Source organism: Enterobacter sp. 03-F-07-AD-ECC, assembly GCF_047530935.1.
Classification (GTDB): domain Bacteria; phylum Pseudomonadota; class Gammaproteobacteria; order Enterobacterales; family Enterobacteriaceae; genus Enterobacter; species Enterobacter cloacae.
In genome coordinates this window covers 114,399-164,329 of sequence record NZ_JBLKBZ010000009.1, presented here as the reverse complement: position 1 = coordinate 164,329, position 49,931 = coordinate 114,399, and the positions used below count along the sequence as shown (strand labels likewise).

Annotated in this window: 45 protein-coding genes and 1 riboswitch (1 of these 46 only partly in view); of the genes, 16 read left to right on the top strand and 29 right to left on the bottom strand. The window is 55.0% G+C overall.

The genetic code is table 11. From position 1 onward, the window contains the following. Window positions 1–124 precede the first annotated feature (124 nt). The gene (gene gspE, locus ACMWKA_RS15650; RefSeq protein WP_414760401.1) at window positions 125–1,507 is read left to right on the top strand and encodes a type II secretion system protein GspE; all 1,383 of its coding nucleotides are present in this window, start codon (window positions 125–127) and stop codon (window positions 1,505–1,507) included. Beyond that, window positions 1,497–2,681, top strand: a complete 1,185-nt coding sequence (gene hofC, locus ACMWKA_RS15645; RefSeq protein ID WP_414760400.1) for a protein transport protein HofC — start codon at window positions 1,497–1,499, stop codon at window positions 2,679–2,681. The genes gspE and hofC overlap by 11 nt, the downstream gene beginning before the upstream one ends. Before the next feature lie 32 nt (window positions 2,682–2,713). On the opposite strand, the gene ACMWKA_RS15640 is transcribed toward hofC, so the two are convergent. Next, window positions 2,714–3,757, bottom strand: coding sequence for a GMP reductase (locus ACMWKA_RS15640; protein ID WP_020688503.1), 1,044 nt, complete (start codon window positions 3,755–3,757; stop codon window positions 2,714–2,716). A gap of 228 nt (window positions 3,758–3,985) precedes the next feature. Between ACMWKA_RS15640 and coaE the strand changes: the two genes are divergently transcribed. From coaE to yacG, 3 genes are read left to right on the top strand one after another with little or no spacing between them, the layout of a single operon-like run. Further along, on the top strand, window positions 3,986–4,606 hold the full coding sequence (gene coaE, locus ACMWKA_RS15635) for a dephospho-CoA kinase (RefSeq protein ID WP_014830656.1): 621 nt from the start codon (window positions 3,986–3,988) through the stop codon (window positions 4,604–4,606). Continuing rightward, window positions 4,606–5,349 (top strand): cell division protein ZapD, encoded by a 744-nt coding sequence (zapD, locus tag ACMWKA_RS15630; protein WP_414760399.1) that lies wholly within the window; start codon window positions 4,606–4,608, stop codon window positions 5,347–5,349. The genes coaE and zapD overlap by 1 nt, the downstream gene beginning before the upstream one ends. Window positions 5,350–5,358: 9 nt before the next feature. Further along, window positions 5,359–5,553 carry a DNA gyrase inhibitor YacG gene (gene yacG / locus ACMWKA_RS15625; protein ID WP_003856332.1) on the top strand — a complete coding sequence of 65 codons (195 nt, stop codon included), beginning with the start codon at window positions 5,359–5,361 and terminating at the stop codon, window positions 5,551–5,553. A 34-nt stretch (window positions 5,554–5,587) separates the two neighbouring features. Here the strand turns inward: yacG and mutT are convergent, their stop codons facing one another. From mutT to leuO, 23 genes are all read right to left on the bottom strand, one after another. Further along, on the bottom strand, window positions 5,588–5,980 hold the full coding sequence (gene mutT / locus ACMWKA_RS15620; RefSeq protein WP_014830654.1) for an 8-oxo-dGTP diphosphatase MutT: 393 nt from the start codon (window positions 5,978–5,980) through the stop codon (window positions 5,588–5,590). Window positions 5,981–6,036: 56 nt separating this feature from the next. Further along, window positions 6,037–8,742 carry a preprotein translocase subunit SecA gene (gene secA / locus ACMWKA_RS15615; protein ID WP_013095581.1) on the bottom strand — a complete coding sequence of 902 codons (2,706 nt, stop codon included), beginning with the start codon at window positions 8,740–8,742 and terminating at the stop codon, window positions 6,037–6,039. A 59-nt stretch (window positions 8,743–8,801) separates the two neighbouring features. Continuing rightward, complete coding sequence (gene secM, locus ACMWKA_RS15610) at window positions 8,802–9,305, bottom strand: secA translation cis-regulator SecM (RefSeq protein ID WP_013095579.1); 504 nt, start codon at window positions 9,303–9,305, stop codon at window positions 8,802–8,804. Window positions 9,306–9,584: 279 nt separating this feature from the next. Continuing rightward, window positions 9,585–10,502, bottom strand: a complete 918-nt coding sequence (gene lpxC / locus ACMWKA_RS15605; protein ID WP_013095578.1) for a UDP-3-O-acyl-N-acetylglucosamine deacetylase — start codon at window positions 10,500–10,502, stop codon at window positions 9,585–9,587. A gap of 101 nt (window positions 10,503–10,603) precedes the next feature. Beyond that, a complete protein-coding gene (ftsZ, locus tag ACMWKA_RS15600; RefSeq protein WP_008501978.1) occupies window positions 10,604–11,755 on the bottom strand; it encodes a cell division protein FtsZ in 1,152 nt (383 codons plus the stop codon). 63 nt (window positions 11,756–11,818) lie between these two features. Further along, window positions 11,819–13,075, bottom strand: a complete 1,257-nt coding sequence (ftsA, locus tag ACMWKA_RS15595; RefSeq protein ID WP_006173845.1) for a cell division protein FtsA — start codon at window positions 13,073–13,075, stop codon at window positions 11,819–11,821. Next, complete coding sequence (ftsQ, locus tag ACMWKA_RS15590) at window positions 13,072–13,914, bottom strand: cell division protein FtsQ (protein ID WP_013095577.1); 843 nt, start codon at window positions 13,912–13,914, stop codon at window positions 13,072–13,074. Before ftsQ ends, ftsA begins: the two co-directional genes overlap by 4 nt. A 1-nt stretch (window position 13,915) precedes the next feature. After that, entirely contained in the window at window positions 13,916–14,836 is a 921-nt protein-coding gene (locus ACMWKA_RS15585; RefSeq protein ID WP_368770279.1) for a D-alanine--D-alanine ligase, read from the bottom strand. Then, window positions 14,829–16,304, bottom strand: coding sequence for a UDP-N-acetylmuramate--L-alanine ligase (murC, locus tag ACMWKA_RS15580; protein ID WP_013095575.1), 1,476 nt, complete (start codon window positions 16,302–16,304; stop codon window positions 14,829–14,831). Before murC ends, ACMWKA_RS15585 begins: the two co-directional genes overlap by 8 nt. A 58-nt stretch (window positions 16,305–16,362) precedes the next feature. After that, complete coding sequence (murG, locus tag ACMWKA_RS15575) at window positions 16,363–17,427, bottom strand: undecaprenyldiphospho-muramoylpentapeptide beta-N-acetylglucosaminyltransferase (protein ID WP_013095574.1); 1,065 nt, start codon at window positions 17,425–17,427, stop codon at window positions 16,363–16,365. Continuing rightward, the gene (gene ftsW / locus ACMWKA_RS15570; RefSeq protein WP_013095573.1) at window positions 17,424–18,668 is read right to left on the bottom strand and encodes a cell division protein FtsW; all 1,245 of its coding nucleotides are present in this window, start codon (window positions 18,666–18,668) and stop codon (window positions 17,424–17,426) included. The genes murG and ftsW overlap by 4 nt, the downstream gene beginning before the upstream one ends. Next, window positions 18,668–19,984, bottom strand: coding sequence for a UDP-N-acetylmuramoyl-L-alanine--D-glutamate ligase (gene murD, locus ACMWKA_RS15565; RefSeq protein WP_414760398.1), 1,317 nt, complete (start codon window positions 19,982–19,984; stop codon window positions 18,668–18,670). The genes ftsW and murD overlap by 1 nt, the downstream gene beginning before the upstream one ends. 2 nt (window positions 19,985–19,986) lie before the next feature. Continuing rightward, on the bottom strand, window positions 19,987–21,069 hold the full coding sequence (gene mraY / locus ACMWKA_RS15560; RefSeq protein ID WP_008501985.1) for a phospho-N-acetylmuramoyl-pentapeptide-transferase: 1,083 nt from the start codon (window positions 21,067–21,069) through the stop codon (window positions 19,987–19,989). After that, window positions 21,063–22,421, bottom strand: coding sequence for a UDP-N-acetylmuramoyl-tripeptide--D-alanyl-D-alanine ligase (gene murF, locus ACMWKA_RS15555; protein WP_047352030.1), 1,359 nt, complete (start codon window positions 22,419–22,421; stop codon window positions 21,063–21,065). The genes mraY and murF overlap by 7 nt, the downstream gene beginning before the upstream one ends. Then, a complete protein-coding gene (gene murE / locus ACMWKA_RS15550; RefSeq protein WP_013095570.1) occupies window positions 22,418–23,905 on the bottom strand; it encodes a UDP-N-acetylmuramoyl-L-alanyl-D-glutamate--2,6-diaminopimelate ligase in 1,488 nt (495 codons plus the stop codon). Before murE ends, murF begins: the two co-directional genes overlap by 4 nt. Next, complete coding sequence (locus ACMWKA_RS15545; RefSeq protein ID WP_023620014.1) at window positions 23,892–25,658, bottom strand: peptidoglycan glycosyltransferase FtsI; 1,767 nt, start codon at window positions 25,656–25,658, stop codon at window positions 23,892–23,894. The genes murE and ACMWKA_RS15545 overlap by 14 nt, the downstream gene beginning before the upstream one ends. Before the next feature lie 15 nt (window positions 25,659–25,673). After that, window positions 25,674–26,039, bottom strand: coding sequence for a cell division protein FtsL (gene ftsL, locus ACMWKA_RS15540; RefSeq protein ID WP_008501989.1), 366 nt, complete (start codon window positions 26,037–26,039; stop codon window positions 25,674–25,676). Then, window positions 26,036–26,977, bottom strand: a complete 942-nt coding sequence (gene rsmH, locus ACMWKA_RS15535) for a 16S rRNA (cytosine(1402)-N(4))-methyltransferase RsmH (RefSeq protein ID WP_414760397.1) — start codon at window positions 26,975–26,977, stop codon at window positions 26,036–26,038. Before rsmH ends, ftsL begins: the two co-directional genes overlap by 4 nt. 2 nt (window positions 26,978–26,979) lie before the next feature. Then, window positions 26,980–27,438 carry a division/cell wall cluster transcriptional repressor MraZ gene (gene mraZ / locus ACMWKA_RS15530; protein ID WP_014830641.1) on the bottom strand — a complete coding sequence of 153 codons (459 nt, stop codon included), beginning with the start codon at window positions 27,436–27,438 and terminating at the stop codon, window positions 26,980–26,982. Between the two features lie 604 nt (window positions 27,439–28,042). Further along, window positions 28,043–29,047, bottom strand: a complete 1,005-nt coding sequence (cra, locus tag ACMWKA_RS15525) for a catabolite repressor/activator (RefSeq protein WP_013095565.1) — start codon at window positions 29,045–29,047, stop codon at window positions 28,043–28,045. A gap of 178 nt (window positions 29,048–29,225) precedes the next feature. Next, window positions 29,226–29,717: an acetolactate synthase small subunit gene (gene ilvN / locus ACMWKA_RS15520; RefSeq protein WP_008501994.1), complete on the bottom strand. Its 492-nt coding sequence runs from the start codon at window positions 29,715–29,717 to the stop codon at window positions 29,226–29,228. 1 nt (window position 29,718) lies between these two features. Then, the gene (gene ilvI / locus ACMWKA_RS15515; protein ID WP_097533946.1) at window positions 29,719–31,443 is read right to left on the bottom strand and encodes an acetolactate synthase 3 large subunit; all 1,725 of its coding nucleotides are present in this window, start codon (window positions 31,441–31,443) and stop codon (window positions 29,719–29,721) included. A 379-nt stretch (window positions 31,444–31,822) separates the two neighbouring features. Next, the gene (gene leuO / locus ACMWKA_RS15510) at window positions 31,823–32,767 is read right to left on the bottom strand and encodes a transcriptional regulator LeuO (RefSeq protein ID WP_013095563.1); all 945 of its coding nucleotides are present in this window, start codon (window positions 32,765–32,767) and stop codon (window positions 31,823–31,825) included. Window positions 32,768–33,403: 636 nt separating this feature from the next. Here leuO and leuL point away from each other — a divergent pair. The 5 genes from leuL (at window position 33,404) to leuD (ending at window position 38,263) form a co-directional block, all read left to right on the top strand. Next, window positions 33,404–33,490, top strand: coding sequence for a leu operon leader peptide (gene leuL / locus ACMWKA_RS15505; protein WP_071830037.1), 87 nt, complete (start codon window positions 33,404–33,406; stop codon window positions 33,488–33,490). 91 nt (window positions 33,491–33,581) lie between these two features. Next, on the top strand, window positions 33,582–35,153 hold the full coding sequence (gene leuA, locus ACMWKA_RS15500) for a 2-isopropylmalate synthase (protein ID WP_013095562.1): 1,572 nt from the start codon (window positions 33,582–33,584) through the stop codon (window positions 35,151–35,153). After that, window positions 35,153–36,244 (top strand): 3-isopropylmalate dehydrogenase, encoded by a 1,092-nt coding sequence (gene leuB / locus ACMWKA_RS15495; RefSeq protein ID WP_095440119.1) that lies wholly within the window; start codon window positions 35,153–35,155, stop codon window positions 36,242–36,244. The genes leuA and leuB overlap by 1 nt, the downstream gene beginning before the upstream one ends. 2 nt (window positions 36,245–36,246) lie before the next feature. Beyond that, complete coding sequence (gene leuC / locus ACMWKA_RS15490; protein ID WP_013095560.1) at window positions 36,247–37,647, top strand: 3-isopropylmalate dehydratase large subunit; 1,401 nt, start codon at window positions 36,247–36,249, stop codon at window positions 37,645–37,647. Between the two features lie 10 nt (window positions 37,648–37,657). After that, entirely contained in the window at window positions 37,658–38,263 is a 606-nt protein-coding gene (leuD, locus tag ACMWKA_RS15485) for a 3-isopropylmalate dehydratase small subunit (RefSeq protein ID WP_023620018.1), read from the top strand. A 91-nt stretch (window positions 38,264–38,354) separates the two neighbouring features. Here the strand turns inward: leuD and ACMWKA_RS15480 are convergent, their stop codons facing one another. From ACMWKA_RS15480 to sgrT, 3 genes are all read right to left on the bottom strand, one after another. Further along, a complete protein-coding gene (locus ACMWKA_RS15480) occupies window positions 38,355–38,507 on the bottom strand; it encodes a Hok/Gef family protein (protein WP_010427008.1) in 153 nt (50 codons plus the stop codon). A gap of 216 nt (window positions 38,508–38,723) precedes the next feature. Further along, window positions 38,724–39,902, bottom strand: coding sequence for a sugar efflux transporter (locus ACMWKA_RS15475; protein WP_013095558.1), 1,179 nt, complete (start codon window positions 39,900–39,902; stop codon window positions 38,724–38,726). Window positions 39,903–40,023: 121 nt separating this feature from the next. Beyond that, complete coding sequence (gene sgrT, locus ACMWKA_RS15470) at window positions 40,024–40,176, bottom strand: glucose uptake inhibitor SgrT (RefSeq protein ID WP_013095557.1); 153 nt, start codon at window positions 40,174–40,176, stop codon at window positions 40,024–40,026. 88 nt (window positions 40,177–40,264) lie between these two features. Here sgrT and sgrR point away from each other — a divergent pair, with 88 nt between their 5' ends. The 4 genes from sgrR (at window position 40,265) to thiQ (ending at window position 45,343) form a co-directional block, all read left to right on the top strand. Beyond that, on the top strand, window positions 40,265–41,920 hold the full coding sequence (gene sgrR / locus ACMWKA_RS15465; RefSeq protein WP_013095556.1) for an HTH-type transcriptional regulator SgrR: 1,656 nt from the start codon (window positions 40,265–40,267) through the stop codon (window positions 41,918–41,920). A 36-nt stretch (window positions 41,921–41,956) separates the two neighbouring features. Continuing rightward, window positions 41,957–42,057, top strand: a riboswitch (TPP riboswitch). 31 nt (window positions 42,058–42,088) lie between these two features. Further along, window positions 42,089–43,072 (top strand): thiamine ABC transporter substrate binding subunit, encoded by a 984-nt coding sequence (thiB, locus tag ACMWKA_RS15460; protein ID WP_414760396.1) that lies wholly within the window; start codon window positions 42,089–42,091, stop codon window positions 43,070–43,072. Further along, on the top strand, window positions 43,048–44,658 hold the full coding sequence (gene thiP / locus ACMWKA_RS15455) for a thiamine/thiamine pyrophosphate ABC transporter permease ThiP (protein WP_414760395.1): 1,611 nt from the start codon (window positions 43,048–43,050) through the stop codon (window positions 44,656–44,658). Before thiB ends, thiP begins: the two co-directional genes overlap by 25 nt. Further along, on the top strand, window positions 44,642–45,343 hold the full coding sequence (gene thiQ, locus ACMWKA_RS15450) for a thiamine ABC transporter ATP-binding protein ThiQ (RefSeq protein ID WP_040022060.1): 702 nt from the start codon (window positions 44,642–44,644) through the stop codon (window positions 45,341–45,343). Before thiP ends, thiQ begins: the two co-directional genes overlap by 17 nt. On the opposite strand, the gene ACMWKA_RS15445 is transcribed toward thiQ, so the two are convergent. Both ACMWKA_RS15445 and araC read right to left on the bottom strand, forming a co-directional pair. Beyond that, window positions 45,333–46,100 carry a DedA family protein gene (locus tag ACMWKA_RS15445; protein ID WP_057071069.1) on the bottom strand — a complete coding sequence of 256 codons (768 nt, stop codon included), beginning with the start codon at window positions 46,098–46,100 and terminating at the stop codon, window positions 45,333–45,335. The two genes, thiQ and ACMWKA_RS15445, sit on opposite strands and share 11 nt — an antisense overlap. A 128-nt stretch (window positions 46,101–46,228) precedes the next feature. Beyond that, window positions 46,229–47,074, bottom strand: coding sequence for an arabinose operon transcriptional regulator AraC (gene araC / locus ACMWKA_RS15440; RefSeq protein WP_013095551.1), 846 nt, complete (start codon window positions 47,072–47,074; stop codon window positions 46,229–46,231). 336 nt (window positions 47,075–47,410) lie between these two features. Here araC and araB point away from each other — a divergent pair, with 336 nt between their 5' ends. Next, window positions 47,411–49,120, top strand: a complete 1,710-nt coding sequence (gene araB, locus ACMWKA_RS15435) for a ribulokinase (protein WP_336340666.1) — start codon at window positions 47,411–47,413, stop codon at window positions 49,118–49,120. A gap of 10 nt (window positions 49,121–49,130) precedes the next feature. After that, window positions 49,131–49,931, top strand: the 5' portion of a protein-coding gene (gene araA, locus ACMWKA_RS15430; RefSeq protein ID WP_020688483.1) for an L-arabinose isomerase. 702 nt of this gene lie beyond the right edge of the window; the window shows 801 of its 1,503 coding nt (coding positions 1–801); it begins with the start codon at window positions 49,131–49,133; its stop codon lies beyond the right edge, outside the window.

The window sequence follows — 49,931 nt, the reverse complement described above, 5'->3', positions numbered from 1 at the left end:
CGGGAATAAAATCCCATTCAGACGCCGGATAGATTCAAGCAAGCCAACTTGTCGTCAAAATCGGTGTTGCAAAAACGGGAGTGACCATAGATTCCGTTTCGACAGTAACTGACAGGAGCGGACAATGAATTCAGATCAACTCGTCACCCTGTGCCAGCGCCACCATGCTTTGCTGCTGACCAGCGACGCCGACATGATTAGCATCGCCGTCGTGGGCAATCCCGCCGCTGAAATGATGGAAGCGCTGCGTTTCGCCACGCAAAAACGTATTGATATTGAATGCTGGACAGCGGAGCGCATGGAAAAACACCGGCAGTTAACCGCGCAATCACACCTCCCGGTTGTTTTAACGCCGCACAACACGGTGGATATTCTCAACCACACCCTGCAGCAGGCGATAAACCAGCGCGCATCTGACATTCATATCGAACCGATGGGGGATATCTGTCAGGTCCGCTTGCGTGTTGACGGTGTGCTTTGCCCGCTGCCTCCGCTTTCTGCAGCGGTGGCAAATACCCTCACCGCTCGCTTAAAAGTGCTGGGCCAACTGGATATTGCGGAGCGCCGTTTACCGCAGGATGGTCAATTTACGATTGAACTGGCAAGCGAGCCGGTCTCTTTTCGCATCGCCACGCTTCCCTGCAGCGGCGGAGAGAAAATTGTGCTGCGCTTGCTGCATCAGGTTCATCAGGCGCTGGAACCCGAAAAACTGGGAATGAGTGCGAAACAGCTGGCCCGCTTTAACGAGATCCTCCATCAACCGCAGGGGCTGATTTTGGTCACGGGCCCCACTGGCAGCGGAAAAACGGTCACGCTCTATAGCGCATTGCAGGCGCGTAATACCCCTGACGTTAACATCTGCAGCGTGGAAGATCCGATCGAGATCCCGCTTGCGGGGCTGAACCAAACGCAGATTAATCCCCGTGCGGGCTTAACCTTTCAGAGCGTTCTGCGGGCGCTCCTGCGCCAGGATCCGGACATCATTATGGTAGGCGAAATCCGCGATAGTGAAACGGCAGAGATTACCATTAACGCCGCACAGACCGGGCATCTGGTGCTGTCGACGCTGCACACCAACTCCACGACGGAAACCGTCATTCGCCTGCAGCAGATGGGGGTTGCACGCTGGATGATCTCCTCTGCACTTTCGCTGGTGATTGCCCAGCGGCTGGTGCGTCGTCTGTGTCCTCACTGTCGGCAGGAAGCCAACAGCCGCGCAGAATTACCGCGCACCGTATGGCCCCGTCCGCTTCCTCGCTGGCAACCTGGCGGCTGCGATCGCTGCTATCACGGCTTTTATGGCCGCGTCGCCATTTTTGAAGTCCTCGCCATCGACACCACGCTCCGGCAGGCCATCGCCAGTGGCGCCTCGATAGAGGTCATCGAAGCCAGCGCTCGTCAGGCGGGAATGACATCGTTATTTGAGCAGGGTTGTCTGGCCGTAGAGCAAGGACTGACCACGCTCGAAGAGTTGCTGCGCGTGCTGGGAATGCCCAATGAGTGTTAATCATCTCTGGCGCTGGCGGGCGCTATCCAGTGAAGGCGAATCTCTGTGTGGGGTGCTGTGGGCGCCAGATCGCGAAACAGCCTTCGTCAGGCTGATGCGTAAAGAGTTACACCCACTTTCGCTCACCCGATGCTCGCTGACGCACCGCTGGCGACCCCATCATTGCTATGAGATGTTTCGCCAGCTTGCCACGCTGTTGCAGGCTGGCCTGACGTTATCGCAAAGTCTGCAAATGCTGGCCGATCAGCATCCTGTCAAACACTGGCAGGCGCTGCTGGAAAACATGAATGATGATCTGAGCGAGGGATGCGCCTTTTCAGAGGCGCTGAAGCAATGGCCTGCGGTATTTAGCCCGCTGTATGTCTCGATGGTAAAAACAGGGGAGCTAACGGGGAAGCTGGAAACGTGCTGCCGCCAGCTCGCTCAGCAGCAACAATCCCAGCAGCAACTCACGGCAAAAGTGAAGAAGGCGTTGCGCTATCCGACGATCATTCTGGCGCTGGCCGTTCTTGTCGTTCTGGCCATGGTCACCCTGGTCTTGCCGGAGTTCGCGGCCATCTACAAAACGTTTAATACTCCCCTGCCGCTGCTGACACAGATGGTCATGGGCCTGTCGGCGTTTATCCAGACATACGCCATCGCCCTGTTCGTGCTGCTGCTTATTCCCGTGGCCATCGCCTGGGCGCTGCGACGGGATCCGCGCTGGCAACGTATCCTGATGCATATTCCCGTGACGGGAAGGCTGGCAAGAGGGCAAAAACTGGGGCAGATCTTTACCGTACTGTCACTCACCCAGCAGGCGGGCATCCCCTTTTTACAGGGATTACAGAGCGCAGAAGAAACTGTTGATAGCCGGTACTGGCAAGGCATATTGCGCAGCGTTCGTGGGGACATTGAACAAGGCTTTACCGTCTGGTCTTCATTTCAGAAAGCGGCCGTCTTTACCCCGCTGTGCATTCAACTCATACGCACCGGGGAGGTATCTGGGTCACTCGACATTATGCTGGAAAACCTTGCCCGCCATCATACGGAGCAAACCTTTCAACTGGCAGATAATCTGGCCGCGCTTCTGGAGCCAGTGCTGCTGATTGTGACGGGGGTGATTATCGGTACGCTGGTGGTGGCGATGTATCTGCCCATTTTCCATCTCGGGGATGCAATGAGCGCGGGATAACGCTGGCGTACGGACATACGCCAGCGGAAACATTACAGGCTATTGAAAACGCGGTTTTCCTGCTCCTGAACGCGGATAAACGTCGTACGTTTTGTCAGCTCTTTCAGACGGGATGCCCCAACGTAGGTACATGCGGAACGCAGGCCGCCCAGGATGTCACGAGCCGTGTTTTCGACCGGGCCACGCAGGGGCAGCTTCACGGTTTTGCCTTCCGCAGCACGGTATTTTGCCACGCCACCTACGTGACGGGTCATTGCTGATTCTGAGCTCATGCCGTAGAACAGCATGAACTTCTCGCCGTTCTCTTCAACCACGGTACCGCCGCTCTCTTCATGACCCGCCAGCATGCCGCCAAGCATCACGAAATCCGCGCCGCCGCCAAAGGCTTTCGCGACATCACCCGGCATGGTGCAACCGCCGTCGCTGATGATCTGACCACCCAGACCGTGCGCGGCATCAGCACACTCAATCACCGCAGAAAGTTGCGGGTAACCCACACCAGTCTTCACACGCGTGGTACACACGGAACCCGGGCCAATGCCCACTTTTACGATGTCTGCACCGGAAAGGATCAGCTCTTCACACATTTCACCGGTTACCACGTTGCCCGCGATAATGGTTTTGGTGGGCCAGGCCTCACGCGCCTTGCTGACAAACTGCACGAAGTGCTCGGAGTAACCATTTGCCACATCAATACAGACAAAATTGAGCGCCGGGTTAGCGTTAAGAATCTGTTTGGTCTTCTCGAAATCGGCATCGGAGGTACCGGTGGAAACCATGACATGCTTCACCACATCGTCGGATGCAGAGGCGATAAAGGCATTCCACTCTTCCGGGCTGTAGTGCTTATGCACAGCGGTAAGGATATCGAATTTCGCCAGCGCGGTTGCCATCTCGAAGGTTCCCACCGTATCCATATTGGCTGCGATGATCGGCACGCCAGACCAGGTCTGACCGGAATGTTTAAAGGTGAATTGACGTTCGAGTTCAACGTCTGAGCGACTTTTCAGTGTAGAGCGTTTAGGGCGGATAAGAACGTCTTTGAAACCTAACTTCAGATCTTCTTCGATACGCATGTGCGGATTCCTGGGGTTAGAGGCAAATATATTAAAAGCACAACTCCAGTGACGTTATCATACGCACTAATACCTGCTCCGCAAGACTGCGAAATTCTCTTTTTTTACGCTACAATCCTATAAATTTACCTGGTAAAAAGCCGGTAAAGAGAGCCAAACAGTGGCTGGCGCACGTTTGAATTTTAACCAACTGATTTTAATAATGAATAATTCCCAGGATTTGATTTAATGGGGTATATCGTCGCATTAACCGGCGGCATCGGCAGCGGGAAAAGTACCGTTGCGGACGCATTCTCTCGTCTGGGTATCACCATAATCGATGCCGATATCATTGCCCGTCAGGTGGTAGAGCCAGATACACCCGCACTAAACGCCATTAAGGCACATTTTGGTCAGGCAATTATCAACGCGGATGGCACGCTAAATCGCCGCAAGCTTCGTGAGTGCATTTTTTCTGATTCTTCAGAAAAGGCCTGGCTTAATGCTCTGCTCCACCCCATTATCCACCAGGAAACCCAGCGTCAGATTGCCGCAGCCCGCTCGCCGTATGTTCTGTGGGTGGTTCCGCTGCTGGTAGAGAATCAACTGCACAATAAAGCGGACCGGGTACTGGTCATTGATGTCTCACCCGAAACGCAAATCCAGCGCACCGTGGCGCGCGACCATGTCTCGCGCGAACAGGCTGAACAAATTCTTGCCGCTCAGGCCACGCGCGCTCAGCGCCTTGCCGTTGCGGATGATGTTATTGATAATAACGGCGCACCAGATGCCATTGCATCGGATGTTGCCCGCCTGCACGCGCAGTATCTGACGTATGCCGCGCAGGCCGTTGCACAGGAAAAACCATAATGTCGACCCACATCCTTTTTGAGCATCCGCTCAACGAAAAAATGCGTACCTGGCTGCGTATCGAATTTCTGATTCAACAACTCTCACAACATTTGCCCATCAACGATCATGCGACGGCGCTGCACTTCTTCCGCAATGTGGGCGATCTTCTGGATGTAATTGAACGAGGCGACGTTCGCACCGAGCTACTGAAAGAGCTGGAGCGCCAGCAGCGTAAACTACAGGCCTGGGCCGAAGTACCGGGCGTTGACCAGAGCCGCATTGATTCACTCCGTCAACAGCTTAAAAACAGCAGCAGTACGCTGATGGCCGCTCCCCGCGTTGGGCAGTTTTTGCGCGAAGACCGCTTAATCGGGCTGGTGCGCCAGCGCCTGAGTATCCCGGGCGGCTGCTGCAGCTTTGACCTGCCGACACTGCATATGTGGTTGCATATGCCGCAGGTCCAGCGTGATGCACAGGTGAAAAGCTGGCTGGGCAGCCTGGAGCCGATGCATCAGACGTTATCCCTGATCCTCGATCTCATCCGTAACTCGGCGCCATTCCGCAAGCAAACCAGCCTGAACGGTTTCTACCAGGACAACGGTGATGATGCGGATCTGCTGCGTCTGAACCTCTCTTTGGGTGAACAGCTTTACCCGCAAATCTCCGGGCATAAGAGTCGTTTTGCGATTCGCTTTATGCCGCTGGATAGTGAAAATGGCACCGTGCCGGAACGCCTCGATTTTGAACTGGCCTGTTGTTAAGGAGTGCCTATGTCTGATGTAACCACCGTAAACTGCCCAACCTGTGGCAAAACTGTTGTCTGGGGGGAGGTGAGTCCGTTTCGCCCATTCTGCTGTAAGCGCTGTCAGTTAATTGACCTGGGCGAATGGGCGGCGGAAGAGAAACGCATTCCAAGTGAAGGTGATCTCTCGGACAGCGATGACTGGAGCGAAAACCAGCAGTAGCGGTAGATGCCTGCTGGCACTTCGCTCAGCAGGCCTACTGGTTACCCGTTAGCCGGGATATGACGGGCGCATTTGCCGGAGGAAATTTTTCGGCATCACTCGCGTGAAGCGAAACCCAGCCACCCGGTTGACCCTCTTTCCCCCAGGGTTCCCCCTCCCAGCTTTCCACAAGCCAGAACCACAACGTGATGTGACGATCCGGAAACTGGTATTCCAGCTTATCAAACAGCGTTGCGCCAATCGGAGTAATGCCGACCTCTTCCTGAAGCTCACGCACCAGCGCCTGCTCCGGCGTTTCACCGGACTCGATTTTCCCACCAGGAAACTCCCACTTGTTTGCCATGTGGGCGTCAGCGGCACGTTGCGTAATGAAGATTTGGTTTTGCGGGTTGCGAATAATCCCGACAGCAATTTGCAGTATTTTCATATTGTCACTTCCATAAAAAAGGCGCAGATTTCTGCGCCTTTTCGTTTTTTATGAACTTAGCTCAGACGGCCGTGGCACGCCTTATATTTTTTACCGGAACCGCATGGGCACGGATCGTTACGCCCCACTTTGCGATCGCCAGTTTGCGCGGCGATCGCCGCAGCGGCTTCGCTATCGTCAGTCTGGTGGCTAAGCTGCTGCATCTGTGCCAGACGCTCGGCTTCCTCACGACGCTGTTGCTCCATCGCTTCCACTTCTTCCGGCATACGCACCTGCACTTTGCTCAAGGTGCTGATAACTTCATATTTCAGCGACTCCAGCATGGAGGCAAACATCGAGAAGGATTCGCGCTTGTACTCCTGCTTAGGATCTTTCTGCGCATAGCCACGCAGGTGGATCCCCTGACGAAGGTAGTCCATCGCCGCCAGGTGCTCTTTCCACAGTGAGTCCAGCGTCTGCAGCATCACCCCTTTTTCGAAGTGACGCATCATCTCAGCGCCCACAACTTCTTCCTTACGCTTGTATACCTCCAGCGCGGTTTCGTAGATACGCTCGCGCAGGGTCTCTTCGTGCAGCTCTGGCTCTTTATCCAGCCACTCTTTGATTGGCAGGTCGAGGTCGAAGTCGTTTTTCAGGCGCTCCTGAAGGCCTTCGATATCCCACATCTCTTCCAGAGACTGAGGCGGAATGTGCGCATCGATAGTCGCTTTGAACACATCTTCACGAATGCTGTTGATGGTTTCGCTCACGTCGGATACGTCCAGCAGTTCGTTACGCTGGGTATAGATAGCACGACGCTGATCGTTGGCGACGTCGTCATATTCCAGCAGCTGCTTACGAATATCGAAGTTGCGGCTTTCCACTTTACGCTGCGCGTTGGCAATCGCTTTGGTCACCCATGGGTGCTCAATGGCTTCACCAGGTTTCATCCCCAGCTTACGCATCATGCCGGAAACACGGTCAGAGGCGAAGATACGCATCAGCGCATCTTCCATCGACAGGTAGAAGCGGGAAGAACCGGCATCACCCTGACGACCTGCACGACCACGCAGCTGGTTATCGATACGACGTGATTCGTGACGCTCAGTACCAATGATATGCAGACCACCAGATGCCAGAACCGCGTCATGACGCACCTGCCAGTCGGCTTTGATCTGCGCAATCTGTTCCGGCGTTGGGTTTTCCAGCTCAGCCACTTCGGCCTGCCAGCTACCGCCCAGCATAATATCGGTACCACGACCCGCCATGTTGGTGGCGATGGTCACGGCCGCCGGATAACCCGCCTGCGCAACGATATCTGCTTCTTTGGCGTGGAATTTGGCGTTCAGTACGTTGTGCTTGATACCCGCTTTGGTCAGCTCATTAGACACCACTTCGGATTTCTCGATGGAGATGGTCCCCACCAGAACCGGCTGGCCTTTAGCAGTACGTTCGCGAATATCTTCGATGATTGCCTGAATTTTTTCCGCTTCGGTCATGTAGACCAGGTCCGGCATGTCCTTACGGATCATTGGACGGTTGGTTGGAACGACAACGGTATCCAGTTTGTAGATGGAGCTGAATTCAAACGCTTCGGTATCTGCTGTACCGGTCATCCCTGCCAGCTTCTCGTACAGACGGAAGTAGTTCTGGAAGGTAATAGACGCCAGCGTCTGGTTTTCGTTTTGAATATCCACACCTTCTTTGGCTTCAACGGCCTGGTGCAGACCGTCAGACCAGCGACGACCCTGCATGGTACGGCCGGTGTGCTCATCAACGATGATGACTTCGCCGTCTTTGACGATGTAGTCGACGTCGCGAGTGAACAGCGCATGGGCGCGCAGTGCGGCAGTCACGTGGTGCATCAGCATGATGTTGCTCGGGGAGTAAAGAGACTCGCCCTCTTCCATGATGCCTTCGGCCACTAACAGCTCTTCAATTTTAACCAGACCACGTTCAGTCAGGTTCACCTGGCGCGCTTTTTCATCAACGGAGAAGTGGCCTTCACCCTGGAAGGTATCGGAGTCTTCTTTCTCCTGACGCAGCAGGTGTGGAATGATTTTGTCGACTTTACGGTACATATCAGAGCTGTCTTCGGCCGGGCCGGAGATGATCAGCGGGGTACGCGCTTCATCGATCAGAATGGAGTCCACCTCATCCACCAGCGCATAGTGCAATTTACGCTGCACACGTTCTTCAGGGCTGAACGCCATGTTGTCACGCAGGTAGTCGAAGCCGTATTCGTTGTTGGTACCGTAGGTGATATCGGCGTTATACGCTTCGCGCTTGGCTGGCGCAGGGAGACCGGACATGTTGATGCCGACGGTCATCCCCAGGAATTCGAACAATGGACGGTTATTTTCGGCGTCACGCTGTGCCAGATAGTCGTTGACGGTCACGACGTGCACGCCTTTACCGGTCAGTGCGTTCAGATAGGCAGGCAGCGTCGCGGTCAGGGTTTTACCTTCACCGGTACGCATTTCCGCGATGCAGCGCTCGTTAAGCACCATACCGCCCAGCAGCTGCACGTCGAAGTGACGCATGCCGAATACACGTTTACTCGCTTCACGCACAACCGCGAAGGCTTCCGGGATCAGGCTTTCTAAGGTTTCGCCTTTTTCCAGGCGTGCGCGGAATTCTGCGGTTTTCGCTTTCAGCTCGTCATCAGACAGCTTCTCCATCGCCGGTTCCATACCGTTGATGACAGCGACAGCTTTGCGCATACGGCGCAGGGTACGATCGTTACGACTACCAAAAACTTTGGTTAATAATTTGATTAGCATAATAAATTCTCAAACGCCCCATAACGGGCAGATAAATTAAGGTATTGAAAACGGTTAATTTAACTGAGGCGCTGAGGCCCGGCGCGGATGCCATGAACCTGGCTTATCCACGTCGAGACAGAGAATGTGGCGGGTGAAACAACGATGGATTGCGCTGTCTGCGGAACGCTAACAGCTGGCTGGCTGTCCTGCGTCAACAGCGCGTTGAGCGTATCCAGCAGCGCAAGGTGTTGCGCCTGAACCGGCAGCGTCTCTTCAGCAACCGGTATGGCCTGCGGCGCCATTGCAAATGACAGATGGCGGATAACCGTGCGGATGGCGTGCTGCTGCCAGTAATCTACCGAAAAGTTAGGACGGCGGCTGGCTTCAAGCCACGCAAGATTGGTGAAGTTAACGCGCGCGGTGAGATCGTGTTTGGTGGTTGACGTCTTTGCCGGTGTGGCAGCTTCAGCGCTGTTACTGAGCGCAGGCAAGCCGAAACTCGCCGCGACCATCCCTAATAAGAGATGCGGCCAGAAGTAACGTCTGCCAAATTGTCGCCAGCGCGTCAGAATTCCGCTCACTTGCTCCACCACATAAGCCCGTCTTACACAGGCTGATTTCAGTTATTCTTTTAAGCGCCCAGATATTACCACTAAAGCCAATACACAGCAGCAGGAATGACGTACTGCAGCGGGGAAAAACGGTCAAGAATGCAGCTAACGCACAGATTTTCTACGCTTGCTAAGCGAAAGGGGAAGCTGGGGCAAAATGAAGAAAGGTAAAAATAAAAACGACTGGTTTCCCTGGTCGGAGAGAGTACCAGGTTAACCAGTCGATTTTTTACGAAACGGCTTGAACCGTTACGCCAGAACCAGGCCAGGGGCTTTGAAGGCCAGCGGCAGTTCAGCTTCGTCTTCGAAGGTCACATACTCCCAGGCTTCCTGTTTTGCCAGGACGGCCTGCAAGAGTTTGTTATTCAGCGCATGACCGGATTTGAACGCGGTAAATGCACCAATAATGTTGTGACCACACATGAACAGGTCGCCGATTGCATCAAGCATTTTGTGGCGAACGAATTCATCTTCGAAACGCAGACCGTCTTCGTTCAGTACGCGATAATCGTCAACAACGATGGCACAATCGAAGCTGCCGCCCAGGCACAGGCCGCGGGACTGCAGATATTCGATATCACGCATGAAGCCGAAAGTACGAGCACGGCTGATCTGGCGCATAAACGCATCAGCAGAGAAGTTCATCGCATAGCGCTGGGTACTGGCATCAATCGCCGGATGGTTAAAATCGATGGTGAAGTCCAACGAGAAACCATTGTACGGTTTGAATTCAGCCCACTTGTCGCCATCTTCGACGCGAACGGTCTCTTTGATGCGAACAAATTTCTTCGCGCAGTTCAGTTCTTCGATGCCGGCATCCAGCAACAGATAAACGAACGGAGCAGCACTACCATCCATGATCGGGATTTCTGGCGCATCGACTTCAACAATAATGTTGTCGATACCCAGACCCGCCAGGGCGGCGTTCAGGTGCTCTACGGTAGAAATCCGCACGTCATGCTCGTTCACCAGACAAGTACAGAGCATAGTATCACGCACAGATTTGGCATCGGCCGGAAAATCTACCGGTGGATTCAAGTCGGTGCGACGATAGATGACCCCGGTATTGGCCGGCGCAGGGCGTAACGTCAGGGTGACTTTCTTGCCGGTATGTAAACCGACACCCGTCGCCTGAACGATACGTTTAAGTGTCCTTTGTTTGATCATCGTATAATCTCGCCAAATTAACTATCCAACCGAGAGTGTATATCACTAACGGTGGGCCAGTTTAGCACAAAGAGCGGAAATCCCCAAATTCCAGCCAATTCTTAGTCAGCTTGCTTACGCAGGAACGCCGGGATATCCAGATAATCTGGCTCTTTCGCCGTTTGCGGCGTTGGGTCATTAACCACTTTCGCGGCCGGTTTTTGCTCCTGAGTCAGAGGAGACATACCGTGCTGCTGGTAACGATCCATTACCGGTTGCTGAGTCTGCTTGTTCGTCACCAGAGTGATTTCAGGGCGCTTGTCCATACCGATACCGGTAGCAACAACCGTTACACGCAGCTCGTCGTTCATTTCCGGGTCAAGGGAGGTACCGATTACCACGGTCGCGTTGTCAGAGGCGAACGCACGGATGGTGTTACCCACGGTTTCGAACTCATCCAGACGCAGGTCGAAGCCAGCGGTGATGTTGACCAGCACGCCACGCGCACCCGACAGATCGATATCTTCCAGCAGCGGAGAAGAGATAGCCATTTCTGCTGCTTCTTCCGCACGGTCTTCACCGCTCGCCACGCCGGAGCCCATCATCGCGTAGCCCATTTCGGACATCACGGTGCGAACGTCAGCAAAGTCAACGTTCATCAGGCCAGGACGGGTAATCAGTTCAGCGATACCCTGAACCGCGCCTTTCAGCACGTCGTTTGCTGCGCCAAAGGCATCCAGCAGAGAGATACCGCGACCCAGCACTTTCAGCAGTTTGTCGTTCGGGATGGTGATCAGCGAGTCCACATGCTTGGACAGCTCGGTGATACCCTGCTCCGCGAAGGCCATACGTTTCTTGCCTTCAAAATTGAAAGGCTTGGTCACGACAGCAACGGTCAGGATACCTAAATCTTTAGCCACTTCAGCCACAACAGGTGCTGCGCCGGTACCTGTACCGCCACCCATTCCTGCTGCGATGAAGACCATGTCCGCACCTTCCAGTGCAGCACGCAGCGCTTCACGATCTTCTTCAGCCGCATTGCGACCTACTTCCGGGTTAGCCCCTGCGCCCAGACCTTTGGTGATGCCACCACCGATCTGGATAGTCTGGCCGACTGCCGTCTTACGCAGTGCCTGTGCATCGGTGTTAACCGCAAAGAATTCAACACCTTCAATGCGCTCGCGCACCATATGCTCTACGGCGTTACCGCCGCCGCCACCGACGCCGATGACTTTAATCACCGCGTCGTTGGTCAGTTCCATAGGTTCAAACATAATTTCTCTCTCCGTTGTGCCTGTCGCCCGAGACCGTTAATTCTCTCCGGTCTCTTAAAAAAATTAAAACTCTTTTCGCAGCCAGTTGTTCAGTCGTTTGACCCACGACCCCACTGAGACGCGTTTTTCCACTTCTGCTTCACCACTGAGATGGGATTCTTTCCCGTAGTGGAGCAGGCCCACAGCCGTTGAATAGTAAGGCTCCTGGGCATAATCCGTTAAACCGGTAATATTCAGCGGTGCGCCAATACGCACCTGCGTATGGAACACACGCTGCGCACAGGCCGCAAGACCTTCAATTTGCGCTGCACCGCCGGTTAATACAATCCCCGCCGCAAGATGATGTTTTACGCCCTGCTGGCGAAGCTGTTCCTGTAACTGCAAAATCTCTTCGTTGACCAGGTTGAGCAGCTCGGTATAGCGTGGCTCAATCACCTCTGCCAACGTCTGGCGCTGCAGGCTACGCGGCGGACGACCGCCCACGCTTGGCACTTCAACGCTCTCATCTTTGCCAACGATAGACCCCAGCGCACAACCGTGGCGCACTTTAATCGCTTCTGCATCGCTTGGCGGCGTACCAAACGCGTAGGCAATATCGCTGGTCACCACGTTCCCCGCGTAAGGGATCACTTTGGTGTGGCGCAGGGCACCGCCGGTATACACGGCCATATCCATTGTACCACCACCAATATCGACCACACAGACGCCCAGTTCACGTTCATCTTCGGTCAGCACGGAATAGCTTGCCGCCAGACCGGCGAAAATAAGTTGGTCAACTTTCAGGCCACAACGTTCAACGGCTTTTACGATGTTCTTCGCCATATCGTTGTGACATGTGATCAGGTGCACTTTTGCCTGCATACGCACGCCAGACAGACCAACCGGGTTCTTGATCCCTTCCTGGTAGTCGATCGCATATTCCTGCGGGATCACGTGCAGCACGCGATGCTCATCGCGAACGCGCACGGACTTCGCCGTATGCACTACGTTTTCAACGTCTTCCTGCGTCACTTCTTCTTCAGAAATGGGCACCATGCCGATTTCGTTCTGGCAGCTGATATGCTTACCAGAGAGGGCCAGATAGACAGAGGAAATCTGGCAATCTGCCATTAATTCAGCCTGATCGATGGCGCGCTGCACGCATTTCACCACCGACTCAAGATCGTTTACCCCACCTTTATCCATACCACGGGACGGGCAGCTGCCCACGCCAATGATATTGACCATACCGTCGGGCAGAACTTCCCCTACTAAAGCGGCAACCTTCGCGGTGCCAATCTCCAGTCCAACTACCAGTTTTCTGTCCGTCGCCTTGATCATTGTTGTTCTGCCTGTACCTGTGCCTGATTCTGTTGCTGATTAGGTTCCTCGACCGGAGCCGGTACCCAACCGACTGCTGCGCCTGAGTCATAGCGCAAATCAACGTAGCTTATCCGTTTGCCGTCAGTCTGTGCCTGCTGCTGTAAAACCGGGTAAAGTTCTACAAAACGCGCCAGACGCTTCATCGTGTCGCCGCGGCCAAGGTTGAGCTTAATGCCATTCGTTAAGGTGAGCTGCCACGAACGGCGCGCCGTCATCGCAGCTTCTTTTAACGTAAACCTGTCCTTCGCCAGCACTTGCCCCATCTCGCGAAAACCCTGTAACACTTCGTTTTCGCTGCCTTCAGGACCATACAACATCGGTAAATTTTGCTTGTTGACACGATCGGCCGGGACGCTGAAGGAATTTCCGTCTACGTCAACCATGTGCTGATCATTCCAACGCGCAATGGGCACATATTCAACCAGATGAATCTTCAATTCATCAGGCCATTGCTTTCTTACACTCGCCTGTTTTATCCAGGGCAGACGTTCAATCTGACTCTGGATAATGTTGACATCCTGCGTCATAAAGGTGCCAGGCGACCCCAGTGCCAGAATCGACTGGCGAATATCATCGTTACGCGTGTAGTGGCGTTCACCGGTGACCACCAGCTTCGACAGCGGCAACCGCTGCGCATCTTCCATCCAGCCCAGTACCATCCAGCCGCTGATAAACACGGTGCACAGCACCCCGAGCAGGAAAATAATCCCTGCAAGACGCGTTCCATTACTCCGGCGTGAAGAAGAATATTCTTCCTCGTCATCGCGGTTGCGCGTGTTCAATGCAGCCTGAGACATATCAGCCCGCCTGGTCCAGAATACGTACGACTAACTGCGAGAAGCTCATCCCCGCCTGACGCGCGGCCATCGGCACAAGGCTGTGGCTGGTCATGCCTGGAGAGGTATTTGCTTCCAGCAAATAAAATTGCCCATCGCTGTCGAGCATCACATCAATGCGTCCCCAGCCACTGCAACCAAGAACATGCCAGGCTTTAAGCACCAGGGACTGTAAATCCGCTTCACGTTCTGCTTCAAGACCTGCAGGGCAGAAATATTGCGTCTCGTCAGAGAGATACTTCGCCTCATAATCATAGAAGACGCCAGCAGGTTGGATGCGAATCGACGGTAAAATTTCTTCACCAAGCATCGCCACGGTAAATTCCGGCCCGCTGAGCCATTTTTCAATCAGAACTTCTTCATCGTGTTGAAATGCCAGCGCTAAAGCAGACGATAAATCGTCAGCTTTATCAACTTTGGACATCCCAACGCTCGACCCTTCACGGCTGGGCTTTACAATAACCGGTAAGCCCAGCTCAGCAATGCGTGCATTAACGCTATCCTGAAGGCCCATTTCAAATTCGCGGCGCGTCAACGCAACCCACGGCGCAACCGGCAAACCCGCCCCCTGCCACAGCAGTTTACTGCGCAGTTTATCCATTGAGAGGGCGGAGGCCATCACGCCGCTGCCGGTGTAGGGCATACCGATGAGATCCAGCAACCCTTGCAGGGTACCGTCTTCTCCCCCACGACCGTGCAGAGCAATAAAGACTTTATCGAAGCCCATTGCTTTCAGCTGCGTTACATCGACCTCTTTCGGATCGACCAGATGTGCATTAACGCCAGCCTCACGCAGGCCCGCCAGTACCGCAGCGCCTGAATTCAGGGAAACCTCGCGCTCGGCGGAGGTGCCGCCAGACAGGACAGCAATCTTATCAGCCATGATGCTCATCCTCCTGAGTTTGCGGCTTCAGTTTGATTTCAGCTAAGGTACGGGCGATTTTGCCGATATTTCCCGCGCCCTGAATCAGAATCAAATCGTTACCTGTCAGTACCGGCGCCAGAATTTCGGCGACCTGAGCAGGATCCGAAACCAAAATAGGGTCTACTTTACCGCGTCCGCGAATGGTTCGACACAGAGAACGGCTGTCCGCGCCTGGGATCGGCGTTTCACCTGCAGAATAAACATCCAGCATCAGCAATGTGTCCACCTGGGACAGCACGCTGGCGAAATCGTCATACAGATCGCGCGTACGCGTAAAACGGTGTGGCTGGAAGATCATCACCAGGTTCTTCTCTGGCCATCCCGCACGTGCGGCCTTAATGGTCGCGTCCACTTCGGTTGGATGGTGGCCATAGTCGTCTACCAGCATGGCAGTACCCGGTTTACCGTTTACCGCATCCAGCGGGAATTCGCCAAGGAAGTCGAAACGACGCCCGGTTCCCTGGAAGCTTTCCAGCGCGCGCAGGATCGCATCGTCATCAATGCCTTCTTCTGTTGCGACGGCCACCGCCGCGGCTGCGTTCAGGGCGTTATGACGGCCTGGTGCGTTCAGCGTCACGTGCAGCAGCTCTTTGTCCTGACGCGCCAGGGTGAAATGCCCCTGCGCACCAATCTGTTTGTACTCTTCCACGCGAACATCCGCGTCTTCACTGAAACCATAGGTGGTGATCTGACGACCAACCCGCGGCAACAACTCGCGAATGACCGGATCGTCCACACACATTACCGCGCGTCCATAGAACGGCAGGTTATGCAGGAAGTTGATAAAGGTCTGCTTTAAGTTCTCGAAGTCGCCCTGGTAGGTATCCATGTGGTCAGCTTCGATGTTAGTGACAATCGCCACCATCGGCTGCAGATGCAGGAACGACGCATCGCTCTCATCCGCTTCCGCAATCAGATAACGGCTGTGGCCCAGACGCGCATGCACACCTGCTGCTTTTACCAGACCGCCGTTGACGAACGTCGGGTCGAGACCCGCTTCGGCATAAATACTGGAAACCATCGCCGTGGTCGTGGTTTTACCGTGCGTCCCGGCAATCGCAATCCCGTGACGAAAACGCATCAGCTCTGCCAGCATTTCCGCGCGGCGGATCACCGGAATACGCGCTTCATGCGCGGCCACGATTTCCGGGTTATCAGAGGAGATGGCGCTGGATACCACCACCACACTCGCATCGCGCACGTTTTCCGGGCGATGGTTGAAATAGATAGTCGCCCCAAGCGACGCCAGTTGCTGCGTAACAGGGTTTGGCGCCAGGTCAGACCCGCTGATCTGATAGCCTTCGTTAGCTAACACTTCGGCAATACCGCCCATGCCAGCACCACCGATGCCAACAAAGTGAATGTGCCGGACGCGACGCATCTCGGGCACGATTGAACGCAGTTTTGCCAGTTGTTGTGTATTCATTCTCTAAACGCCATCGACTACTTAAAAAATTCGTGCCGCGCTTCACGCGCTGCGAGGGTTAAGCCTGGGCTGCCAGGCTCACTTCTTTTGCCACCCGTTCCGTTGCATCAGGAATGGCCGCCGCACGTGCGCGTTGCGCCATCTCCATTAATGTTTCCCGGTTCCAGCCCGCCAAGGTGGTGGCGACCGCATCGGCGGTAAATTGTGGCTGTTCGAATATTTTCGCGGCACCGGCTTTTTCAAGCGGCAGCGCATTCCAGTACTGCTGACGATCTTTGTGCTGGAACGGCACAAACAGAGCCGGTAAACCCGCGGCGGCAATTTCACTCACCGTTAATGCACCGGAGCGACAGACCACGACATCGGCCCAGGCGTACGCTGCCGCCATATCGTCGATAAATTCCGTCACTTTGTGCTGCGGCTGACCTTCTGCCGCATAAGCCTGCTCAACGGTCTGCTGAGCGCCTTTTCCGCTTTGATGCCAGATGGTCACGGCATCACCCAGCTTTGCGGCAACCTGCGGCATCGTCTGGTTCAGGATGCGTGCGCCCTGCGATCCGCCGACGACCAGCACGCGAACAGGGCCTTCACGGCCAGCCATGCGGGTATCCGGCAACGGCAGCGCCAGCACATCCACACGCACCGGGTTCCCGACGACGTCCGCTTTCGGGAACGCACCAGGAAATGCCTGCATCACTTTGGTGGCGATTTTCGCCAGCCACTTGTTGGTCAGTCCGGCAATACCATTCTGCTCATGCAATACAACGGGAATGCCCAACGACCACGCGGCAAGGCCGCCCGGACCGGAAACATAACCGCCCATGCCCAGCACCACATCCGGCTGAAAGCGCTTCATGATGCTGCGTGCCTGACGCCATGCGTTGAAAATGCGCACCGGCGCCAGAAGCTGGGCCTTAATGCCTTTGCCACGAAGGCCAGAAATACGAATAAAGTCGATCTCAATACCGTGCTTCGGTACCAGGTCGGCCTCCATGCGGTCTGCGGTTCCCAGCCAGCGTACCTGCCAGCCCTGATCCATTAAATGGTGCGCAACCGCCAGCCCCGGGAACACATGTCCACCGGTACCGCCTGCCATCACCATTAACCGCTTCGGTTGATTCATCGTGAACCTCGTGTAAACGCCTGGGCTTTTTCCAGACGCGTTTCATAATCTATACGTAACAACATCATGATGGCCGTCGACATGATCAACAGACTGGAACCACCATAACTGATCAACGGCAACGTCAGGCCCTTGGTCGGCAGCATACCCGCTGCGGCCCCGACGTTAACCAATGCCTGGAAGCTAAACCAGATACCAATTGAACAGGCTAAGAAACCTGAGAAGCGGTGATCGATCTCCAGCGCTTTCCGCCCAATCGACATGGCGCGGAAAGCGACGAAGAATACCATTAATAGCGCTAATACCACACCGATATAACCCAGTTCTTCTGCAATAATGGAGAAGATGAAGTCAGTATGCGCTTCGGGTAAATACTCCAGTTTCTGAACCGAGTTGCCCAGGCCTTGTCCCCAGACTTCACCGCGGCCAAACGCCATGAGTGACTGCGTCAGCTGATAGCCACTGCCAAACGGGTCTTCCCACGGGTTCCAGAACGAGGTCACACGGCGGATACGGTATGGTTCAGCAAGGATCAGCAGGACAACCGCTGAAATACCCATCCCGATAATGGCGATGAACTGCCACAGTTTCGCCCCCGCCAGGAACAGCATCGCCAGCGTTGTCACAAACAGAACCACCACGGTACCGAGGTCAGGCTGCGCCAGCAGCAAGACCGCCAGCACCAGAATCACGCCCATCGGTTTCAGGAAGCCGCGAAGGTTGTTACGCACTTCATCTACTTTGCGCACCAGGTAGTTCGCCAGGTAGCAGAACAGGGACAGTTTGGTAAATTCTGCAGGCTGAATACGCAGCGGACCAAAGGCGATCCAGCGCGATGCCCCGTTTACGGAACTCCCCACCACCAGCACGATCAGCAGCATGATGATCGAGGCGATCAGCATCGCGGTACTGTGTCGCTGCCAGAACGCCATTGGCAGACGTAAGGTTATCAGCGCAAGACAGAACGCCAGGATGATGTACAGACCATCTCGCTTGGCAAACAGGAAAGGATCGTTCGCCAGTCGCTGCCCGACGGGCATTGATGCTGACGTCACCATAATAAAGCCGACCGCCGCCAGCCCCAAGGTGAGCCAGAAGAGCGTGCGATCGTACATGATCAGGCTGTCGTTATCTTTCTGACGAGAGCCCATCACCCAGCCTTTCAGTGCCGCAAACAACCACACCAGGACACCAAATCCTGGGAAGCGCGGCATTTTCAGGCGAGGGAGAGATAAACGCATCAGCCTAACTCCTTCGCCAGGCGGGTAAAGAGATCACCACGCTGTTCGAAATTCTTGAATTGATCGAGGCTGGCGCATGCCGGAGAGAGCAGCACCATATCGCCCGGCTTCACGCGAGGAGCAATCAGGCGCATTGCCTGTTCCATGGTTTCGGTCTGCTCGGCGATCTCAGGACGCAGTTCCGCCAGTTCCCTGCCATCACGACCAAAGCAGTAGAGACGGATGTTATCGCCGGAGAGATACTGCTTCAGGGAGGTGAAATCGGCGGATTTACCGTCGCCACCCAGCAGCAGATGCAGAGTACCTTCCACCTGCAAACCATTCAGCGCGGCCTCTGTACTGCCTACGTTGGTGGCTTTGGAATCATTGATCCAGCGTACGCCGTTATGCTCCAGCGCCAGCTGGAAACGGTGCGCCAGACCCGTAAAGGTGATCAGCGCCTGCAGGCTGGAGGAGCGTGGCAGACCGACGGCATCCGCCAGCGCCAGCGCCGCCAGCGCATTGGTGTAGTTATGCTGACCGGAAAGCTTCATCTCCTTCACGTTCAGCACTTTCTCACCTTTCACCCGCAGCCAGGTTTCACCCAGCTGACGGTTCAGATGATAATCACCCATGGTGATACCAAAGCTGATGCAGCGGTCATCGGCACCGCGTACCGGCATGGTCAGGGCATCATCGGCGTTAACGACGCAGACTTTGGCATTTTCATATATACGCAGTTTGGCTGCGCGATACTGCTGTAGACCAAACGGATACCTGTCCATATGATCTTCGGTCACGTTCAGGATTGTGGCCGCGGCCGCATGCAGGCTGGAGGTGGTTTCCAGCTGGAAGCTGGAGAGTTCCAGTACGTACAGCTCGCAGCCTTTGTCCAGCAGCATCAGTGCCGGCAAACCAATGTTGCCGCCAACGCCGACATTTTTGCCCGCCGCTTTCGCCATCTCACCCACCAGGGTAGTGACGGTGCTTTTTCCGTTAGAGCCGGTAATGGCGATAACTGGCGCCTGCGCTTCGCGACAGAACAGCTCGATATCACCGACAATCTCAACGCCCGCATCGGCTGCGGCGCTCAGTGAAGGGTGCGCCAGCGCCATACCGGGGCTGGCCACAATCAGATCGGCTGCCTGCAGCCAGTCATCATTCAGACCACCAAGGTGGCGTTCAACCTGTTCCGGCAGTTTGTCCAGACCCGGCGGAGAAACACGCGTATCCATCACCCGCGGCGTCACGCCGCGCGCAAGGAAAAAGTCCACGCAGGACAGGCCAGTAAGGCCCAACCCGATGATAACGACTTTTTTGCCCTGGTAATCTGCCATGATTAACGTACCTTCAGCGTTGCCAGGCCAATCAGCACCAGCATCAGCGAAATAATCCAGAAGCGCACGATGACGCGCGGCTCTGGCCAGCCTTTCAGTTCATAGTGATGGTGAATCGGTGCCATACGGAAGATGCGCTGGCCGCGCAGCTTAAAGGAACCGACCTGCAGGATCACCGACAGGGTCTCAACCACGAATACCCCGCCCATGATCACCAGCAGGAACTCCTGGCGCAGCAGCACGGCAATAATACCCAGCGCGCCGCCCAGAGCCAGTGAACCGACGTCACCCATAAAGACCTGGGCCGGATAGGTGTTGAACCACAGGAAGCCCAGCCCCGCCCCGACAATGGCCGTACAGACGATCACCAGCTCGCCCGCGTGACGCAGATAAGGAATGTGCAGATAGTTGGCAAAGTTCATGTTGCCGGTCGCCCACGCCACCAGCGCGAAACCTGCGGCCACGAAGACCGTTGGCATAATGGCCAGGCCATCCAGACCATCGGTCAGGTTCACCGCATTACCGGTGCCCACAATCACGAAGTACGCCAGCAGAATGTAGAACAGCCCCAGTTGCGGCATGACGTCTTTAAAGAACGGCACCACCAGCTCGGTAGCGGGAGTATCTTTTCCGGCCAGATACAGCGCGAAGGCCACGCCCAGCGCAATTACCGACATCCAGAAATATTTCCAGCGGGCGATCAGACCTTTCGTGTCTTTACGTACCACTTTGCGGTAATCATCAACAAATCCAATGATTCCGTAGCCCACCAGCACAGTCAGCACACACCAGACGTACGGGTTGGATGGATAGGCCCACAGCAGCACGGAAACCACGATCGCGGTCAGGATCATAATCCCGCCCATGGTTGGCGTACCGCGCTTGCTGAAGTGCGATTCCGGACCATCGTTACGCACAACCTGGCCGAAAGAGAGTTTTTGCAGACGGGCAATCATGCGCGGGCCCATCCACAACGAGATGAACAGCGCAGTCAGCAGGCTGACGATGGCGCGAAACGTCAGATAAGAAAAGACGTTAAAGCCTGAGTAATATTTGACCAAATGTTCGGCCAGCCAAACTAACATGTCCCGTTCTCCTGTAATGCGTGCACTACCTCTTCCATGGCGGCACTACGTGAACCTTTCACTAACACAGTCACAATTTGTTTTTCAGCAATCAACGTCTTCAGACGTTCAATCAGTGCGGCTTTATCGGCAAAATGTTCGCCAACACCGCTGGCATGGCTAATCGCCTGGCTCAGTTTTCCTGCGCTCAGTACGCAATCCAGCCCGGCCGCTTTCGCGGCTTCACCCACCTGGATATGACAGGCTTCGCTCTCATCGCCCAACTCGGCCATATCGCCAACCACCATCACGCGATAGCCTGGCATTTCGGACAACACCTGTACGGCTGCCGTCATCGAACCGACGTTCGCGTTGTAGGAGTCATCCAGCAGCAGTTTGTTTTCTGCAAGCTGGACTGGGAACAGACGTCCCGGTACGGCTTTTAAATTCGCAAGGCCAGTTTTGATCGCGTCATGTGTTGCGCCGACGGCCATCGACAGCGCCGCGGCAGCAAGCGCATTAGCGATGTTATGGCGACCCGGCAGCGGCAGCAGAACCTCAATGCCTCCCGTTGGGGTATTGAGCGTGAATTCCGTGCCATGCGAAGTCACATGGATCTGGGTCGCGGTAAAATCACTGTCTGCCGCATTTGGCGAGAAGCGCCACGTCTTACGTGAACCGATGATGCTCTGCCAGTTCAACCAGTCGTTATTATCGGCATTCATAATGGCGATACCGTTATCCGGCAGGCCGGTATAGATCTCACCTTTGGCTTTCGCCACGCCTTCAAGTGAACCGAAACCTTCCAGATGCGCGGCGGCCAGGTTGTTCACCAGCGCAGCCTCCGGACGCGTCAGGCTGACCGTCCAGGCAATTTCACCCTGGTGGTTTGCCCCTAATTCAATCACCGCAAAGTCATGCTCTTTGGTGAGGCGAAGCAATGTCATCGGCACGCCGATGTCATTATTTAGATTGCCTGCGGTGTAAAGCGTGTTACCGCACTGACTGAGGATCGCCGCCGTCATCTCTTTTACTGACGTTTTGCCCGAAGATCCCGTCAGAGCAACAACGCGAGCCGGCACCTGCTGACGAACCCATGCTGCCAGTTCACCAAAGGCAAGGCGCGTATCCTTCACCACAATCTGCGGTAAATCGATATCGAGTTTGCGGTTCACCAGCAGCGCACCCGCACCATTCTCTTTCGCCTGTTCAGCAAAATCGTGGGCGTCAAAACGTTCGCCCTTCAGCGCCACAAACAGGCACCCGGCGGTCACTTTGCGGGTATCTGTCGTCACGGCGTCGATGGTCAGATCCTGACCATGCAGCGTCCCCTGCAGGAGGGTTGCCGCCTTGCCGAGCGTTAAGCTGATCATGCCACCACTCCCAACAGACGCGCTGCCGTTACACGGTCCGAATAGTCCAGACGACGATTGCCAACAATCTGATAATCTTCATGGCCTTTACCCGCCAGGAGCACGACATCGTTCTCCTGCGCCTGCATGATGGCGTTGGTCACGGCTTCCGCACGGCCTTCCACCACGCGGGCACGTCCTGCGTCCAGCATACCGGCCAGGATATCGTTGATAATGGCGCGCGGCTCTTCAGTACGCGGGTTGTCATCGGTCACAACCGGAATATCCGCGAACTGTTCGGCGATGGCACCCATCAACGGACGCTTGCCCTTGTCGCGATCGCCCCCACAGCCAAACACACACCAGAGCTTACCGGCGCAGTGCAGACGTGCCGCTTCAAGCGCTTTTTCCAGCGCATCCGGCGTGTGGGCATAATCGACAACAACGGTCGGTTTACCTGGTGCACTGAACACTTCCATACGGCCACAGACGGGCTGCAGACGCTCTGCGGTGTTGAGCAGTTCGGCCATCGGATAGCCCAACGCCAGCAGCGTTGCCAGCGCCAGCAGGAGGTTGCTGACGTTAAACGCCCCCATCAGGCGGCTTTCAATTTCGCCTTCACCCCAGGAAGAGGCAAAGCGAATCGTCGCGCCGCTGTCGTGATAATTAACCTCAACCGCCTTCAGCCAGCGGCCATGGCAGTTCGGATTGATATGGTCTTCCATCGACACCGCAACCGCATCCGGCAGCTTCGCAAGCCAGCGGCGCCCCACTTCGTCATCAGCGTTGATAATGGCCTGTCCATAGTGATGCGTGGAGAAGAGCAGCCATTTCGCGGCCTCGTAATGCTCCATATCACCATGATAATCAAGATGATCGCGACTCAGGTTCGTGAACACGGAGGCGGCAAATTTCAACGCCGCCACACGATGCTGTACCAGACCATGAGAGGAGACTTCCATCGCGGCAAAGGTCGCACCCTGCCCTGCCAGACCGGCAATCACATGTTGTACGTCAACCGCGGAGCCGGTGGTGTTTTCCGTCGGGCTCACTTTACCCAGCAGCCCATTCCCCACGGTGCCCATTACGGCGCCGGTTTCTCCCAGCAGCTGCGCCCATTGCGCCATCAATTGGGTGGTCGTCGTTTTACCGTTAGTGCCCGTCACGCCCACCAGACGCAGCTGGTCTGAAGGCTCGTTATAAAAACGTCCCGCCAGTGCGGAGAGTCGCTCATTCAACTGGCTAAGGTAGATAACCGGCACACCGTGCATTTCACGGATTTCACCGTCGGTTGCCTCATCTTTAGCCTCAGCAATAATGGCAGCTACACCTTGCGCAATCGCCTGCGGGATATATCGACGCCCGTCCGCCTGATGACCAACTACAGCCACAAAAAGATCGCCGGAAGCAGCCACACGGCTGTCCAGTACCATCTCCCGTAGCGCTCGCTCAGGTGCGTTTGGCACCCACGGAGCGAGAAGGTCGCGCAAATTACGATCTGCCACCTGTACCCTCGCCTTGATTAATTACAAATTCACTTTTTTCGCCCGTTGCCAGCGCGTCCGGTTCAACGTTCATGGTGCGTAATACGCCGCCCATGATGGCGCCGAACACAGGCGCTGAAACGGCGCCGCCGTAGTATTTACCCGCCTGTGGATCGTTAATGACGACCACCAGCGCAAAACGCGGATTGCTTGCAGGCGCAACGCCTGCGGTATAGGCAATGTATTTGTTGATGTAGCGGCCATCTGGCCCCACTTTTTTCGCCGTACCGGTTTTAATGGCGATGCGATAGCCTTTGATCGCCGCCTTCACGCCGCCACCGCCAGGTAGCGCCACGCTTTCCATCATATGCACAACGGTACGAACGATAGATTCCGGGAAGATACGCTCGCCCGGAACCGGTGGATCAACTTTGGTAATCGACAGTGGGCGATAGACGCCATAGCTGCCAATCGTTGCGTAGACTCGCGCTAACTGTAACGGGGTTACCATTAGCCCGTAGCCGAAAGAGAAGGTGGCCCTCTCTATGTCAGACCACCGTTGTTTTTGAGGATATAAGCCACTGCGTTCTCCGACCAACCCCAAATTGGTCGCCTTTCCTAGCCCAAAACGTGAGTAAGTCTCTACTAACGCTGAGGACGGCATCGCTAACGCCAGCTTTGAAACACCGACGTTACTCGACTTCTGTAATACCCCGGTCAGGGTCAATTCGCTGTAGCGCGCCACGTCTTTAATCTCGTGGCCGTTGATTCGGTAAGGGATCGTGTTCAGAACCGTGTTCTCATTGACGATGCCGCGTTGCAGCGCCGTCATCACCACCATCGGCTTCACCGTGGAGCCAGGTTCGAACACGTCGGTAATGGCCCGGTTACGCATTGCATCTTTGGCGGTACCGGTAAAGTTGTTCGGGTTGTAGGACGGGCTGTTGGCCATCGCCAGCACTTCGCCAGTGCTGACATCCACCAGCACGGCGCTGCCCGACTCCGCCTTGTTAAAAGCCACGGCATTGTTCAGCTCGCGATACACCAGCGCCTGCAGGCGTTCATCAATACTCAACGCCAGGTTATGCGCGGCCTGGCTGTCTGTGGAAGAGATATCTTCAATCACGCGACCATAGCGGTCTTTACGCACGATTCGCTCACCCGGCTGACCGGTAAGCCACTTATCGAAGCTTTTTTCAACCCCTTCAATCCCCTGGCTGTCGACGTTGGTAAAACCAATGAGGTGAGCGGTTACTTCGCCGGAAGGATAGTAACGGCGAGACTCTTCTCGCAGATGGATACCCGGGAGCTTCAGTTTTCTGATGTAATCGGCCATGTCAGGGTTAACCTGACGCGCCAGATAGATAAAGCGCCCTTTCGGGTTGGCATTAACGCGGGAGGCAAGCTGATCCAGCGGCATTTTCAGGGCGTCAGACAGCGCTTTCCAGCGGTTGTCGAGCGTGATACCACCGGCATCGTGCAGCTCTTTCGGATCGGCCCAGATCGCCTTCACCGGTACGCTCACCGCCAGCGGCCGACCGGAACGATCGGTGATCATCCCGCGAGATGTGGAGACTTCCTGTACGCGCAGAGAGCGCATATCGCCCTGGCGCACCAGCATGTCAGGCGCGATGATTTGTAGCCACGCCACGCGTCCCAGCAGGAAGCCCAGCGCGAGTAAAATGCAGCCGCAAAGCAACGCAAAACGCCAACTGATAAAGTTGGCCTGTTCTTCCTGACGTTTTGGTTTTAGCGTTTTTGCCGCTGCTCTCATGCGTCGCGTTTTCCCTTATTTTTGTACTACGATATTTTCCTGGGAAGGATCAACATGCTGCAATTGCAGCTTTTCTGTTGCGATCCGCTCGACCCGGCTGTGATCGCCGAGGGCGTTTTCTTCAAGGATCAGGTTTCGCCATTCAATATCCAGCGCATCGCGTTCCAGTACCATCTGCTCGCGTTGCGCAGTCAATAAACGTGTGTGGTGGGCTGTCGTCACCACCGTTACTGCCGTCACAATGATGCAAATGAACAAGCAGAGTGGCAGCTTCCCAAACCGCAAAAGATCGTCGCCGATCACGCCAGGCAAGGCATGGCGCTCGTTGCTTCCTAACGAATCCTTAACTTTGCTTAGGGTCTCTGTCACTCTGCCGATCATGCGTTCGTCCTCTCTGCAATACGCAGCACTGAACTACGGGCGCGTGGATTCTCTGCCACCTCTTCTTCGCCCGGCATCAACTTGCCTAATGCTCGCAACTGACGGCCACCCAGCTTCCTGAGTTGTTCTTCCGTCATCGGCAGCCCTGCTGGCACCTGTGGACCGCGGCTTTGTTCACGCATAAAGCGTTTCACAATACGGTCCTCCAGCGAATGGAAGCTGATGATGGACAACCGCCCTCCCGGGGCCAGCACGTCGAGCGAGCTTTTTAGCGCCAGCTCTATTTCCTCCAGTTCACTGTTTACCCAGATGCGAACCGCCTGGAAGGTACGGGTCGCGGGGTGTTTGTGTTTATCCTTCACCGGTGTTGCCGCCGCAATCACCTCAGCCAGCTCTTTCGTGCGGGTCATCGGCTCAATACGATTGCGCTCAACAATGGCGCGCGCGATGCGCTTGCCAAAACGTTCTTCGCCAAAGGTTTTAATCACCCAGGCGATATCGGCTTCATCTGCGGTCTGTAACCACTCGGCGGCAGACAGACCGCGCGTGGGATCCATGCGCATGTCCAGCGGGCCGTCGCGCATAAAGGAGAAGCCGCGTTCAGCATCATCAAGTTGGGGTGAAGAGACGCCAAGATCGAGAAGAATCCCGTCGATCTTGCCCGTCAGGCCGCGCTCAGCTACGTAATCCGCCAGCGCAGAGAAAGGTCCATGCACGATGGAAAAGCGTGGGTCATCGATGGTTTGCGCAACAGCAATCGCCTGCGGATCGCGATCAATTGCCAGCAGACGTCCTTCCGCTCCAAGCTGGGAGAGGATCAAACGCGAGTGGCCACCGCGACCAAAAGTGCCATCAATGTAGATGCCGTCCGGACGAATATTCAGGCCGTTGACGGCCTCATCCAGCAACACCGTTGTATGTTTATAATTTTCCATCATATTTATAGAGACAAGTCCTGCAGCCGTTCCGACAAGGTTGCGGAATCAGACTGCTCAGCGTCGATATCTTCCTTGACCTGTTGATACCAGGTCGTTTCGTCCCACAGTTCAAACTTGTTGAACTGACCGACCAGCATCACTTCTTTGGTCAGACCGGCATGCTGCCGCAGCACAGGCGCAATCAGTAATCGCCCAGCACTATCCATCTGACACTCACTGGCATGCCCCAATAACAACCGCTGCACGCGGCGTTCCTGTGGGTTCATGCTCGACAGTCGCGACAGCTTTTGCTCAATAATTTCCCATTCAGGTAAAGGGTAAAGCAGCAGGCAGGGGGAGTTGATGTCAATGGTGCAAACCAGTTGACCCGAAGCGTTCTCGATCAGCTGGTCGCGGTATCGGGTTGGTACCGATAAACGCCCCTTACTGTCGAGATTGACTAACGTTGCTCCACGGAACATGCCAGTCTCACCCCTCCTCACCACTTTAACCCACAAATTCCCACCTAAAGGAGTTTACGGAGCGAGGGAAAAGCTTGTCAAGCCAGGACTCTCTCTATACGAACCCGAAAGGGCTCTATTTACAGAGATAAACAGTCCTGGTTAATAACTGCACAACTGGCGAGGCAAAATTAACGTTATGAATATTTGTAAGAAAAAAACCGAATATGCACACTAGCGTTAAGGCTCACTCAATATCATCGCATCGAAATATAAAGTGTCAGTTTGCGACGCGGGCAGCATTTTAAGACATATTCACAGGGGATAACAGCGCCACATTCACCACAATGCGCAATGAACGAGCCGACTGGCAGGCAAGCACGCTGGAGCAGGGGTAAAACGTCTGAATATTCATCGACCGGGCAGCTTTGTAACAAAACAATACAAAGACAGGCTTTATAAATCGTATAAATGTTCTTTCAAAGGCATTTTAAAAAGCCTGAAAGAATAAAAAAAATAGCAGGTTCTGATTCCTAAGGAATCGTCCTAATTTTTCTCCGGGAATTATTTGACAGAATTATCCAGAAAAAAGAGGGGACAGTTTTCGCTGCCCCCTCTCATTTCATTAATGGCGGCTTAAAATTCCGCGACGGTAGAGATTACGTTTGATGCGCGTCAGCCCCGGCTTCGGTTTACGTGGTTCATCAAGGCTCGCGAGAACGATCTCCAGCACGCGCTCCGCCACATCACGATGGCGCTGCGCGACGGCCAGGACCGGACATTGCAGGAAGTCGAGCAGTTCGTTATCACCGAAGGTGGCGATAGCGAGATCGGAAGGCAGCTTACCATCCCGACGCAAAGTGACATCCATCACCCCCTGCAGCAACGCAAATGAAGTGGTGAACAGAGCCTGAGGCATCGGGTGCGTCTCCAGCCATTTCTCGAACAACTGCGCAGCGGCTTCGCGTTCATAACTGTTGGCATAAAGGTAGTGAACCTCGCGCGGGTCGTCTTTCCACGCCGTTCTGAAGCCTTGCTCACGCAGGAAACTCACAGAAAGCTCAGGCAACGCCCCAAGATAGAGCACGGTTTCAGCCGGAAAGGTTCTCAGCTCCGCGGCCAGCATTTCCGCGTCATCCTGATCGGCACCAACGACGCTGGTAAAATGCTCTCTGTCCAGGGCGCGATCCAGTGCAACGATTGGGAACGGATCGTTCGCCCAGCGTTGATAGAAGGGATGCTCGGGTGGCAAGGAGGTCGAAACGATGATCGCATCAACCTGACGCTGGAGCAGATGCTCAATACAGCGCATTTCGTTATCAGGCTGATCTTCAGAGCAGGCAATCAGGAGCTGATAGCCACGCTGGCGAGCCTGACGTTCAAGATAGTTAGCGATGCGGGTGTAGCTGGTGTTTTCCAGATCGGGGATCACCAGACCAATCGATCGGGTGCGCCCGGCACGTAAGCCCGCTGCGACAGCATTCGGGTGGTAGTTGTGCTCACGAACCACCGCCATGACTTTCTCAACGGTTTTGTCGCTGACACGGTACTGCTTTGCTTTACCGTTAATCACATAGCTGGCCGTAGTTCGTGACACGCCGGCTAGCCGGGCGATTTCATCCAGTTTCACAATTGCCCCTTAAAAAAAGAAAAGAGTCCATGGCCCTGTCAAGGTTATGGTTAAATCTTTTAACATCTAAACGCAGAATAGCTTTCGCGGCAACCGCTTTTATCTGTGTTATCGGCGTATTACGCAAAAAACGCCCGGCTTTGGTGACCGGGCTGAAAGAGGCGAACCTTATTACCTGCTAACGCATGATTTTCTCGCCGCGCGAAAGACCGACAACGCCCGACCGCGCAACTTCAACAATTTTTGCCACATCCCTTACGGACGCCAGAAATGCATCCAGCTTGTCACTCGTTCCCACCAGCTGAACCGTATATAAAGAAGGGGTAACGTCAATAATCTGCCCACGGAAGATATCCGCGTTGCGTTTAACCTCTTCACGGCCGTAACCACTGGCCTGAATTTTCACCAGCATGACCTCACGTTCTACATAGGCCCCCTGCCCCAGTTCGCTCACGCGCAGAACATCGACAAGTTTGTGTAACTGTTTCTCGATCTGCTCAAGCACCTTGGCGTCGCCGACGGTCTGAATCGTCATGCGCGACAGCGTAGGATCCTCGGTAGGGGCAACGGTCAGGCTCTCAATGTTGTAGCCGCGTTGTGCAAAGAGTCCAATAACGCGTGACAGTGCGCCAGACTCGTTTTCCAGTAATACAGATAATATCCGGCGCATATCAGGTTCTCTCCGTTTTACTTAACCACATTTCGTCCATACCACCACCGCGAATATGCATCGGATAAACGTGCTCTGTGCCATCGACAATGACATCCATGAAAACAAGGCGGTTATTTTTGACGTGTTCAAGCGCTTCAGCAAGTTTCGCTTCCAGCTCTGCCGGCTCGGTCACCCGCATCCCGACATGACCATAGGCTTCGGCCAGACGAACAAAATCCGGCAGCGATTTCATGTAGGAGTGAGAATGGCGGCCAGAGTAGATCATATCCTGCCACTGCTTCACCATACCGAGATAACCGTTATTCAGGTTGAGAACCAGGACCGGAAGTTCATATTGCAACGCGGTGGAGAGTTCCTGGATATTCATCTGAATGCTGCCGTCTCCCGTCACGCAAACGACGGTTTCATTCGGCAGCGCAAGCTTCACCCCCAGTGCGGCAGGTAACCCAAAGCCCATTGTCCCCAGACCACCAGAGTTGATCCAGTGACGTGGTTTATCAAACGGATAATAAAGCGCGGCAAACATCTGATGCTGACCTACATCAGAGGTGACATAGGCTTCACCTTTCGTCAGATGCCAGAGGGTTTCGATCACCGCCTGCGGCTTAATGTTTTCGCTTTGGGTATCGTATTTCAGACACTGACGTGCTCGCCACTGCTCGATCTGTTGCCACCAGTCGCGGATCTCATCCAACGGTTGTGAAGGGGTTTCCTGCGATAGCAGATCCAGCATTTGCTCCAGAACCTGTCGCGCATCCCCAACGATCGGCACATCCGCCGGTACCGTTTTCGAAATAGACGTAGGATCGATATCAATATGCAGCACGGTGGCGTTCGGGCAGTACTTCGCCAGATTGTTGGTCGTGCGATCGTCAAAGCGCACGCCAACGGCAAAGATCACATCCGAATGATGCATCGTCATGTTGGCTTCATAGGTACCGTGCATGCCCAACATACCCAGAGCCTGGCGGTGCGTTGCCGGGAAGGCGCCCAGTCCCATCAGTGACGAGGCGACAGGGAGATTCAATTTTTCGATCAGCTCACGCAGTTGCGCTTCACAGGCTGAGTTAACCGCGCCGCCTCCGACATAGACCACCGGCTTTTTCGCAGCCAGAAGCGTGTGTAACGCACGTTTGATCTGACCTTTGTGGCCCTGTGTCGTTGGGTTGTAGGAGCGCATACTTACCGTTTCCGGCCAGACATACGGCAGCTTGTTTGCCGGGTTAAGAATATCTTTTGGCAGATCGACCACCACAGGACCAGGACGCCCACTGGCTGCCAGCCAGAAGGCTTTTTTCAGTACGCCGGGAATGTCTTCGGTTTGCTTCACCAGGAAACTGTGCTTCACAACGGGGCGTGAAATTCCCACCATGTCGCACTCCTGAAATGCATCGTAGCCAATCAGTGACGTTGCGACCTGCCCGGATAGAATGACCAGCGGGATGGAGTCCATATAGGCTGTCGCAATGCCGGTAATTGCATTCGTCGCGCCGGGGCCGGAGGTGACCAATACCACGCCCACTTCACCCGTCGCACGCGCCAGCCCGTCAGCCATGTGCACCGCCGCCTGCTCGTGGCGCACCAAAACATGGTCAATGCCGCCTACCGTATGAAGCGCATCATAAATATCCAGAACTGCGCCTCCAGGGTAGCCGAACACCTGCTTAACGCCCTGATCGATTAACGATCGGACGACCATTTCCGCGCCAGACAACATCTCCATGCTTTGCCTCCAGGCATTTTGTTATAGACGGACTGCAGAATTCATTTCCACACCGTCTTACGATCGTGATGAACCAATCTTATATATTGCAGAGTGATCGTTACCTTAACCGCTCGTTTTGAGGCAGGCAATTAGCAAACAGGACGCGGCAAACGGGGTCAGAAGCACAAAAAGCAGCGTTACAGGGAGGATATGGTTAATTCCACTGTAATTCGTTCGTGAGGTGATAAATCATCGCTGAAAAGCGCAACCTTTCAGGAAATCATCTATTTTTGCGAAGCTGGCAGCAGCCAGAAAAAATAACTACAGCACAAAATACCGCAAATGAAAAAATACGCAGGATAAACCACACACGCCGATGTGATTTATCCTGACGCGCTTATCGGCGGCAAATGCTAATAAGCAGCTCTTCCATCCACTGATGGCCTTTATCCCGGCCTGCGGCTTCATGCCAGGAAAGATAACAGGTACGGCTATTGAGTTTGAGTGGCAACGGCAGGATTTGCAGATTTAAGGGTTCCGAAAACTCCTCCGCCAGCCAACGCGGGGCAATAGCGACCAAATGGGTCTGGGAAACCACATTTAAGACGCTGACCATGGCCATTCCCTGATAAGCCACGCTCGCCTGTTTATCCGCAGTGTCATACCACGGCAGACTAAATGAGGCGTATCGGTCGAGGGCAACAACAGCGTGCTGCTCGTTATAAACATCACTTTCGCGCAGCGGCATATTCATTCGTGGATGTTTTTTGCTGGCGACCAGTACCATTTCATCTTTAAACAGAGGCACACAGGAAAATTCCGGACGACGGAACTCTTCGTATCCCAGAACGAATTCTGTTTCCTGATACCGAAGCTGATGTTCTGTGTTCTGATTAAGAGAAGATTTAAATACCAGTTGAATATTGGGCGCAATTTCTTCCACTTTATTGTAGATCACGGACGTCAAATAATTATCTAACGGGCTACATACACAAAGATGGAAAACACGCTCACTGCTTAAGGGCTCAAAACCCGATCCCGGCAGCTCATTTTGCACCAACTGTAACGCCTGGCGGATAGAGCCAAACAGCTGAAATGCACGCGCCGTGGGTTGAATCCCCCTGCCATAACGAACAAACAATTCGTCATTAAACATCACTTTAAGCCGGGATACCGCATTGCTGACGGCAGGCTGCGACATCCCCAGAGACTGCGCTGCCCGCGTGATATTCTGTTCCTGCATCACCGCGTCAAACACGGTCAACAGATTGAGATCCACGGTGCGTAACTGAGGTTTAACCCCATTATAACCCTGAGGTTGATTAATATTATTTTCTGGCACTCCTGGCTCCACTGTCACGCTAAACTCCCTTTGCCAAATTACAGTAATAATTTCGAAAAATATGATTTACCATGCAGATACAACCAGCGAAAGAGAATTGTTTAAAATTCGGAAAATATAAAGAGCGCATCATCAAAAGGGTGACTTCGCCCAGGTCATTGATGGTGAGATGAAATTCCGCATAAATGATATCAATGACATTATGGTTTGCATGAAACCATAATCAAGACAAATACACAATCGCCCTTCGGTTAATGATAACTTAAGTATTATTAAACTATTCACGTGAGCCATGCCAAACAATTAACAAACTCGCATCATTGCTCACGCTTTATTTACTGCATTTTTATTTGCAGCACTAATAAATCAATGAAATTAAAAACAATTCTTCTCAGGGCTCATCCATTACAGACGTATGTTGAATTGATACTAATTATATTTAAATCGTTCCGGAGATGAATCTCCAGTCCAAAAATAGACTTTTCAAAAGGCATGAAAGATAAAAACCAGCACAATTAGCTAAATCAAATTCTCTGGAACGCCGTGCGAACGGGGTCGTTTTTGTTGTCAGGGGTTGACATCAACCCCCATATCCAGTACCACTAAAAGCATATTGAATTTAACGGAGCACGATTCATGATTCGCACCATTCGTTTCACCGGTCTACTACTACTAAACGCATCCTCTGTGCGCGGTAGACTGGCGGGCGAAATTCAGCGTTGAATCGTCACCAGTAAGACTAAAAACCCGCGCCACTGCGCGGGTTTTTTTATGCTCGTAGCAAGGCGCCCTAAGACTGACAAGGACCTAACCCATGAGCCAGCAAGTCATTATTTTTGATACCACTTTACGTGACGGTGAACAGGCATTACAGGCGAGCCTGAGTGTGAAAGAGAAGCTGCAAATTGCGCTGGCTCTCGAACGTATGGGTGTCGACGTGATGGAGGTGGGTTTCCCGGTCTCTTCTCCGGGTGATTTCGAATCGGTACAGACCATCGCCCGTACCATCAAAAACAGCCGCGTCTGTGGCCTGGCACGCTGCGTTGAGAAAGATATCGACGTTGCCGCCGAGTCACTGAAAGTGGCTGAAGCATTCCGTATTCATACTTTTATTGCCACCTCCCCCATGCATATTGCCACCAAGTTGCGCAGCACCCTCGACGAGGTGATTGAGCGCGCGGTATACATGGTCAAACGCGCGCGCAACTATACGGATGATGTTGAATTCTCATGTGAAGACGCAGGCCGCACGCCAATTGAGGATCTGGCACGCGTGGTGGAAGCCGCCATTAATGCCGGGGCCAAAACCATCAACATCCCGGACACCGTCGGCTACACCATGCCGTTTGAGTTCTCCAACATCATTACTGGCTTGTATGATCGTGTGCCAAACATTGATAAGGCAATTATCTCTGTTCATACCCACGACGATTTAGGCCTGGCCGTCGGCAACGCCATCGCCGCTGTTCACGCTGGTGCCCGTCAGGTAGAAGGTGCGATGAACGGTATCGGGGAACGCGCAGGCAACTGTTCCCTGGAAGAAGTGATCATGGCGATCAAAGTGCGCAAAGACATCATGAACGTGCACACCCGCATCAATCACAATGAAATCTGGCGTACCAGCCAGACCGTCAGCCAGATTTGCAACATGCCGATCCCCGCCAACAAGGCGATTGTCGGTACCGGCGCATTCGCGCACTCTTCCGGTATCCACCAGGATGGCGTACTGAAAAACCGCGAAAACTACGAAATCATGACCCCGGAATCGATCGGTCTGAACCAGGTTCAGTTGAATCTGACCTCCCGCTCCGGCCGTGCGGCAGTGAAACATCGTATGGAAGAGATGGGTTACAAGGACAGCGATTACAACATGGATCAGTTGTACGACGCGTTCCTGAAGCTGGCCGACAAAAAAGGTCAGGTGTTCGACTATGACCTGGAAGCACTGGCCTTCATTAATAAGCAGCAGGAAGAGCCAGAGCATTTCCGTCTGGATTACTTCAGCGTGCAGTCCGGCTCCAGCGATATCGCCACGGCATCCATCAAGCTGGCCTGCGGGGATGAGATAAAAGCGGAAGCGGCAAACGGCAATGGTCCTGTCGATGCTATCTACCAGGCGATTAACCGCGTCACCGAATACGACGTGGAGCTGGTCAAATATGACCTGACGGCCAAAGGCCATGGCAAAGATGCACTCGGTCAGGTGGATATCGTGGTCAATTATAACGGCCGTCGCTTCCACGGCGTGGGTCTGGCGACCGATATCGTCGAATCCTCTGCAAAAGCGATGGTGCATGTCCTGAACAATATCTGGCGCGCCGCTGAAGTCGAAAAAGAGTTGCAACGCAAAGCTCAGAATAAAGAGAACAACAAGGAAACCGTGTAATGTCGAAGAATTACCATATTGCTGTGTTGCCGGGTGACGGTATTGGCCCGGAAGTGATGACACAGGCGCTGAAAGTACTGGAAGCCGTTCGTTCGCGTTTTGCGATGAAAATTACCACCAGCCACTACGACGTGGGCGGTATTGCTATTGATAATCACGGTACGCCGCTGCCAAAAGCAACGGTAGAGGGTTGCGAGAACGCCGATGCCGTCCTGTTTGGTTCCGTGGGTGGCCCGAAATGGGAACACCTGCCACCCGCAGAGCAGCCAGAGCGCGGCGCGTTGCTGCCGCTGCGTAAACATTTCAAGCTGTTCAGTAACCTGCGTCCGGCAAAGCTGTATCAGGGTCTGGAAGAGTTCTGCCCGCTGCGCGCGGATATCGCCGCTAACGGCTTCGACATTCTGTGCGTGCGTGAACTGACCGGCGGGATCTATTTCGGCCAGCCAAAAGGCCGTGAAGGCAGCGGCCAGCATGAAAAAGCGTTCGACACCGAGGTCTATCACCGTTTCGAAATTGAACGTATCGCCCATATCGCTTTTGAGTCAGCACGCAAACGCCGCCATAAAGTGACCTCTATCGACAAAGCGAATGTGCTGCAGTCTTCCATCTTATGGCGTGAGATCGTCAGCGAAGTTGCTAAGCATTATCCTGACGTTGAGCTGTCGCATATGTACATCGATAACGCGACAATGCAGCTGATTAAAGATCCGTCCCAGTTTGACGTGCTGCTGTGCTCCAACCTGTTCGGCGATATCCTCTCGGATGAGTGCGCGATGATCACCGGCTCCATGGGCATGCTGCCGTCAGCGAGCCTGAACGAAGAAGGCTTTGGCCTGTACGAGCCTGCTGGCGGCTCCGCGCCGGATATCGCAGGTAAAAACATTGCTAACCCGATTGCGCAGATCCTCTCCCTGGCTCTGCTGCTGCGCTACAGCCTGGATGCAGGCGATGCGGCAACCGCAATTGAAAACGCCATTAATCGCGCGTTAGAAGAAGGCGTCCGTACCGGTGATTTAGCACGCGGCACGGCGGCAGTCAGTACCGATGAAATGGGCGACATCATTGCCCGCTATGTCGCTGAAGGGGTGTAATCATGGCGAAGACGTTATATGAAAAATTGTTTGATGCACACGTTGTCTATGAGGCACCAAACGAAACCCCGCTGCTCTATATCGACAGGCATCTGGTACACGAAGTGACCTCCCCACAGGCATTTGATGGGCTGCGTGCGCACAAACGCCCGGTACGTCAGCCGGGTAAAACCTTCGCGACAATGGATCACAACGTTTCCACCCAGACCAAAGATATCAATGCGTCGGGCGAAATGGCGCGTATCCAGATGCAGGAGTTGATCAAGAACTGTAACGAGTTTGGCGTCGAGCTCTACGATCTGAACCATCCGTATCAGGGTATCGTTCACGTGATGGGGCCTGAGCAGGGGATCACCCTGCCCGGCATGACCATCGTCTGCGGCGACTCCCATACCGCAACGCACGGCGCGTTTGGTGCACTGGCCTTCGGTATTGGCACCTCTGAAGTTGAGCATGTTCTGGCTACGCAGACTCTGAAACAGGGCCGAGCCAAAACCATGAAGATTGAAGTGAAAGGCAAAGCCGCGCCGGGGATCACCGCGAAGGACATCGTGCTGGCGATCATCGGTAAAACGGGCAGTGCCGGCGGCACCGGGCACGTTGTTGAGTTCTGCGGTGACGCTATTCAGGCGCTGAGCATGGAAGGTCGTATGACTCTGTGCAATATGGCCATCGAGATGGGGGCCAAAGCAGGCCTGGTGGCGCCGGATGAAACCACCTTCAACTATGTAAAAGGGCGTCTGCACGCGCCAAAAGGTCAGGATTACGCTGACGCCGTCGCGTACTGGAAAACCCTGAAAACCGATGATGACGCGGTTTTTGACACCGTTGTTACCCTGCAGGCGGAGGAGATTGCCCCGCAGGTGACCTGGGGAACCAATCCGGGTCAGGTCATTTCCGTGAATGACACTATTCCCGATCCGGCCTCATTTACCGATCCGGTCGAACGCGCCAGTGCCGAAAAAGCGCTGGCGTATATGGGTCTCAAACCCGGTGTGCCGTTGACCGATGTGACCATCGACAAAGTCTTTATTGGCTCCTGCACCAACTCGCGTATCGAAGATTTACGCGCTGCGGCGGAGATCGCCAAAGGCCGTAAAGTGGCCCCCGGCGTACAGGCGCTGGTTGTGCCAGGCTCTGGTCCGGTAAAAGCGCAGGCGGAAGCCGAAGGCCTGGATAAGATCTTTATCGAAGCAGGCTTCGAGTGGCGCTTGCCTGGCTGCTCCATGTGTCTGGCCATGAACAATGACCGCCTGAATCCGGGCGAACGTTGTGCCTCCACCAGTAACCGTAACTTTGAAGGACGTCAGGGCCGCGGTGGACGCACCCACCTGGTCAGCCCGGCGATGGCCGCCGCTGCGGCAGTTACCGGCCATTTCGCCGATATTCGCAGCCTGAAATAAGGAGACAATCATGGCAGAGAAATTTACCCAACATACAGGCCGGGTTGTCCCTCTGGACGCCGCTAACGTCGATACTGATGCGATCATCCCGAAGCAATTTTTGCAGAAGGTCACCCGCACCGGATTTGGTGCTCATCTGTTTAACGACTGGCGTTTTCTGGATGATAAAGGCCAGGTACCTGACCCGGAATTTGTGCTGAATTTCCCGGAATATAAAGGCGCCTCCATTCTGCTGGCACGGGAAAACTTTGGCTGCGGCTCCTCACGTGAGCACGCACCATGGGCGCTGACCGACTACGGCTTTAAAGTGGTGATCGCCCCGAGCTTTGCGGATATCTTCTACGGCAACAGCTTCAACAACCAGCTGCTGCCGGTGACGCTGAGTGACGAGCAAGTGGATGAAATGTTCGCGCTGGTTAAGGCAAATCCGGGCATGTCGTTTGAAGTGGATCTGGAAGCGGAAGTGGTGAAAGCCGGGGATAAGACCTACAGCTTCAGCATCGATGCCTTCCGTCGCCACTGCATGCTGAATGGCCTGGACAGCATTGGCCTGACGCTTCAGCATGAAGACGCCATCTCCGCATACGAGAAAAAACAGCCTGCGTTTATGGGCTAAAAGCAATGGCCCGCACGATGCGGGCCATTGATAAGGGTGCGTTGAGGCTCAACCACTCTGGAGGGGCGGGGAACTTTCCCCGCCCATACCGCTAACGTTTTGCTTCGTAAGCCAACACTGCTGCCAGCTCTGTTTTCTCCTGTCTGAAATGCAGTTCACACAGTGAATCACGCACCATCCAGGTGAAGATCAACAGCGTTGTACAGATCAGAAACAAACCTAACAGCAGAGTACGTTTTGGCATTCCAGCCTCCTTATTGCTTTTCGGCAATGAAGAGACTAACCTCGCAATGTTGGTTGTGAAGTTGGTCTCCCCATCAGTTTTTTGATGTGGGACTCTCCACTGTTTGCCTCTTGCGAAAGCCTGAGGCAAACAGCCTCAAGCACCCGCCACGCACTCTATTTGTCTTCTTAAACTCTGTCAGAAAATCGTTTCATTTCGTGAAGGCGCCTTCCAGAATCAGACGTCTTTTACGCGCCAGGTCAGCATCAGCGTGACAATCGACGTTAGTGCAATCATCCAGTACACCGACCCATGTCCATAGCTTTGCGACAACGCCCCCTGAATCACCCCCGCCAGAATTACCCCCGTAGAGATACTGTTGGTAAAGAGTGTGGTCGCCGACCCCGCCCGCCCGGGCATTAAATCCTGGAACCAGAGCATCCCTATCCCGGCCACGATCCCGATAAACACAGCATTAAACAGCTGCAGCGCCAGCAACGCCTCTCGTGAATGGAAGAAAATCAGCCCCAGGTAAAAAAGCACTCCGGCCGCTACGGCTATCAGCATCATCCGGCGTTTCCCGAGATGTTTGACGTAGTATCCCGCCAGAATCATCGCCGGAATTTCCAGCCCGGCGGCCGTCCCCATTAAGATCCCCGCGAGCTTATCCGGCAGACCCAGATCGCTGCTGATCCATAGCGGCATATCGATGATATACATGGTGTTGCAGGTCCACATCAGCGTGGAGGCGATAAACAGCATACGGACGTTTTTATCCTGCCAGCCGCTCACCTGAGTAATGGGTTTATCCGCTGTCTGTTCGACACGCGCCACTGACGGCAGCACGAAGGCAATCAGTGCCAGGCTAATGGCAAAAATCCCCGCAGCGATGGAAAACATGGCGGTAAAACCGTAATTCAACGCCAGCATAAAGGCCAGCGGCGGACCAATGACCCATGCAAGAGAGAGCTGCGCACGCATCACCGAGCTAAACATCACCACTTCCCGCGCCGAGTTGTCGGCATATTCCCGGGCAAGCGCGAACAGCTGCGGCATGGCGGTGTTCGCCAGCGAGGCCAGCAGCACGCCGCAGGTGATCAGCGTCAGGTAGTGACGATTAAAGGCAAACAGCAGTGCGTTACCCACAGCCATGGCGCAACAAAAGAGGATCAACTTGCGGCGATCGCCCTGGCTGTCGGATCGTTTCGCCAGCCCCAGGCTCACCAGGATCCCGGCGATGGCGTTCACGGTATAAAACAGGCCGACCCAAAACGGCTGCGCCCCCACCTCCCGGCTGAGAAAAAGACTCAGCGTCGGTGCCTGCAGCGCCCCCGCCACGCCCATCATAAAGGCCACCAGCATAAAAGCGGCATACACGCCGTTCAGGCGTCGCCCCATCGTCATTAACCAGAGCATCTGCAAGTCCTTGTGAAAGCGAATCGAAATTGGGTGAAAGAATAAACGAAAAAAGCCAGCAAAAAACATTTTGCTGGCGGGTGATAAGCACCAATACTCAGTCACACATGATCGAGGCGAGTTAGCGAGAAGAGGTCGGTTTCGTAACGTCCCACTGCATCAGTTCTTCTAACATTTTCAGCCGTTGCTCAGCACACTGACGGGCCAGCCAGGACGTTCCTTTTGTCGCTGAAAAGTACTGCTGATAAAACTGACGTGCGGTAGACCTCTTCATAATGTACCTCCTCACTTCATCGGGAATCATTATTGGCTTAATATAGGGATTAATAAATTGCTGATTTTTTGTCAGGAGTTCCCCTTTTATGCCTTCTGGTCGTCTGCAACAACAATTCATCCGCCTCTGGCAGTGCTGCGAAGGGCAATCGCAGGAGACCACGCTTAACGAACTGGCTGAACTCCTTAACTGCTCCCGACGTCATATGCGCACGCTGCTTAACACCATGCAGCAACAGGGCTGGTTAAACTGGGAAGCCGAAGCGGGACGCGGCAAACGCTCACGCCTGACCTTTCTCTATACCGGGCTGGCCTTGCAGCAACAGCGAGCGGAAGATCTGCTGGAACAGGACAGAATCGATCAACTGGTGCAACTGGTAGGCGATAAAGCCGCAGTGCGTCAGATGCTGGTCTCCCATCTTGGGCGGAGTTTTCGTCAGGGCCGCCACATTCTGCGGGTGCTCTACTATCGCCCGATGAAGAATCTGCTCCCCGGCACGGCCTTGCGTCGCTCAGAAACCCATATGGCGCGACAAATATTCAGCGGCCTGACGCGAATAAATGAGGAAAACGGGGAACTGGAAGCTGATATTGCGCACCACTGGCAGCAACTCTCCCCACGTCACTGGCGCTTCTTCTTACGTCCCGGCATCCACTTTCACCACGGCCGCGAGCTGGAAATGCGCGATGTCATCGCCTCACTGGAGCGTGCCCGCAAGCTTCCGCTTTATTCGCATATTTCGCGCGTTCACTCCCCCACCGCCTGGACGCTGGATATTGAACTGTCTCAGCCGGATAAATGGCTTCCCTGGCTGCTGGGGTATGTCCCATCAATGATTTTGCCAGGAGAGTGGGAATCGCTGCACAATTTTGCCAGCCAGCCCATTGGCACCGGGCCCTATGCCGTGTCGCGTAACACCAATAACCAGCTGAAAATTCGCGCGTTTGATGACTATTTTGGCTACCGTGCGCTGATCGACGAAGTGAACGTCTGGGTATTACCGGATCTCAATGAAGAGCTCAGCGCCGGGCTGACGCTTGAAGGCCCCACAACGGGCGAAAAGGCGGTGGAAAGCCGCCTTGAGGAGGGCTGCTACTACCTGCTGTTTGACAGCCGCACCCACCGCGGGGCCAATCAGGCGGTACGCAAATGGATCAGCCACGTCTTATCTCCTTCTAATCTGATTTACCATGCGGAAGAACAGTATCAGACGTACTGGTTTCCGGCGTACGGGTTGCTTCCTCGCTGGCATCATGCCCGACCTGCCCACTGTGACAAACCGGCAGGGCTGGAGTCTGTCACCCTGACCTACTACCGCGAGCACGTGGAACACCGTTTTATCGCCAGGATCATGACCAGACTGCTGGCCGCAGAAGGCGTCCGGCTGGACATCAGGGAAGTGGACTATGACGAATGGCACCAGGGGGAACTGACCAGCGATATCTGGCTGAACAGCGCCAACTTCACCCTGCCGCTCGATTTCTCGCTCTTCTCACACCTGTATGAAGTCCCGTTGATCCAGCATTGTATCGATCGGGACTGGCAGCAGGATGCGGCGCAATGGCGTGCGGGCGAGATGAACCTGGCCACCTGGTGTCAGGCGCTGCTGGCTGAACAAGCAATCGTGCCGCTGATCCACCACTGGCTGATGATCCAGGGCCAGCGCAGTATGCGGGGGTTACGGATGAATACGCTGGGCTGGTTTGATTTTAAATCCGCCTGGTTTGCGCCACCGGAGCCATAACACTTTCGTAATATTCGCCAAATCATTACAATACCGCCGTTCTCAACGGGGTGCTGCATCACTGATGTGCGCTGAGATAATACCCGTCGAACCTGATCCGGATAACGCCGGCGAAGGGATTTGAGGCTGTCGCTCAAAATCCTTTGCCACTCAACCTTGAGGTGCAAAGTGTTAAAAAAAGTGCTTCCCCTGCTGGCGCTGTTTGCGCTGCCTGCTTTCGCAAAACCCGTCCTGACGGTCTACACCTACGACTCCTTTTCTGCCGACTGGGGCCCAGGCCCGGTCGTCAAAAAAGCCTTTGAAGCCGACTGCAACTGCGAACTGAAATTCGTGGCGCTGGAAGATGGCGTCTCGCTGCTTAACCGTCTGCGTATGGAAGGTAAAAACAGCAAGGCCGACGTGGTACTCGGCCTGGATAACAACCTGCTGGATGCGGCCTCGCAAACGAAACTGTTCGCCAAAAGCGGCGTAGCGGCAGATGCGGTTAACGTGCCGGGCGGCTGGAAAAACGACACCTTTGTGCCGTTCGATTACGGATATTTTGCGTTTGTTTATGACAAAAACAAGCTGAAGAACCCGCCGAAAAGCCTGAAGGAGCTGGTGGAAAGCGACCAGAAATGGCGCGTGATTTATGAAGATCCGCGCACCAGCACGCCGGGTCTGGGGCTGCTGCTGTGGATGCAGAAGGTATACGGTGATAAAACGCCGGAGGCGTGGCAGAAGCTGGCCGCCAAAACCGTGACCGTCACCAAAGGCTGGAGCGAAGCCTATGGCCTGTTCCTGAAAGGGGAGAGCGACCTGGTGCTGAGCTACACCACCTCCCCGGCTTATCACATTATCGCCGAGAAGAAAGACAACTACGCCGCCGCTGATTTCGCTGAAGGTCATTACCTGCAGGTGGAAGTGGCTGCCCGCACTGCCGCCAGCAAGCAGCCGGAACTGGCCGAGAAGTTCCTGAAATTCATGGTCTCCCCGGCGTTCCAGAATGCGATCCCAACGGGTAACTGGATGTATCCGGTGACCAACGTGACGCTACCTGCTGGCTTTGAGCAACTGACCAAACCGCAAACCTCGCTGGAGTTTAAGCCGCAGCAGGTCGCCGCGCAGCGAGCAGCATGGGTAAGTGAATGGCAACGCGCCGTCAGCCGCTAATTCCCGGCTGGTTATTTCCCGGACTGCTCGCCGCCGTAGTGATGGTGGCGGTCAGTCTGGGTGCTTTTCTGGCATTGTGGTTTAACGCGCCGGAGAGTGATCTGCTCTCTCTCTGGCACGACAGCTATCTCTGGCACGTCATCCGGTTCTCTTTCTGGCAGGCGTTTCTCTCTGCCCTGCTGTCGGTGATCCCGGCCATTTTTCTCGCGCGGGCGCTCTACCGCAGACGCTTCCCCGGCAGGGAGGCGCTGTTGAGACTGTGCGCCATGACGCTGATCCTGCCCGTCCTGGTGGCGGTATTTGGGATCCTGAGCGTATATGGTCGTCAGGGCTGGCTGGCCGCCCTCTTTAACCTGCTTGGTCTGGAGTGGACCTTCTCCCCTTACGGACTCAAAGGTATTCTGCTGGCGCACATCTTTTTCAACATGCCCATGGCGACCCGGCTTTTTTTACAGGCGCTGGAGGCTATCCCCGGCGAGCAGCGTCAGCTTGCGGCACAGCTGGGTATGCGCGGCTGGTCATTCTTCCGCTTTGTCGAATGGCCGTGGCTGCGCCGTCAAATCCCTCCGGTTGCGGCGCTGATCTTCATGCTCTGTTTTGCCAGTTTCGCCACCGTGCTTTCTCTTGGTGGTGGACCACAGGCGACCACCATCGAACTGGCGATTTACCAGGCGTTGAGTTACGACTACGACCCCGGCCGCGCTGCGCTTCTGGCTCTGGTACAGATGCTGTGCTGTCTTGTGCTGGTCCTGCTGAGTCAGCGTCTGAGCAAAGCCATTCCACCGGGCAGTCATCAGATTACAGGCTGGCGCGATCCACAGGACAGCCTGCACAGCCGAATCGCGGATGTGATGTTGATCGTACTGGCCCTGCTGTTGCTTCTGCCACCGCTGATGGCCGTCATTGTCGATGGCGTTAACCTTAACCTCGTCTCCGTGTTGCAACAGCCCGTCCTCTGGCAGGCGACCTGGACATCCTTGCGCATCGCACTGGCTGCCGGGCTATTGTGTGTCGTGCTGACCATGATGCTGCTGTGGAGCAGTCGCGAACTTTATGCGCGCCAGGCGCGCAAAGCCGGACAAGCGCTGGAGCTGACGGGGATGTTAATCCTCGCAATGCCGGGCATCGTCCTGGCAACCGGCTTCTTTTTATTGTTCAACAGTACGGTTGGTCTGCCGGAAAGCGCCGACGGAATCGTGATTTTTACCAACGCCCTGATGGCCATTCCCTATGCGCTGAAGGTGCTGGAAAACCCCATGCGCGACGTCAACAGCCGTTACGCTTTGCTGTGTCAGTCGCTTGGTATACAGGGCTGGAGCCGGTTAAAGGTGGTTGAACTGCGTGCGCTGAAACGCCCGCTTGCTCAGGCGCTGGCCTTCGCTTGTGTGCTCTCCATTGGAGATTTTGGTGTGGTGGCGCTCTTCGGCAATGAAGATTTCCGCACGCTGCCATACTGGTTGTATCAGCAGATCGGCTCCTATCGCAGCCAGGAGGGGGCCGTCACGGCGCTGTTGCTGCTGTTGCTGTGCTTTGCCTTATTTACCGTTATCGAAAAACTTCCGGGGCGCAATGTTAAAACTGACTGATGTCACCTGGCTCTACCAGCACCTGCCTATGCGTTTCAGCCTGTCGGTACGCCCGGGTGAGATGATTGCCGTGCTTGGCCCAAGCGGGGCAGGGAAAAGTACCTTACTCAATCTAATTGCCGGTTTTCTGCAACCGGCAAGCGGGTCGATAATGATTGAAAACAACGACCATACCTACACCCCGCCCGCCAGGCGTCCGGTCTCGATGCTGTTCCAGGAAAATAACCTGTTCACCCATCTGACGGTGCGGCAAAACATCGCGCTGGGTATGGATCCGGGGCTGAAACTGAACGACGCACAGCGCCAGAAGCTGGAGCATATTGCCGGGCAGATGGGCATTACCACGTTTATTGACCGACTCCCCGGAGAGCTCTCTGGCGGACAACGTCAGCGCGTGGCGCTGGCTCGCTGTCTGGTTCGCGAGCAGCCGATACTGCTGCTGGATGAGCCCTTCTCTGCACTCGATCCCGCGCTGCGCCAGGAGATGCTCGCCCTGGTACAGGAGGTCTGCCAGCGTCAGCAACTGACGATGCTGATGGTGTCACACAGTATTGAAGATGCCGCACGCATCGCCCCGCGATCGGTGGTGATCGCGGAGGGTCGGATCGTGTGGGAGGGTGAAACCGAAGAGTTGATGAGTGGTAAAGCAAGCGCGTCGCACCTGCTGGGGATCCTTAACGGCTGACCACCTTCAGCAGGATCTCACCGTACACCGGCATCAGCGGGTGGCGAATCAGCGCGATCAGCGCCACGATGGCAACGCCCAGCGTCAGCGGCGCCAGCCACAGCAAGCGCGAGCGAGGCAGATAGCGCGTCAGACGATCGACATTCGCTTTCGCGCTGCGCCATAGCCGCCAGCACAACCATGCAGCGAGCCATAACAGCAGCGCTGTTGCCAGCAATAACCATTTAAAGCCACCGCTCTGCACATCGTCAGGAATATCAATTGCCGCCCCCGCCAGGATCCCCGGCAGGAAGTAGAACGGCGGCCAGAAGACGCAGCCGATAATGTTCGGCAAAACGAATTTTGCGACGGGCAGATCCAGCATCCCGGCGACCATCGGCACCAGCGGACGCGTTGGCCCGACAAAGCGTCCGACGAGGATCGTAAACATGCTGTGCTGATGCAGTGCATGCTCGGTTTTATCCAGCAACGCTTTGTTCTTCTTCATGAATGACCAGCGGTGCAGCGGTTTCTTGAAACGCCAGCCCAGCCAGAAGGAGATCCAGTCGCCCAGTAAGCAACCGATCATACCGGCCAGCCACGCCTGCCAGAAATTGACCTCACCGCTGCCAATCAACGCGCCCAACGCCGCCATCATCACCGTACCAGGCAGGATCAGCCCAACCAGCGCCAGCGATTCCAGAAACGCCACCAGCGCAACGGCGATAAGCGAATACATAACGGACTGGGTAATAAAATGTTCCAGCAATGCCTGCATAACTATTCCGGTCAGAAAACGAATCAGGGATTCTGCTTAGCGCCCTGCACCGCGTCAAGACAACAATTGTCTGAATAGTTTACAGGTTGCTTCCGTTGTTCACCTGCTTGTTTATCTTTTTTTACCGTTTATTCACATCCCGCCCGGAATTCACTGGGGCTGGCACCAGTGCATTTTTTAAATACGCGGGAAAAATAGAGCTGATCTTCAAAGCCCACATTGCGCCCGACGGTGGCAATGGGCATCCGGGTGGTGCTGAGCAGCAGTTTCGCCTGGCTGATGCGCTGATCTTCGCGCCAGCTCAGCACGCTGACACCCAACTGCTGCCGGAACAGATGCGACAGCCGCGACGGCGACAGGCAGACATGCTGGGCCACGCTGGCGATATCAAACTGGCTGTCGGCCAGGTGGTCGCTGATGTACTGGCAGGCATCACGCACACGGTTATCCAGCGGCGGATTAAGCGACGCGTTAATCGCCTCCATCCGGCGCAGTAACACCTGTTCAAGCAAATTAATCGCCAGCAGCTCAGCGTAGCGCCCACCGGCCTGCCCTGCCTCTATGATCTGGGCAAACAGCTCGCGGAACTGGGCCAGATGAGCGTCGTCCGGGCGGTAAAAACCGGTGTGTGCAAAAATGGCTGGCCACGAAAGCCACTCCTGCCAGTAGGCGCGGGGGCGGAAGTAGACCCACTGGTGATACCACTCTTTGGCATCCGGATGACGCCCGTAATGGTGGATCTCGCCAGGCGGAAACAGCAGCATATCGCCGGGACGACAGACGAACTGCTGATCGTTGTTTTTGATTATCCCCTCCCCACGCACGGTCAGGTTCAGAATGTACCCTTTCATCCCAAGCGGACGGTCAACGTAAAAATCGAGATATCCCTCAGCCTCGATAGGGGTCAGCCCCGCCACCAGGTGGGCGTTAAACGAATAACCCGGCAGTAAGGGATCGTTTTGCGTTTCGGCCATAGATTCAGTTCTCCCGACGGTACTGAAGGAAACCAATTGTCCATATCGTTAAAAGCCGTATAAAAATGGCCTGCGACGAGATCCAAAAAGCATCACGTCTCTTTTACGTCCGCCATGTTTCAGCCTTCCCCCCTGATTTCTCCGCCAGAGTGGGCAGATAAGCAGTAACAAAAGTGTCTATAAGTGCGGCAGAAATGTCCACATTGAATATTTGCACGGCGTCACACTTTCCATCTCAACAGCAATTTAGTCCATAAGATTAGCGGATCCTGCCTGACGATTTTCGCCCCCAGTCTCTAATGTTCTCTCATACCTGTTTTCTGATGGAGCAACACCATGGCAATTGCGATTGGCCTCGATTTTGGCAGCGACTCGGTTCGCGCCCTGGCAGTGGACTGTACGTCCGGCCAGGAGATAGCAACCAGCGTTGAGTGGTACCCACGCTGGCAAGAGGGGCGCTACTGCGATGCGCCAAACAACCAGTTCCGTCACCATCCACGCGACTACATCGAGTCGATGGAAGCGGCAATCAAAACCGTGCTGGCAGAGCTGTCTGACGCCCAGCGTGCAGAGGTGGTTGGGATCGGCGTAGATAGCACCGGTTCTACCCCCGCGCCAGTGGATGCGGAAGGCCGGGTGCTCGCGCTACGTCCTGAGTTCGCCGACAACCCGAACGCCATGTTTGTGCTGTGGAAAGACCATACCGCCGTCGAAGAGGCCGAAGCCATCACCCGGTTGTGCCACCAGCCGGGCAAAACCGACTATTCGCGCTACATCGGCGGAATTTATTCCAGTGAATGGTTCTGGGCCAAGATCCTGCATGTCACCCGCGCTGACGCAGCGGTTGCACAGGCAGCCGCATCGTGGATTGAACTGTGTGACTGGGTTCCTGCCCTGCTCTCGGGTACCACCCGCCCGCAGGATATTCGCCGCGGCCGCTGCAGCGCCGGGCATAAATCCCTATGGCATGAAAGCTGGGGCGGTCTGCCACCGGCAGCCTTCTTCGATGAACTCGATCCGATTATCAACAAGAGCCTGAAGTACCCGCTTTTTACCGACACCTTTACCGCCGATATTCCGGTGGGCACCCTCTGCGAAGAGTGGGCAACACGTCTGGGCCTGCCGCAAAACGTGGCAATCTCCGGCGGTGCGTTTGACTGCCATATGGGCGCGGTGGGCGCTGGCGCCCAACCCAATACGCTGGTGAAAGTGATCGGCACCTCCACCTGCGACATCCTGACGGCGGATAAGGCCAGCGTCGGTGACCGCGCAGTGAAAGGTATCTGTGGACAGGTCGACGGCAGCGTGGTACCGGACTTTATCGGTCTGGAAGCCGGGCAGTCTGCGTTTGGCGATATTTACGCCTGGTTTGGTCGGGTACTGGGCTGGCCGCTGGACCAGCTGGCGACCGCGCACCCGGAACTGAAAACCCAGATTGCCGAGAGTAAGAAACAGCTGCTGCCCCAGCTCACCGCCGCATGGGCGAAAAATCCGTCTCTTGAACACCTGCCGGTGGTGCTCGACTGGTTCAACGGCCGCCGTACGCCATTTGCCAACCAGCGTCTTAAAGGTGTTATCACCGATCTCAATCTGGCGACCGATGCCCCGGCCCTGTTTGGCGGCCTGATTGCAGCCACCGCCTTTGGTGCCCGCGCGATTATGGAGTGCTTCACCGAACAGGGCATCGACGTCAATAACGTCATGGCGCTGGGCGGTATCGCCCGTAAAAACCCGGTGATCATGCAGGCCTGCTGCGACGTGCTGAACCGTCCGCTGCAGATTGTCGCGTCCGATCAATGCTGCGCGCTGGGTGCGGCTATTTTCGCCGCCGTTGCCGCGGGCGTACACGCCGATATCCCGACTGCACAGCAGCATATGGCAAGCGCGGTCGAAAATACCCTTCAGCCGCGTGCTCAACAGGCGCAACGCTTTGAACAGCTTTATCAGCGCTACCAGCAATGGGCAAAAAGCGCCGAACTTCACTATCTCCCTGTCGCCGCCCCGTCAAAACATACCGCGGATACGACGGCAACCCTGACCCATTAAGGACACGACGATGACCATTTTTGATAATTATGAAGTGTGGTTTGTGATTGGCAGCCAGCATTTGTACGGACCGCAAGCGTTGCAACAGGTGACGAAACATGCGGAACACGTCGTGAACGCGCTGAACGCGGAAGCCAAACTGCCATGCAAACTGGTGCTGAAGCCGCTGGGCACGACGCCGGATGAGATCACCCATATCTGCCGTGACGCAAACTACGACGATAAATGCGCGGGTCTGGTAGTGTGGCTGCACACCTTCTCACCCGCCAAAATGTGGATCAACGGTCTGTCTATCCTCAACAAACCGCTGCTGCAATTCCATACCCAGTTCAACGCCTCCCTGCCATGGGACAGCATTGATATGGACTTTATGAACCTGAACCAGACCGCACACGGCGGTCGTGAGTTCGGCTTCATCGGCGCCCGTATGCGTCAGCAGCACGCCGTAGTGACCGGACACTGGCAGGATCAACATGCGCAGAAACGCATCGGCTCCTGGATGCGTCAGGCCGTTTCCAAACAGGATACCCGCCATCTGAAAGTGGTGCGATTTGGCGACAACATGCGTGAAGTGGCAGTCACCGACGGTGATAAAGTTGCCGCGCAGATCAAGTTTGGTTTTTCCGTGAACACCTGGGCCGTGGGTGACCTGGTGCAGGTCGTCAATGAGATCGGCGATGGCGACGTGAGCGCGCTGGTTGACGAATACGAAAGCAGCTATCGCCTCACTGCAGCGGCGCAGGTGAAGGGTGACAAACGCCAGAACGTGCTGGACGCGGCGCGCATTGAATTGGGGATGAAACGCTTCCTG

Bases quoted from the DNA above. Each gene is read 5' to 3' on its own strand.
- rsmH (WP_414760397.1), bottom strand. From the start codon at position 26,977: ATGATGGAAAATTATAAACATACAACGGTGTTGCTGGATGAGGCCGTC.
- thiP (WP_414760395.1), top strand. From the start codon at position 43,048: ATGGCAACGCGCCGTCAGCCGCTAATTCCCGGCTGGTTATTTCCCGGA.
- ACMWKA_RS15640 (WP_020688503.1), bottom strand. From the start codon at position 3,757: ATGCGTATCGAAGAAGATCTGAAGTTAGGTTTCAAAGACGTTCTTATC.
- ftsW (WP_013095573.1), bottom strand. From the start codon at position 18,668: ATGCGTTTATCTCTCCCTCGCCTGAAAATGCCGCGCTTCCCAGGATTT.
- mutT (WP_014830654.1), bottom strand. From the start codon at position 5,980: ATGAAAATACTGCAAATTGCTGTCGGGATTATTCGCAACCCGCAAAAC.
- zapD (WP_414760399.1), top strand. From the start codon at position 4,606: ATGTCGACCCACATCCTTTTTGAGCATCCGCTCAACGAAAAAATGCGT.
- secA (WP_013095581.1), bottom strand. From the start codon at position 8,742: ATGCTAATCAAATTATTAACCAAAGTTTTTGGTAGTCGTAACGATCGT.
- ftsA (WP_006173845.1), bottom strand. From the start codon at position 13,075: ATGATCAAGGCGACGGACAGAAAACTGGTAGTTGGACTGGAGATTGGC.
- mraZ (WP_014830641.1), bottom strand. From the start codon at position 27,438: ATGTTCCGTGGAGCAACGTTAGTCAATCTCGACAGTAAGGGGCGTTTA.
- hofC (WP_414760400.1), top strand. From the start codon at position 1,497: ATGAGTGTTAATCATCTCTGGCGCTGGCGGGCGCTATCCAGTGAAGGC.
- ACMWKA_RS15480 (WP_010427008.1), bottom strand. From the start codon at position 38,507: ATGCCAAAACGTACTCTGCTGTTAGGTTTGTTTCTGATCTGTACAACG.
- thiQ (WP_040022060.1), top strand. From the start codon at position 44,642: ATGTTAAAACTGACTGATGTCACCTGGCTCTACCAGCACCTGCCTATG.
- ACMWKA_RS15545 (WP_023620014.1), bottom strand. From the start codon at position 25,658: ATGAGAGCAGCGGCAAAAACGCTAAAACCAAAACGTCAGGAAGAACAG.
- ilvN (WP_008501994.1), bottom strand. From the start codon at position 29,717: ATGCGCCGGATATTATCTGTATTACTGGAAAACGAGTCTGGCGCACTG.
- ACMWKA_RS15585 (WP_368770279.1), bottom strand. From the start codon at position 14,836: ATGGCTGATAAGATTGCTGTCCTGTCTGGCGGCACCTCCGCCGAGCGC.
- murG (WP_013095574.1), bottom strand. From the start codon at position 17,427: ATGAATCAACCGAAGCGGTTAATGGTGATGGCAGGCGGTACCGGTGGA.
- mraY (WP_008501985.1), bottom strand. From the start codon at position 21,069: ATGTTAGTTTGGCTGGCCGAACATTTGGTCAAATATTACTCAGGCTTT.
- leuL (WP_071830037.1), top strand. From the start codon at position 33,404: ATGATTCGCACCATTCGTTTCACCGGTCTACTACTACTAAACGCATCC.
- ftsQ (WP_013095577.1), bottom strand. From the start codon at position 13,914: ATGTCTCAGGCTGCATTGAACACGCGCAACCGCGATGACGAGGAAGAA.
- ftsZ (WP_008501978.1), bottom strand. From the start codon at position 11,755: ATGTTTGAACCTATGGAACTGACCAACGACGCGGTGATTAAAGTCATC.
- leuA (WP_013095562.1), top strand. From the start codon at position 33,582: ATGAGCCAGCAAGTCATTATTTTTGATACCACTTTACGTGACGGTGAA.
- murD (WP_414760398.1), bottom strand. From the start codon at position 19,984: ATGGCAGATTACCAGGGCAAAAAAGTCGTTATCATCGGGTTGGGCCTT.
- leuC (WP_013095560.1), top strand. From the start codon at position 36,247: ATGGCGAAGACGTTATATGAAAAATTGTTTGATGCACACGTTGTCTAT.
- ACMWKA_RS15475 (WP_013095558.1), bottom strand. From the start codon at position 39,902: ATGCTCTGGTTAATGACGATGGGGCGACGCCTGAACGGCGTGTATGCC.
- yacG (WP_003856332.1), top strand. From the start codon at position 5,359: ATGTCTGATGTAACCACCGTAAACTGCCCAACCTGTGGCAAAACTGTT.
- murF (WP_047352030.1), bottom strand. From the start codon at position 22,421: ATGATCAGCTTAACGCTCGGCAAGGCGGCAACCCTCCTGCAGGGGACG.
- sgrT (WP_013095557.1), bottom strand. From the start codon at position 40,176: ATGAAGAGGTCTACCGCACGTCAGTTTTATCAGCAGTACTTTTCAGCG.
- araB (WP_336340666.1), top strand. From the start codon at position 47,411: ATGGCAATTGCGATTGGCCTCGATTTTGGCAGCGACTCGGTTCGCGCC.
- gspE (WP_414760401.1), top strand. From the start codon at position 125: ATGAATTCAGATCAACTCGTCACCCTGTGCCAGCGCCACCATGCTTTG.
- ftsL (WP_008501989.1), bottom strand. From the start codon at position 26,039: ATGATCGGCAGAGTGACAGAGACCCTAAGCAAAGTTAAGGATTCGTTA.
- leuD (WP_023620018.1), top strand. From the start codon at position 37,658: ATGGCAGAGAAATTTACCCAACATACAGGCCGGGTTGTCCCTCTGGAC.
- lpxC (WP_013095578.1), bottom strand. From the start codon at position 10,502: ATGATCAAACAAAGGACACTTAAACGTATCGTTCAGGCGACGGGTGTC.
- ACMWKA_RS15445 (WP_057071069.1), bottom strand. From the start codon at position 46,100: ATGCAGGCATTGCTGGAACATTTTATTACCCAGTCCGTTATGTATTCG.
- coaE (WP_014830656.1), top strand. From the start codon at position 3,986: ATGGGGTATATCGTCGCATTAACCGGCGGCATCGGCAGCGGGAAAAGT.
- sgrR (WP_013095556.1), top strand. From the start codon at position 40,265: ATGCCTTCTGGTCGTCTGCAACAACAATTCATCCGCCTCTGGCAGTGC.
- murC (WP_013095575.1), bottom strand. From the start codon at position 16,304: ATGAATACACAACAACTGGCAAAACTGCGTTCAATCGTGCCCGAGATG.
- araC (WP_013095551.1), bottom strand. From the start codon at position 47,074: ATGGCCGAAACGCAAAACGATCCCTTACTGCCGGGTTATTCGTTTAAC.
- leuB (WP_095440119.1), top strand. From the start codon at position 35,153: ATGTCGAAGAATTACCATATTGCTGTGTTGCCGGGTGACGGTATTGGC.
- ilvI (WP_097533946.1), bottom strand. From the start codon at position 31,443: ATGGAGATGTTGTCTGGCGCGGAAATGGTCGTCCGATCGTTAATCGAT.